This is a genomic window from Thalassospira sp. SN3W (assembly GCF_038070535.1).
GTDB classification, from domain to species: domain Bacteria; phylum Pseudomonadota; class Alphaproteobacteria; order Rhodospirillales; family Thalassospiraceae; genus Thalassospira; species Thalassospira xiamenensis.
Genome location: NZ_CP121124.1, coordinates 4,477,717 through 4,525,627 on the forward strand (window position 1 = coordinate 4,477,717; position 47,911 = coordinate 4,525,627).

Genomic DNA, 47,911 nt, shown 5'->3' on the forward strand with positions numbered 1-47,911 from the left:
GCCGTAAATCATCACGGTCGAACCACCGGTCAGTTCTTCGATATTCACATGCTGGCGCTTGCCATTGACACTGATATAGATGCCGCCATGAATGATGCCCTCGCGCTTCATGCGGGCATCAACGCCGACCCGCTCCATCAGGCCGACCGTCCCCATTTCAAGAACACCGGCCCGAATGCGCCCCTCGACATAGGCGCGATCCTTGCGTTCAAGGATAATGCTGTCAATTCCCTGCACATGCAGCAGATGCGAAAGCAGCAACCCCGAAGGACCGCAGCCGATAATGGCAACAGGGACATGCATGACGTAAACCTCACTTGACTATTCTTGTTGGTTTTCCGGAACAAGAACCGTTCCAATAAGGAAAGAATACGTCTGATTTCACATGGGAAGAATGGACAAACCGGGAAAAGGATAGGACAAATCGAACATCTATACCGCAATGGTTATCGCAACATATCCCGATGGTTTTGATCGGGGCGCTGATGGTCAAGGGATCATCAAAAGGCGGTCAAAAACCGCCAACCTGATCTGCCCCCACCTGATCTGCCCCGGTCGGATTTCCCGGCACGCTCCCCTGCCCGTTAACCGTCATTTTCGGTCCGGGCATGGCACTTGCGGTCTGTTCACATACCCCCCAGCCCCGGCACATGGCCCGGCCTTCGGGGGTATCAAGGAACCCGTCAAACGCATCGCGCAACACTTTGCCTTGCGGGTGATCCCTGGAAAACAGGATGAACATGTTCTCTGATTGCACCGGATCGGTGATGCCATAGCGTTTCACCGCATCCTCGCCCAGAACCCGCGCCATATCCATCAGGCCGACATCCTTTTCGTCAAAATAGATATCAGCCCGCCCGGCATCCAGAAACCGCCATGCGGCTTCCGATGACGTGACAATATCAGCCTGAATGCCCAGACGGCGAAATTCAACCTCGTACCAATAACTGGCAACCCCGACCGGACGCACCCCCAGGGGGGCAATATCGGCGATTGCGTCAATATCAAGCCCGGCGGGAAACCTGTCCTTGCGATAAAATCCGATCTGGTGCGCCCTTGCGATTGGATAGCGCGGATAAAGGACCTCGGCCGCGCGTTCGTCGGTCCAGATCCAGCTGAATGTCGCGGCATACTGCCCCGCAATGGTCTGCTCATAAGCACGCCGCCACGGCACAAAAGCATACCGCACCCGGTATCCCATCGCTTCGAATACCTCGGTCACCCGCTTGGTGTGAATGCCGTATCCGGCGGCATTTTCCGTAATCATCGGCGGCCATTCGCCTACCGCAAACAGAACTTCGGGCTTCTGCGCCGATGCTTCTGTGATTTTGCCGACTTCCTGCGCGACCGCCCCTGTCAAACCCGGGACCATGCCGCAAACCGCCCCCCACACGATCTGCACCGTCAACGCCCGTACCATCAATGCCAGTACCGGCAAAACAATACCCGTTCGTCTTTTCCCCACACCATACTCCTGCATGGTTCCGGCATATGCTGCCGCCTTACCCCGATAGGTCACTTTATTGTTTTTTCTGAACTTATCTTATGTTGATAAGCCTGACGGATTATTAAACGCCAAATTCGCTATTTTTCATACGCGCGATCACGATACCAGATCAAAATGCCTTTAATTTCATCAACATGTAACGACGCATAAAGTTTAACCTTTCCACTGTCGCCCTGTCTTGACCTGTATGCTAAGGTAAGTTCCGGTTATTGCACCGGCCCCGTCAAAAGCCTTTTGAAACCGACCAAACGGGACAATGACAGAACACAGCCACTGCGCCATTTTCACCGATCTTGACGGCACCTTGCTTGATCATGACACCTATTCCTGGGCCCCGGCGGTCCCGGCGATTGAACGCATAAAAAAGCTCGGCATTCCGCTGATTGCGATCTCGTCAAAAACGCTGGCCGAACTTTCCCATCTCAATGCCACGGATCATCTGTTTGATGGATTGATTGGCGAAAATGGCGGTGTCATCCGCCTTGGTGATCAAACCGAACAACCCGGCCCCGCCACCGAAACCATTGATGCCGCCCGCGATGCCATCCGGGCTGCCCTCTCCATTCCCGTCACCAGTTTCCGCAGCACATCGTCCGAAATCATCGCCGCCCAAACCGGCCTTTCCCCCGATGATGCGGCCCGCGCCGGACTTCGGCACTGCTCCGATCCGCTGATCTGGGCGCCGACGGACAAAGATGTCACCATCGCGCGTGCCATTGCCGAAACATTTGGCCTCAAACTGGTCAAGGGCGGGCGTTTCCACACCCTTTGCGGCCCGACCGACAAGGGGGCCGCCATGGCGCGCATGCTGGAACTATTGGCGCAAAACGGCGTTCTGCCTTCAACGGGTTTAACGCCTTGCACAATCGCCTTGGGGGATTCCGCCAATGACGCCACCATGCTTGCCGCGGCCGATATCGCAATCCAGATACCGCAAAAACACGCAATCACAACAACCGCATTGATACAGGATCCAAAACTGATCATCGCCCCGGAACCGGGTCCGTCGGGCTGGAACGCGGCAATCAATTCCCTTCTCGATCAATTGACCAATACCAATAACAAAAGCGAGGTACTTCATGGCTGATTTTCATCAGGGCGGGCCGATCACGACCCTGCACCGCATCATCGACCGCAACCCCGAAGAACTCGCTTATGAAATGACCGCCTTCGCCCGCCAGCGTCGGCAAACCCTGATCCTGCCCTGCCTGTATTCCGAACTTGAAACCCCGGCCATGACCACCATCCTTAATGGATTGAAACAGGCCACCTATATCGATCAGATCGTCGTCGGGCTGGACCGGGCGGACGCCACGCAATACGCCTATGCGCGGGAATTTTTCAAAGACCTGCCGCAACATGTCCGCATCCTCTGGAATGACGGCCCGCGCCTGCGCAGCGTCCATGATCGGCTCGCCGAATATGATCTGGCCCGCTATGAACCGGGCAAGGGCCGCAATGTCTGGTATTGCCTTGGTTATACGCTGGCATCGGGGCGAAGCTCGGTCATCGGCATTCATGATTGCGACATCGCAACCTACAAACCCGACCTGCCTGCGCGTCTGATGTATCCGATTGCCAACCCGGCGTTTAATTTCGCCTTTGCCAAGGGTTATTACGCCCGCGTTGCCAATGGCACGCTCAAGGGCCGGGTCTGCCGCCTGTTTGTCACCCCGCTGATCCGCGCACTTAAACAGGTCGTCGGCAAAACCGAATTCCTCAATTACCTTGATTGCTTCCGCTATTCGCTGTCCGGCGAAATGGCGATCCGCACTGACGTTGCCTATGGGCTACGTGTGGCGTCCGACTGGGGCCTCGAAGTGTCTATGCTGTCGGAAATGTATCGCAACCACACGGTTCACCGGCTGGCACAGGTCGATATCGCCGATATCTATGATCACAAGCACCGCGAATTTGACCCGGCTGAAAAGGATGATGGCCTGTCACGCATGGCAAGCGACATCGCCAAATCCCTGTTCCGCAAACTCGCCACCCAGGGCACGGTTTTCTCGCATGAAACCTTCCGCACGCTCAAGGCAACCTACTATCGCACCGCCCTTGACCTGATTGAACAATACCGCGCGGACGCGCTGTTTAACGGCCTTAAAATCAATCGCGACGAAGAAGAAAAATGCGTCGAGGTGCTGGCCGAAGTCATCATGAGTGCCGGCCAGCATTACCTTGATAACCCGCTCGAAAGCCCCTTCATTCCAAGCTGGCAGCGCGTTGAAAGTGCGATGGGCGATATCTTCGAACAGCTCTCGGGCGCGGTCGAAGACGACCTGAACGATGCAGGGATCGGCACTTGACGCGCACCGGCACATCGCAATAGGTCAAATATGATACTGGCATTCATAATCAAACCGGATGCCAAGTATCTGATCAATCAGGTCCCCATCCCGATTGCGCGTGCGCACCGGTAACAAAACGCGCAACCAGTGCTGATCGGCGCGCACGGCAAGGGTGACATGGTAGAATTTCGGCTCTCCGCACATCAACGTGTTGAACAATGCCGCCGTCAGGCAGGTGCCGTATTTCATGTCGATCTCGCGCGGGCTGGCGCGCTGGAAACTCTCCCGGTTCAGGGACACAATCGACGGTGCATCGATCCGCACCACGAAATCTTCCTTGATCGGCATATATTCATAGATGGTGATATCGTCGAGCCAGCGATGCAACCGCTCTGCGCTCAGAATGTCGCGCGACGGTACAATCTGCTCCGGATCTTCTGCGCGCGCCTCATGCCAGACCCTGACCAGATCAGTGACATGCGGTCCGATATTTTCGGGTAATTCATCAAGTTCGAAATCTGTCGTCTCGGCCATTCTGCAGTGTGACCTTCTGCCTCTCCCAATATTAGTAAAATTGGGAATACAAGGTAAAATAACAAGTCCCGGCCGAAAAATCGGCCCGTATCACACCTTATAAAGAAAATGCACTACCAGAACCTGAATGACAGGCGCACCCTTCCGGCACCAGGTTCGCACCGGCAACATCAGCCGCAGCCAGTTTTCCCACTCTATGCGCTCAACCCCGATCATGTGAATTTGCGCCTGCCCGGTTCTGACCACCTCGCACAGGGTCGGATAGACCGCCGTTCCGAAATCCAGATCAATCTGGCGCGGGGTTGACCCCTGATAATTCTCGCCACTGGCCGCAATCATGTTCGGCGCATCAATACGGATCAGGAAATCGTTGCGATCAGGCTGATATTCATAAATGCCGATATCATCGCGCCACGCCGACAGAACCTCGCAGCTTAATTCACCCCGATCGGGAATATCCCCGTCTCGACAGGCATCCTGCCAAAGCGCAAGCAATCGGGAAACCTGCCCGTCCACATCGTCCGGCAGGTCATCCAGCCGAATTTCCTGCGCATAGGCCATCGCGCAACAAGCTCCCCGACACGTCCATTCTATCTTTGTCGATCATAGGAACGCATAAGGCTGCAATGCAAGGCGCAAACATCAGTTTTTTCTGATTTTAAATGTTGCAGCAGATGAAATCGGTCAGATACCCTGCGGAAGAGGCGGTCGCAATGCACTTGGAATCCGGTTAAAAGCGTCCCGCTGCATAAAGAACATCCCATTAATCGTCTGATCTGGCCGCACCCGTGTCAAATTCAAAAACACAACCTCGTCACTGGCACGATACCCGTATCGCATGATGCCGTCATCGATACCTTCCTCGCCCAACAGCTCGACCCCGATACGGGCAAAAATATCCTTAACCGGCTTGGGTTTGCCGACCTCCCAAATCCCGCAGGATTCTCCATCGGGCGCCATCATCGCCATGCTCATCGTACCGTCAGGCGCCCACAACAGCGGAAACATATCGATTTTGTCACCAAACATCCAAAGGCGCTTATCCGTATACGACTTGCCCGCAGCACCGGTAAATTCACCAAGGGCGCTGCGCATAGCAACCCTGTCACCCATATTCGGCGCACAGATATCCTGCAAGATGGTCAAGGCAACCTCCCCACCTGCAATCTCTGGCCGATGGGCATTTTCAGTCATCTTTTTCGCACCTTCAACAAAGCTGCGCTCCGCCTCATAGGCTTCTTCGGTCATGAACAGGATAATGTCGACCTTGCCCACCCCGGCAACTCTGGTAACCATTTTCTTGACCGGATGGGCGGCTGTTTCCCGATAGCCATATCGCATCTCCTCAATATCGCTGCCGACCAGCGCAAAATCCTTATCCTCGATCACAAGGCCCAGTTGTTCGGTAAAGTAATCGGGTATGCCAATCCCGGCGGCCGCGGCAACACTGCATGCGCGCCCTTCGCTGTTGGAAATCGCACCGATATGGCGCCCCTTGTAAATGATGCGATAAACGCGGGTCTTTACCGTTTCATTCCCGAGTGGCTCTTCTTCGATGATCGGCAGTTCCTCCGCCATAGGCAGCGCAAGTCTGTCGATGGCTTCAGCATCGCCCAGATTGGCAATGCATATGTCGCGCGCAACCTGCAACAATTTGGCGCGCTCCGGCCCGTATTCGGAGGCTCGGCTCGCCTCATAGGGTTGCGTCGTCTGGCATCCAACAAGGGAAAGAAGCGCAAACACTGTTGCCACAAAAGCTATTCTGTTTTTGATCATGTCCACGCTGATCCCCGTTGATGTCACCCAAAGACAGATTGGCGCAACAATTACCGGTTGTCCAACCTTCATCGTAACGTGACAACGCCAAGAACCTCCCCCGCATCAAACCCGGCATCAAACCGGCATCGCATCGCGATAACGTTGCAACAACCGGCTATCAATGCGATTGCGCCCGTCGATATTTGAAATCCACACGATCTGATAGGGGGCTAGCGCAAGGATACCGTTGAAATCCTCGATCACCTGCTGCGACAGCAGATCGGTCCACCCCTCGGTCATGATCAGGTTGATCTTTGAAAGATCAAGGTCCTGCACCTGATCGGTCAGGTTGAACACACAGAAAATGCTTTGATCGTTCAGATGGCTTTGCCGCCACACGCCCAGCAATTCCGATCCAAGGTTAAGGGTATATTGCGTCGCATTGGGATGAAACGCCGGCTGCCCCATGCGGATCGACATCAATGCGCGCAACTGGTCAAACGCCCGCTTGGCGATGCCTTCTTCCGATAACCGTTCCTCGGCCTCCTCAAGCTGCCAGATTTTGCGGTTAAGCCTTCGCGGTATCCCGGTTTCCTCATATCCCGTCTGATCATTTTCGGTGGCAAAGATCGTCTGCACGTAAATCGCCGGAACGCCCTCAAGCGACATGGCAATCGCCTGGCTCATCACAAACCGTTCCAGTCCGTATGTTCTATCGCCGCCAAAACTTTCCGCCAGCATGCTAAACAGCGTGACGTTAAGTTCATAGGCCTTCTGCCCGCCGCCCTTAAGCGACCGGTAACTGACCTGCCCGCCCATCTTGCGCGCATGGTCGGTCATCACCTCGATATCCGCATCCGGGATCAGGTTTTCGGCCGGGCGCAGGCCAATGCCATCGTGGCTGGCGGTGAAATTGAAAAATGTGCAGCCCGCCGGGGCCGGTGGCATCGACATGATGCATTTGCGGATATAGTCGCTGCGCCCCGATAACAGCGCATGAATGATCACCGGCGGCAGGCTGAAATTGTAAATCAAATGCGCCTCGTCCTGATTACCGAAATAGGACAGGTTTTCCAGCAGCGGCAGATTGGTTTCGGTAATGAACAGCACATCGGGATGCACCGCCGTGGTCGCCAGCCGCAATGCCTTGATGATCTTGTGCGTTTGATCAAGGTTGATCGAACTGGTCCCGGCCACCTTCCAGATAAAGCCAATGGCATCAAGCCGCACGACCCGCACCCCGTGTTTAAGATATTCCAGAACGATTTTCAGGATTTCAAAAAACACATCCGGATTGCCGTAATCCAGATCAACCTGATCATAGCTGAACGTACACCAGACATGCTTTTCACCATCCGATGTCGTGACTTGGCTTAGCAACGGATGACTGCGCGGGCGCACTACATCGGAAAGATCATCGTCGGGGCTGGCGGTCTTGATGTAATCGACACCGGGCTTGTCGCCTGCAAGGAACTGCTGAAACCACACATGGGACGCCGAAATATGGTTCGCCACCAGATCGGCCATCACGGTCGCATCCTTGGATAATGCCTTCACGTCATCCCAGGTGCCAAGTTCCGGGCGTAAACTACTGAAATCGCTGATCGAAAAACCATCATCAGACGTAAAGGGGTGAAACGGCAGGATATGAATCCCCGTCAGCCAGTCCTTAAGCCACGTGCGATAAAAATCGCCAAGACTTTCAAGCCCATGATGCCCGTCGCGCGAAATACTGTCGCCATAGGTAATCAGAAACGCATCGCGCTGATCCCATTTGCGAAGATATTCCTCGCACGGCTCCGCCCCATCGCCCTCAAGCGGCAATCCCAGCACTTCAAACACCCGGCGCACCAGATCGGCGTGATCATGTTCCGGATACACATCCGCAAGCAGATTGCGCATTGCACTTGCGAACGCAATACGCCCCGAGGTTCCAATAACGCGATCCATGCTGGCTCCTTTGGGCAGGCAAATCAGGAATTCACCTTAATCAAATAATGATTTTGCCTATGATGCAAGCAACGATTTCAAAGTGCTAACAAAGCAGGCAGCCGAACCTTTCAAAAGCTGTTCCCGGCCCAAAGACAATCAATCACGCAACAAAAAACCTACCCGGCACATGGCCGGGTAGTGATTGAAATCTGAAAATCCGCATCCGGCAGAAGGCATCCCGGGTTCTGTTCATGACTACTCGGCAACCGCCCCTGCAACAAAGCCGGCAGACGGCACAACCGATGACCGACGTTCAAGCTGACGCCGCAACACCGGTCGCACGAACAAAATCGCAACAACAAGCCCGGTCGCCAGACATATGCCATAAAACAGCATGAAGTGCTGATATCCCAGCCACGGCGCAACCACGCGCGCGGCCCCGAACGCAGATGCACAAAACCACGACACGGAACTTACCGCACCAAGGATCGTGCATATCAAAAGCCTGACCGATGACGCTTTTCCCTGTTTGTCGGCGAATACCGGAAAAGCATAAAGGTGAAGGAAAATGCCATTGATCGTCAGGATAGTGACGACCGTAACCTTGGCAAATACCTTGCCGTTCGCAGTGATGGCAGCAATATCAAACCCGATACCAAGCCCGATCAATGCCACCCCGGACACCCAAAGCAGCCCCAACAGCCAAGCCGTGTAAACGGCATCCCTGCCGAGGTCATACCTGCCTTCCTGATACTGACCACGCAGCATCGCAATATCTGCCCGCGCCACCAGAACAAACGCAAATGCGAACGCAAACAGGTGCATCATCAAAACGGACTGCCGGATCAACGGCACTAAAAACTCATGGGGATCAACGCCCAGCACGATCTTACACTCCTTGTGCCCCTCCCCTATTTCGCTCCTGCACAAAATTTACGAGTGCCAGACCATAAAAAAAATTCTATATTTATGATCATCTCATTCAAATAAGTTGAAGCTTCATGTCCGGCATCACTCTTGATCAATTACGGGTTTTCGTCACCATTGCCGACCTCGGAAGCTTCGCCGCCACCGCGCGACACCTGAACCGGACACAATCTTCGGTCACCTACACGATCCAGAAACTCGAAGAACAGACCAATCTTGAACTGTTTGACCGGACGGCCTATCGCCCGACCCTGACCAAGGCAGCACATTCCCTGCTGCCCCACGCGCGCAAGGTCATGGCGGATATTTCCAGCTACCGCCAACACGCCAAAGGCATCGCTGACGGGCTCGAAGCTTCGATCACGATTACAATCAGCCAGTTTGCATCAAACGCCCCGCTGATGGATGTCCTTGCGGTTCTCGCCCAGCAATTCCCGACAGTCCGCGTAAGCCTTTCGACGGTAACGATCCAGACAACCGAAGTCCTTGATAACGGCGCGTCCGATCTTGCGATCTTGCCGGAATTCATTCCCTTTGGCTCCGACTACGCCCGGGCCGCCTGCGGTCGCGTCAGAATGTGCGCCGTTGCACGACCGGACCATCCGCTCGCCTGGTTTCCGGGAAAAATCCATATCGATGCGATGCACGCCCACACCCAGATCATCACATCGGCGCGCGATACCCCGACCCTGCAACGCAATCATGCCGTTCAGGCCTTGAATTACTGGAAGGTCAATGACCTTGAAACCAAACTTGCCATGATTTTACGCGGGATTGGCTGGGGCGGCATGCCCGAACATATGGTCGCCGACCATATCCGCAACGGAACCCTCGCCCTGCTCGACCCCGAAAGCTGGGATGGACTAAATCACATGCCGGTCCTCGACATTGTCGTCGCCCACCGTCAGGACAGGCCACTTGGCCCGGTTGCACAATGGATTTTTGACCAGCTTAAAGACGCGCCCCGGTAATCAAACCCGCAGCACCCCTTACCGCGTTACAAAATCAAAACTCAGTCGGCTGGATCTTCGGGCTTGTAGATCACGTTTTCCGCGCCCTCGGCCCCCATGAAAACGACAACGACACGTGCCGCCACCTCACCATCATTGATCCCCTCATGCCAGTAATCCATCGCCTCAAGCACGCCTTCCCCGGCATGATATGTGGTTTTTCCGGCATCGCCGTAATCGACCGTAATCTGCCCTTCAAGGATATATCCATAGGTCGGCACGCCATGCTTGTGCCAGCCGGTTTTCTGCCCCGGTGCCATCGTCGCCAGCACCGATCTGATCCTGGCCTTGCCCTTGGGATAGCTCACCTGCTCGCCGACAAAATTCACACCGCTATCAAGCAGCTTCACCCCGTCATGAACATCCTTGGCGGGCACGCTTTTCTCCGGATGTTTTTCCATCAGATTTTCCATGTTCTGCGAACGCTCCCGCGTCGATTGATTTCCGTAATCGGTAAATCATAGGCCGATGATGCGCCTAAATCATAAAAAACCGGGCATCATCACCACGACACCCGGTTTTCATCAACGGTTCAGTATCGCCAACCTTTACGGCGCAATCGTCACCTCAACCAGCGCATGGGTGCGGTTGGTATCGATATGCGCAATCGCACGGCGCAGGATTTCCGGCAAATCGGCCGCGCGTTCGGCCTTGGCGGTCCATGCCCGGCTGGCCTCGGCAACCTTGGTGAAATCGGGGCTCGGTTTAAGTCCGGTCAGGGGCATCTGGTTGGTTTTCGCCGCATAACCATCGGGATACATCCCGGTCACCGAAAGCCGCACCGCCCCCCATTCATTATTGTTCAGAACAAGGATCAGGATCGGAAGCTCAAGCGCCTCGGCGATCTGATGGCACGCCGTCGGATTGGCAAACATGTATGATCCATCGCCCATGGTCGCGATCACCAGCTTGTTTTTATCGGCCAACTGATAGCCCATCGACGCCGGGAAGGACCAGCCAAGCCCGCCGGAATGCGGCTCCTGATACCAGCTACTGTGCTCCGAAAGCGAAAGCGGCTCCAACGGGCAGCCAAGCTCGGAAAACACCGTTGCCGACCGCCCGGCAATCGCCTCCGAAAGGCACCGCGAAACAAACGCCTTGCTCATCGGATCAACTGATCCGGCATCGGCGGCCGCGCGCACCTTCTTGCGCGTGGCCGCATTGATCGCCGCGACCCTTTCAAGTCGGTCCGCGCAGGTTTCGCGATGATCGCCGTGATGGCGATCCAGCGCGTCGGCCAGCGCCAAGATCACATCGCCGGTTTCCCCGGTAAGTGATAGGTCGGCGGCAAAATTGCGCCCCGGAAAACGGGAATAAAGCGGGTTCTGCCCGATCTGGATCACCTTGCAATCGGGGCGCAGCGTATGAATATCGGGTGACCACGGCGCAAGGCAATCAATCACCAGAACCGCATCGGCATCTTTGAGCCACGGCGCCGGGTCCATGCCCGCCATCATCGGATGATCGGTGCCAAGGGCAAGCTGGATCGCCCAGTATTGCACCACCGGAATGCCCCACTGATCCACCAGTGACGACAGGCGATCAAAGGCCTCGTGGGTGCCCGTACCCCGCTGCGCGATGATCACCGGGTTTTTGGCATTGGCAAGGATGCGCGCCGCATCCTCAAGGCTTTCCTTGGGCGGCATCACCCGCACCGGCTGCATGCGAAGCGGCGCGTCAATCCCATCCCCAGGACAGGGTTCGCACAAAACCTCGCGCGGCAGGGACACATAAACCGGCCCCTTGGGGACCGAGGACGCAATTGCATAGGCCCGGTCAACCACGTCGGGCACCTGTTCGGGGAATTTAAGCTCGTATTCCCATTTCGATGCCTCGCGCACCATCGCCGCCTGATCACGCATTTCCTGGCCCCAGCCAATCGGCACGGTCCGCGCGCCAAGCCGCCCCTGTTCCATAACCGGGGTGCGTCCCGACATCAGGATCACCGGCACATGCTCCGTCGCGGCATTGATCGCGCCAATCGCGCAATTGGCCAACCCGACATTGGTATGCGCCATCACCGCCTGGATTTTGCCGGTCGCGAGGTAATAGCCATGCGCCATACCCATCGCGGCATTTTCATGCGGCATGACAAGCGCATTGGGAAGCTCGATATCCTTGGCATTGGCTTCGGCCAGCCCTTCGATGATCGGCGGAAAATCGGTGCCGGAATTGGCAAAGATATAATCCACCCCGATCGCCTTCATCCGCGCCAGAACGGCCCCGCCTGCGGTGAGCGTGATGTGCGCCTTGTCATTTTTCATTTGACGTTCCTACCATATTTCTATATTTGAAATTTAATTTATAATATAGTTTATTCTTGAAATCGGGCATGCGTCAAGACACCGCGACGCAAAACCATGCGCGTGCAGCATATGCCACCCGGGGCAAAGGATACGGATCATGACAAGCCAGCTTAACGGATCAGTTCTCAAGGCGTTTCGCATTCTTGAACTGTTTGCCGAGGGACGGTCTGAGCTGACCGCCAGCGACACGGCGGCCGCCCTTGGCATCAACACCATCACCGCCCACCGGTTCCTGCATACGCTTGAACAGGCCGGTGCATTGCGCATGGTCGCGCGCGGGGTGTTCCGGCTGGGCTATGTCTTTGCCGATCTGGGGGATCGTGTGCTGCGCGACGGCAGCCTGCCCAATCTGATCCAGCCGGTGCTGGACGATCTGGCGCGTAACGTGGGGGATGCCTGCATGGCCACCGAATTTGACCGCGACATGGCGGTCTGCATCGCCAAGGCCCTGCCGGATCGGTCGCTTTATGTCGATATCCGCATCGGATCACGCCTTGATGCCTTTTGCACCGCCCATGGCAAACTGTGGCTGGCCTTCATGGGCCCGGATGATCAGGACCGTTATTTCGACACCGTGCGCCTGACCGGCATGACCGAACGCACCATCACCGATCTGGCGGCGCTCAAATCCGAACTGCGCACCATCCGCGAACAGGGCTTTTCAATGAATAACGGCGAACGCGAAAGCGACATTTACGCCATCGCCGTCCCGGTCCTGACCCAGCATGGCCGCATGGTTTCGGCCATTTCGGTCTTTGGCGCATCGCCGACCCTGATCGAACAGAAACGCGATACGCTGCTTGACGCCCTGCGCGATGCCGCCGAAAACGCGACCCGCGCCCTTTACGGGCATTTCTAGAGCACGTCGCGTCACAATCGTTCAAGACGACATCCGGCAAACCATGCGACATTTCCGGCGATGGCCCCAAAACCGGAAAGGTGCGCAAAGTGATGATTGAAAATCTGCTGCTGCTTTGGCTTGCCGCCCTGCCGCTGATGGGCAGCCCCGGCCCCGCGACCATAAGCCTGGCCGCAAGTGGTTCGGCCTTTGGCATTCGGCCAAGCCTTGGCTATCTCGGCGGGATCATCATCGGCACGATTGCGGTTTTGCTGCTGGTCGCCACCGGTATTGCCACCGCCCTTCTCGCCCATCCAATTGCCGGTCAGGTCCTGACGGCGATTGCCGCAATCTATATCCTTTATCTGGCATGGAAAATCGCCACCGCCCCGATCAAAGCAGCACGGACTTCCCCAGACGCGCAACAGTCACCTGAAACCACCCCTGAACCCACTCCTAAAACCACTGGCCCCGATTTTCGCGGCGGTGTGATGCTGGCAATCGCCAATCCCAAGGCCTTTGCCGCCATCGGCGCGGTCTATGCCGCCCATGCCATCGCGCCACATTCCCTATGGCTGGATAACGCCCTGAAAATCGCGGCTCTGGCGCTGGTGATCGTGCTGGTCAATAGCCTGTGGCTGGTTTTCGGGGCGGGCTTTGCGCGCCTGCTTTCCGATCCGCGTTTCGGGCGGCTGATCAATATCCTGTTTGCCGCCCTGCTGATCGCATCCCTCGCCATGGCCCTGCTGTCGCTATCCTGACGGCAACAGGAATCTTCTGCGTCATTTACGCGCGGGCACCCGGCTCGTTTAAAAAAAGCTGCATCGTCACAAGATCAAGCCACCGGTCAAACTTGCGCGCAACCTGCTTGGCGCGGCCGACCTCGACAAAACCAAACCGCTCATGAAATCGAATGGAATTGACGTTTTCCGCATCAATGCCGCCAATCATCACATGCATACCGGCCTCTTTGGCCATCGGGATCAGCGCCGTCAACAGCGCCCTGCCCATTCCCGCCCCGCGATGATCGACATGCACATGCACGGAATGCTCGACCGTAAAGCGATATCCCCAGCGCGCCCGCCACGGGCCATAGGACGCAAAGCCCAGAACCTTGCCATCGTCTTCCGCGACAAGCACCGGAAATCCCTGCTGATTGCGTCCCTCAAACCATTCGCGCCGCTCCTCAAGGGTGGAGGGCACATCATCATAAATCGCCGTACTATCGCGAAGAACCTGATTATAAATTTCAAGAATTTCCGGAAGGTCCCGTTCCGTCGCACTGCGCACAAGCATCATCGTCTCCGTTTTTTCATACCTATAATCTCTTGCTGACGATAGTCCATTATAGTAGACAGTCAATATCGATTTTACGGAAAATAAACATCACTATGATCATTATAGAAGACGAAACCACTGCCACCCTTGCTGCCCGGCTTAAGCGCGAACGCGAAATCCGCGGCTGGTCCCTGGGTCAATTCGCCGATAAATCCGGCGTCTCCAAGGCCATGATCAGCAAGATCGAACGCGGCGAAGCCAGCCCGACGGCAACGGTTCTCGGCCGGCTTTCCGGGGCCCTGTCGCTTACGGTTTCGGCATTGCTCTCGTCGGCAAGCCCCGTCCATCATGGTGTACGGAAACACGCAAAGCAGCCATTATGGTCGGATCCCGAAACCGGTTATGACCGCCGTCAGGTGCTTTCGGGGCAGAAAATCCCGCTCGAACTTGTCGAAGTCACCCTGCCACCCGGCAAACAGGTCACCATGCCCGCCTCCGCATACAGCTTCATTCAGCAGGCGATCTGGGTGCTTGAGGGAACATTGCTGTTTCACGAAGGCGACAGGGTGCATCACCTCGACACCGGCGATAGCCTTGAACTCGGCCCGCCGCAAGATTGCATATTTGAGAATAAAAGCCCTGAAAACTGCCGCTATCTGGTCGCCGTCGTACGCAACTCGTACTGACGGGAAACCGCGCGGCTGGCTATGCCGCCCGCATGGTGCCCGGTGATTTGCCGGTCGTGCGTTTGAACGCGCGGCTGAACGCCGCCTGCGAGCCATAGCCAAGCCGTTCGGCCACCACATCAATCGCCATGCGGTCGCGGGTAATCCACTGGCTGGCAAGGCGCATGCGCAGTTCCGTGACATAACGAAGCGGTGTCACCCCGGTGACTTCAAGGAACCGTTCGGCAAAGACCGACCGTGAACTGCCCATTTCCGATGCCATCGCCTCGACGGTCCAGTTGCGGCCCGGATCGCGATGGATGGCGGCAATCACACGCCCCATGCGCGGGTCGCGCAATGCCTCGACCCAGCCTTGCGCATCACCACATCCGCATTCGACCCAGTCACGCACGATTGATGCCGATACCACATCGGCAAGCCGCGTCAGGATCCCGGCAAAACCGGCGCGCTCGGTCGAAACCTCGCGCGCCATGGCTTCCAGCACCGGTAAAAGTTCGGGGTTTCGATCAATCAGGGTGCCGACCTGCATCACCTCTGGCATCATGCTGACCAGCGGATGCATCCCGCCAAGGTCAAATTCCATGCAGCCACTGAAAATCAGGGTATCCTGGCTTCGGCACTGCTCCGCCTTGCAGGCATGAATATCATCCACCCGGCGGCAGATCGTCGTGACACTGTAATCGGTGACATCAAGGCACGGGATGGACGGATCAGACAGCAGCGCATGAATGCCCCCACGCGGCAAAAGCACGGCATCACCGGCCTCAAGCGTATGGACAACCCCGCTATCGGTGCGCAGGTAAACCCGCCCGCGCGCGATGAAATGAAACTGTGCGCGCGTCGGGTCCTCGCCAAATCGCACGCCGAATGGCGGGGAAATCTGGATGCGGTTGTAATGCAGCCCGTCAAGCCGCATGCCGAGCAAAAGCTCGCTGATCAGGTCACTGGAAAGCATCTGCATGTCATCAATTCCGGTATCTTTCGGACGATTGATCAATAATCAAGGAGAAACTGGCATAGCCCGTCCGGCGAGTCCACTCTATTCTGTTTGCAATGCACAAACACTCTATCCGAGAGGACATTCGATGACTGAGACAGTAAATAAGCCCACGGCTGCTGCTGCGCAAGGCGCGCCGGCCTGGTGGGCGGTTATTTCCATGACATTGGGGGTTTTCGGGCTGGTCACCGCCGAATTCCTGCCCGTAAGCCTGCTGACCCCGATGGCCGATGACCTGCAAATTACCGAGGGTCTGGCTGGTCAGGCGATGTCAACCACCGCCATTCTGGCCCTGATCACGAGCCTTCTGACCGCGACCGTCACGCGCAGCATTGACCGCCGTTATGTCCTGCTGGGCTTTTCGATCCTTCTGACCATCTCGAACATCATGGTCGCCACCGCGCCAAGTTTCGCGGTTCTGCTGGCCGGTCGTGTTCTGCTGGGGATCGCACTTGGCGGGTTCTGGACCATGTCGGCCGCCACCGTCATGCGCCTTGTGCCGGAAAAAAGCATTCCGCGAGCGCTGTCGATCCTGTTTAGTGGTGTTTCGGCTGCCACCATCTTTGCCGCCCCGCTCGGAAGCTATCTTGGCGATGTGATCGGCTGGCGCGATGTGTTCCTGCTAGCCTCCCTGCTTGGCGTGCTCGCCCTTGTCGTGCAGTTCCTGACCCTGCCGAAAATGCCGCCGCGGGGCCGCGCAACGCTGCGTACATTGGTCGAGGTCATCAACCGCCCGCGCATGAAATTCGGCCTGTTTTCGCTGGTCCTGATCATTACCGGCCATTTCGCCCTGTTCACCTATGTCCGGCCGTTCCTTGAAAACATTACCGGCGTTGCGACGGCGGGCGTTTCGGGCATTCTGCTCGGCTTTGGTCTTGCCAACTTTGTCGGCACCTATGTCGGCGGTGCGCTGGTTGCACGGTCGCTTCGCATGACGATTGCCCTGATGCCGATGATCATGGGGCTGGCCGGGATCGGCATGGTGTCCATTCAGGGCGCGATTGTCCCGACCACCGTGCTTGTCGCGATCTGGGGCATGGCCTTTGGCGGGGTGCCGGTCGCATGGTCAACCTGGATCACGCGCACCGTCCCGGACGAAGCCGAAAGCGGCGGCGGCCTTCTGGTCGCGGGTTTCCAGCTTGCCATTGCAACGGGTTCCGGCGTTGGCGGCCTTCTGTTTGATGCCAGCGGCGCGCTTGGCGTCTTTACCATCGCCGGCATGTTGCTGGTGGGGGCATCGATCATCGTTACACTGGGTCTGCGGACCAGCCCTGTTCCCGCAACCGAACAGGCCTGAGGTCAGGACCGAGGCATCGCCCCACCCCCACCCTGATGCCTGATCAGGCGGGCCCAGTGCACCCCGGCAGTGTCACCACTGCCGGGGTTTCTTTATGCCAATTCACTCGGCTAATTCACTCGGCTAATTCACTCTGGCAGCGGGATAAATTCATCCCGGTCATCAACCGGCAGGTCAAACCGCCCCTTGCCCCAGTTTTCCGCCCGCCAGTCGGCCTTGGCTTCCTCCAGCCGTTCTTTGGACGACGCAACAAAGTTCCACCAGATATAACGCGGGCCCGAAAATGTTGCCCCGCCAAGGATCATCAGCCGCGCGCCCTGCTCCCCGGCAATCACCGTAATCCTGTCACCGGGGCGGAAAACCATCATCTGCCCGGCCTCAAAATCCTGCCCCGCGACCGAAATCGAACCCTCGACAATATAAATCCCGCGATCCTCGTGATCATCGGGCATCGGCAACATCCGCCCGGCGTCAAGCTTCACATCGGCATAGAAGGTTTCGGAAAACATCGTCGCCGGGGCGACCTCGCCATAGGCAGTACCAAGGATCAGCCTTACCGAAACGCCGTCTTCCTCGATCACCGGCAAGGTGCCCTTGCCGTGATGGGCGAATGTCGGGGCGATATCTTCCTGCGCTTCGGGAAGGGCAAGCCACGTCTGTATGCCAAACAGGCTGTTGGGGCCGCTTCGCGCCGTGGCCGATGTGCGTTCGGAATGCGAGACACCCCGCCCAGCCACCATCCAGTTAAGCTCCCCCGGCTTGATGATCTGATCGGCCCCGGTGCTGTCGCGATGATGAAAATCACCGCGAAACAGATAGGTCACCGTACCCAGCCCGATATGGGGATGCGGCCGGACGTCAACACCCTTCCCGGTCAGGAATTCGGCCGGCCCCGCCTGATCAAAAAAGATGAACGGCCCGACCATCTGGCGCTTTGGCGCGGGCAAGGCGCGCCTGACCTCAAACCCGCCCAGATCGCGGGACCGCGGAATGATCAGGGTCTCGATGGCATCACTATCGACAATATCGGGGCAGCCGGGTTCAAGTGCGGGGTTCCAACTCATGGGCGTCATCCTTTTGCGGGTCTTTGGACGGGTATGGCGACTTTATCGGCCCTGCCGATGCGACGGCCCGATGGCGATGATGCAGACTGGCGCGCGCACGACCATCCGGCTAGTCCCCCGAACCGCCACGCTGTGTCGCCAAAAGCGGAACACAGAACGGGGCACAAAGCAAAGCCCAAGGCCGAACACACAGCTTGCACCCAACCGCCCCGCAAGTCACCCGGAACCGTCACGCCATCCCGACACCATGCCATGCCAAGCCGAGCCACCCCACCCCGTCATTCCCGCGAAAGCGGGAATCCATCTCGCAAAGCGCTAGGTCCCAAAAAACACGGTTCAATCGCTAAAGAGATAAGTGCGGCGCTAAATATCGAGGTAAGCTTTCAAGGCAGCATCGGCTCTGCCGCAGGAGATCCACAGCTCAGGAACTGAATGGCAAAGGCAACGAAGGTGCGAATAAAGAGATTCTCCTTCTGTTCCTTGAAAATTTTCAAAAGCTAGATCAGCCAACCAGTCTCCAACATACTCTACCCAATCATTGAGATTATCTCTACTTGCGGATGCCACGAGACAAATTGTCAAAGCTTCATCGATAGACAAAGTGTACTGAGTATCGTGCCTATATTGGCGCACAAGAATACGAAGCCCATCAGCAAGAGAATGTACTCTAGAGACAGCTGCCACGGTTGCTAATCCTTGTAAGATTGCGAAGAGTTGGGAGTGGTCTTCTACCCTCGCCAGCCTATGCTCCCCTGCCTTTAGCGCTTCAGCAGCCAGTTTCGCTTGACTTTGATCCACCCGAAAAATCAGAACAGAGTTTACCAACGCAATAAATGACGCTGGCCCCACCTCATCTTCTTTAAGTCTGGCTTCAACTGTTTCGGCCAAATCGTCAGGAAGTGCAACTGGACTAGCATCCTGACCTTCCAAAGGCCCAGGGTAATAGGGCCGAGGAAAATTGACGACGGAATGAATACTTCCTGAATCAGCCCCTAAGAGTAACGCTCTTAATTCATTACTTCTAATATTTTTCTCATTGGACTTCCCTGCGATCATCAAGCGCCCCAGAAAATCCGCCTTTATCTGGGATGCCTCAGCGAAGTCAGGCTTCCAGCGCGGTTCCAAACGCATATCCACAAGTGATTGATAATAAAACCGCTCACCGTAACTGCTCCAAGCCCACTCACAAAAGTAATCAATCTCAATTGACGTCGCCACTGCTTCGCGTTGAATCAGTGCGGCATGAGCTAAAGATGCCAATCTTCTATAGAACGGCGGAACATCAGATAAAAGGCGCCTTTCAGATAACGCGCCATCAACAAAAACGAACAACGCAGAAAAAAGCTTGAACCCGCTCGTGGACCCTTGAGGATCATCATCTCTAATCTGTTCAATAAGACGGACAAGCAGTGTCTCAATTTCAGGTATGTCAGGAAGAACTCTTAGCCCAACTTCGACAGCTCCCAATTGAGAAAGTCGATCTCCACTATTGATAAGGAACTCTAAAGCACGAGAAATATCTCTACGATCCAAATTCTTAACACTAATCTCCGCGGTCAGCGTGGAGTGAGATGACAGGAACAAGCTAGATAGAAACCCATCGTAGGATCGCCACTTCGACAGTCCCTCCATAAAGTTTCTACCTGCTCCGACGGCGTACTCGTAAATTGAAGCACTTCCATCGTATTCACCAACGAGCCGGGTAAGATATCGACGAGAAGACGGAACAAGAAACTGTGCACTACCTTCAACCTGCTGAAATTCAGCATGTATTGAACGTGCCGCATTGACAGGTGTATCGCGAAATTCACTATGGAATGTATCTACCTCATCATCTTCCAAACTTCGCTCCATGAGAACATTCTGCCATGCCGTTTTCGCGGCCAGAGGCAGGTTAACGTCGGAAGATTCTTTTTGAAGAGACTGCAACCGGATAGTACTGTCCGGCGAAAGTGCATTAAAATCAGGTAATTTAAAGCGCCGATCATTGTTTGAAATTAGGATTTGCGACGGCTCTCCATCTTTTCCCTCCACAAAGACCTTCCAATCTTGTCCGTCCGTGTCGGATACAATGCGCTCCGATCCGTCAGAAAGTATATTACGAATGGCGTCAAAAAGGTCAGAGCGGGGAAGCGATACGCCAAGATCACCAAATCCAATTACAGCATCAGTCTTAAGCCCGTATTCTTCACAAAACTCTCGCTGATTCAGCAAAGTCTTTCTAAGAATCGGCGGCACAAACTCCATAGCAGCTAGTGCCAATGAAGATCGGGCATATGAACTGTTTGCCATGTTTAGCCCCCCAGATCTAAATACGTATCTATTAGATGCGAAATCTGTTGTTCTTCGTAATTCACAATCCACTCATAAAGATCGGGGAATTTCTCCTTGATTTGAGTTAGCAAGGAGTCTTCTAACCATTCCCAATAGGCATCTTTAATGTCCTGTGAAACGTCCAAAGGAGGAGAAAGGAGCAAGAGGATGTGAACTCCCCGGCCCGTCTTAACAATATCATCTGCAACATCGACGTGGAAGCGATGCGCCCAACCACGTATATCAATTTGATCTACAATCCAGTTAGAAATAGCCTTTACCTCGTCGAAGGGAGTTCCAGATTTCCAGAAATCCTTCATTGCAATGATTAAGGTCTTAATCGTTGCATCAAGCCAAGACGCTTCTTTGGGTAGTTGAAGCCAATCACTCATACGAACGCGAAGGAGATTTTCGCGGATAGCTTTCATCTCAGCTGTTTCGCAAACCTTACCGTCTATAACCGAGCATTCCCGTAAGTATTGTGTCAACTCCTCTTGACGAACAGGGACAAAGAAGTACCCAGCGCGACGCAACAGCGTCCTAGCCTCCATATTTCGATTTGGGGAGATAGCTCCAACCGATACCAGTCCATCTAGGAGGTCCGTGGTCGAAAATACAGCTGCTTTTCCATCAGATTCATTGAAGTTTGCGTGTTGATTGACAAATCTGTCGTCAATGATGACAGCATCACACACACCAGCTAGTGTGAGTACACCGAAAGTGGGATGGTCTGCAATCGACTGCTCCTTTAGCTTGTCGAACTTTTGCTGTCTGCCAACCTTGATTTTGCCTGTCTGAATGCGTGAATTTAGTGCGCTTCGGATATGTTCAATTGCTTCGGTGACCTTATCTGCAATGCCTCCATAGGAAATCAAAGCATCGGATTCAGAAACTTTTCCCGGTGATGCAATTGCCTTAAATCCTGCTGCTTTCAATTTGTCCAGCATCCCGAGATGAAGAAAATGGCTGATCGCAAGATCATCCAAGTACAATTCTGCATCATCGGAGATTTCCGGCTGCTCCGGCCAAGGCTGTTCATGAAGCTGAAGGTAAGCTCGTGCTTTTTTTTCCTCTTCAGAAGTGATCTGTCCCTTCTGTCTCAACTTCTCGACTACAGCAAAACAACTAGTTATCACGCTGGCGTGCTGCGTCAGATTGGCTTCCTCTTCCATGAGGGAGCCGAGACGATAAACTGGAGAAGGACGAACAACAATACGCTGACTGATCTTCTCATCACTGCTCTTCTCAGCCTCCGCTATCAACATTGCGAGATCGTCACCCACCTGAGCGGATAAATCGCTATCTGTTACAGTAGAGGGGACGAACTTCTCCAAAGCATCCGTCGCCAACATATTGCGAAATCGATGGGCGTCCCTAATTCGACTTGGCTGGTGGAAAGCAGCCTTCTGCTTTTCGTCAAATAACCACATAAGTGTAGAATGGGGTAAATACACTGTGTTAAGTGCGTCCAGTGCCTCGTCCAGCAAGTTGAGAAAACTCAAAGTCAGCAGTGCAGTAGCGTCTATGCCGACTTTCGCTGTGACTGTATCAAGTTGCAATGCTTGACGCTGCCCACTATAGGCAGGAATGGCCTGCCTGCGCCGAGGATCGCGTTCTGACAGATTGGCAAGTGCAGGAAATAGCATTAACCCAACAAGACTTCTGTTAAGAACTTTGCCCGCGATAAACATAGGGCTGTCTCCTCGCCCCAGCATCTGCAACATATTGGTTTCGTGACGGTCCCATTCAGGTTTTTGATCAAATAAGTCCTTCAGTGTCATTTTCTGAATTGGACCTTGATCTCCAGAAAGTTCAGCCGCTTTCTGAATCCATTGGGAAACGATCTCATTCCCCTCCCAACCAGCCGTCGAAGCCAAGTGATAGGCTGCGGCCAAAACACCGGGATCGTTGTCGCCTTTTGCAGCCGCTGCAAACGTGAGATCACGCGCCTGAGGAGAACCAAGATGGTGCGCAAGCTGAGCGCTTTGTATTAAATCAATAGCATCGCGCTTATCTCTTGCACGATATTCGGCGGCGACATAGGCAGACAATGAGGCCCAGTCTCCTAAGGCAAGCCCAATATTCACAGAAAGTGCTCGGTAGTTAGGGCCGTCGGATAATCCGCTTATTTTTGCAAATTCTGACCGAGCTAACAAAAGGTCACCTTCGTTGAAAAGCGCCCGGCAGTAATATAGTTGGAGTTTTTCCGACTGTTGACGAATATCAGGTGAATCTCCAAAAAGTCTAACAAGAGAAAGACTTTTCTGATTGTTAATCAGTGCGATAGCTAAACGCTCCGCATCAGCGACAGACTGAGTTCTACGAAATAATAACTCTCCATAATCGCAAAGTTCGTTCCAGCTTTGTTTTTTTTCCAATTCGCTGACTAACGCGACAAGATCGCCCAAAGAGTCTGTTTGTTTAAATTGATCCTTTCGAAGCTCAATCGGGTCACCTCCTGAGGACTCTGCAATTATTCTTTTAAGACGTATTTCGTCCTCTTCTGAAAGTCCTTTATCTAAAAGAATAGAGAGACGCTTATGAGCTTTATCTGGCATTGCAGCACGAGATAGAGCCTCAATCTGCAAAGTCCCTATTGATGTTTGGTCGACAAATTTTGACAAATCTTCGTAATGATGTTCGATATAATCTGCTACATCTTTTGGCGACTTCTGCGTGAATGCCAGTGCCAAACGAGCGATAGCGGCTTCGTGCGTAATTCCTCCATGCACGGCTATGTTTTGCTCTATCGCTTGTTCAACTGCTGTGAGGTCGAGATTAATTCCAAACTGAAGTCCGAAAGGAACCAACTGAAGAGCCTTTTCCGGATCACGAAGCTTGTCTTCAAGCCGCTTAAGGCCTTCTTCGGCGGTTCCCGGATTCCTCAGTTCAAGCCACAGGGCGTAGTCATCATCGAGAGATGCGATACTAGGACAGTTTAGTTTTCTCTCAACTTTTGCTGCCTCTAAAAAGCGACGAAGAGCTTCCTTACGAACCTCCATTGAAAGCGTGTCGGATGCCAAAGGAAAGTTTGAAGCATCCAAGGGCAATTGATTCATCACGAGAGAGCGACACTCGGAAGGAATTACCCTCAGCAAACAGATAATCGCAGCGATGTGATGAAACGCTGGAACGTCGGCAAAGTCTTGATCAGTTAGAGCCCCCAAAGTCCCCTCGGCAGCTTCCCACTGAGCAAGCTCAAGTTGAGAAATCAAAAGTACGAACCTGCCGTCGGCATCCATAGCCGTCAACTTAATCCGGGCTTTTTCAAGCCACGCAATCGCTCCTGCGGCACCTTCATGATATTTCACCACCATGAATGCTGCAGAACGGGCTTGAGAGCTATTGATGCGTGCGAGAATCTTTAGTGCAGCCTCTTTGTCACCCTTCTGAGAAGCGATAAAAGCTTCCGCGATGGCGATTTCGATACATACCTCTAATTGTTTCGCAAGCGCGAGATAGCCCTCGGCTACCTCAAAAGCTTCGCTAAGCGCCAGCAATCTTGAGCACCAAGCCAACGCATAGCTTCGTACAGATGCAGAACCACCACTCAGCTCTCCCTCAAAAAGTCGCCTACCAAGCACCTGAGCATTGTTGATCGTATCCGCTTCCCCGAAGAAGCGTGTCTTACGCAGGGTCTCTATATCTTCGCTAATTTTTTCATCAACTAAAGACATTGGAAAATATGGGTGCGACAAAACTTCAGGGTGAATTCCTTGAAGATTACCAGACAAGCGATTGCGCATTTCACCTTCATGCGCTCTTTTCCATTCCTTTAGCTTATCTGCTGGATAGCTCTCATGTTGATCATCGACAATCCCGTGATGATGACGACACAGCAAGATCAGGTTTTCAGGAGCGTTACGTTCTTTCTTAGTGAGAGCAGTTCGTCCTCTAGGGCCATCTTCGCTGATCGCATAGATGTGGCAAATTTGGGCAGCTACATGGATGTCAGATTGCTCGGTCGCTGGCTCTATAAGAGTGTTCGTGCAATCTGGATAAGCACACTGATTGCCACTCAGTGCAAAAAGTACCTTTATCGTTTTTTGAGAGTAGCTTCTTTTGTTATCTGCCAAGCCTTAACCTCTTACATCTAGCCAACGAATATAATGCCCCATGTATTTTCAAAAAAACAACAGCACTGACGATCACAAATATCTTCTACATAATTACCTAAACAAGAAAGAACAAAATTAAAACTTTACTTTTGAGAGAGCTTCGCATTAAGCAGTCCACTTCTATGAACAGAATGTTTTACCAGTGTGAGCTTGAACTCTCTTCAACCTCCAAAAACAAAACCCCGACCCAATAAATTGAGCCGGGGCACGAAGTGCTCTGGAGGGAGACGGGGCTTTTATCGTGGCCCCTTGGTAAAACCCTGATATCCCTTGGGCGTCAGATCGATCTGATCAATCAGATCGACCTTATCGTCACCTTGCGTTCCGCCTGCGTTTTAAGCCGGTTGCGCAATGCGCGGCCAAAAAGCGCGGCCTCGATCTCGAATTCGTCGCCATCCTGCGTTTTGATGCCATCGGCAAAGGAAAGCGTCGCCGTGCCAAAGAAATGCGCATGCACATCGCCCGGGCGGCAGAACAGATCATATTTGAAGTGATGATATTCAAGATTGGCGAGAGAGTGAGACATATTGTCCTCGCCACTCAGGAACGGTTTTTCCCAAATCACCTTGCCATCGCGATAAAGCCGCGACGTGCCTTCAACATGGCTTGGCAGATCACCCAGAAGCAGTTCCGGCCCCATCGCGCAGGCACGCAGTTTCGAATGCGCCAGATAAAGGTAATTCTGGCGTTCCATCACATGGTCGGAAAACTCGTTGCCAATCGCAAAGCCGATGCGCACCGGCGTGCCTTCGGGGTCAATCACGTAAATCGCGGCAATTTCGGGTTCCTCGCTGCCATCAAGGGCAAAGGACGGGCTTGGAATATCCGCGCCCGGATTGGCCACGACCGAGCCATCCCCCTTGTAAAACCATTCCGGCTGCACGCCCGGCTCGCCCGCCTTCGGCTTGCCGCCCTCGACCCCCATGCGAAACATCTTCATGGAATCCGTTTCATCGGCGGCCTTGTTATCAGCCTTGTGCATGTTGGCCCGTGCCGACGCAGAGCCAAGGTGGGTAAGGCCCGTTCCGGTGACAAGGAAATGCGCCGGATCGGCATGGGTGATCGGCGGCAACAGACGGCCGGATTTGGCGACCTCGTCATAATCAACGCTGGTGTCGCCCAGGCGGGCCTTTGCCGCCTCGATCATCGTCGTGCCTTCGGCAATCGCGATGCTGGCAAGCTCGCGCGTGGAGGCAACCGCCTTGAGCGGGATCAGGGTTTTGGCATCCTCGACCACGGCCACATGCTGCGCCCCGGCGGTATCCTTGTATTGAACCAGTCTCATGAAATCTGTCCTGATAATGTCTCTGTTCGTAAAATCGGGGGTGTTTCCCGGCCAATCAGACCGCGATCAGACCCAGCCGCCATCAACGATGAAATTCTGTGCCGTGACCATGCGGCTTTCATCCGAGGTCAGGAAAAGCGCCATACGCGCGATATCGCTCGGCATCACCCTGTTTTTAAGGCACTGGCGCTCGTCAATCTCGCGCTCGGCGGCTTCATCGACCCAAAGGTCAAGCTGGCGCTGCGTCATGACCCAGCCGGGCACAAGCGTATTGACCCGGATGCCATCCTTGCCAAGGTCACGCGCCATGCCGCGCGTCAATCCATGGGTTGCGGCCTTTGCCGTGGTATAGCCCGGCATGCCGCCCTGCCCCATCATCCAGCTCACCGACCCGAAATTGACAATCGCGCCACCCCCGGCCTTCTGCATCATCGGGGCGACCGCCTGAATGGCAAAAAACGACGGGCGGATATTGATCGCCTGGCGTTCATCCCAGTATTCCGGCGTCACGTCCTGCCATTTATGGCGGGTGTCATTGGCGGCATTATTAAGCAGTGCCGTGATCGGGCCGTTGGCCTTGGCAGCAGCCGCCACCGCATCCTGAAGCGCCTTGATATCGGTAATGTCGCATGTGATGAAAAGCGGCTTGTGCTTGGCATCGCGGCCCAGCTTTTCAACAAGCGCATGGCCTGCTTCCTCGGCAATGTCGACAAAGGCGACCTTCGCCCCCTGCTCGACAAAGGCGGTGACAAGCGCCTCGCCAATGCCCGTGGCACCGCCGGTAATGAAAACCGATTTATCGGCAAGGCTGGTATAGTTCGTTGGCATGCGATCGGACATGATCGTCGGCTCTCCCGTTATCTGGTCTTTATGTGCCGATCCCCTCCGGGCACCGGTCCGTCCGGCACGCCATGATCGGGATCAGGATTAAACTGGCAGGTTTGCACCCCGCCCAAATCACGGTACGAGGTACTTGATGGGGCATCGCATGGGATGATTACCGCATGGATGCATGCGAAAAATCCACAATCGCACCTCTTTCGGGCCGGATTATGATACCCGTTTACGATACCCGGTCCCGCGCGATGGGCCACTTCCTCCTGACAGTCTTGTTCTTTTATTCTTCATACAATAACATTAATTATCAGGATGTCGCTTGCTGTCAAGCCGCAAACCGGCAAAATCAGGCCTGATACAACACTCAACTGATTGCTTCTTGTTTGGTGATAAGTGGTCTATAAAAATGACACCTCTGATGTGGTGCAAACAGTCCCCTGAAAACCGCACCGAAATAATTATATGCGTTGCAGCACAAGGCATTATCGGGCGCGCAGAAGTTGCCCTCGAAATAAATTCATATTATATGAATAATGTCAGAGTGCGGTCACCGATCCAGCCACCGCCGTCCGCAGATATCAAAAGACCGCACCGGAGGAATTTGAATGCCATCGTCCATGTCAAGAACCTATGCAAGGCGCAGCCTGCACAGCATCGTTGCCCATGATCTGGGAACCCGGATCGTCTCGGGCAAGCTGGCACCGGGCGATGTCCTTCCGACCGAGGCGGCCTTGAGTGAATCACTCGATGTCTCGCGAACCGCATTGCGCGAGGCGATCAAGATCCTCTCGGCCAAGGGGCTGATCGAAAGCCGTCCGAAAACCGGTACGCGCGTCAAACCGCGCAAAAGCTGGAACCTGCTCGACCCCGATGTTCTGTCCTGGCATTTCCCCGATCCCGATCCGGCGTTTCTGTATGGCCTGTTTGAAACCCGCATGATCATCGAACCCAACACCGCCGCCATGGCCGCCGAACGCGCGACCGAGGAACAATTGGCCACGATCGAGGCCGCCTATACCGGCATGGAAAATGCCGAACTCGGCACCGAGGCCGTCTATATCACCGACCTGATTTTCCATCAGGCGATTTTGGATGCGTCGGGCAATGATTTCATGAAATCGTTCGGCATGCTGATTGAAACCGCCCTGATCGGCTCGTTCCGCCTGTCTTCGGGCGGGCCAAAGGCGCACGTGAAATCCCTGCCCGACCATTTCGCGGTTTACCGCGCCATCGCGCACCGCGAACCCGGCGACGCCCGCGAAGCCATGCGCAACCTGCTCAGCCGCACCATGCTGCAACTCCGCCAGCAGCTCGGCATGAAAAGCGAACATGACTGGGACGTGATCGGGCTTTGATATTGCTTTGATGTCGCTTTACGGGCCCGGCGATTTCATCGCACCCAGACGGCGGCAAGACAGCGGCAAAAGACAAAAACGGGGCTGTCATCGGGACGGCCCCTGTTGTATTCCTCATACAAATAAAAAGCCGCTTTTCATCTCATAACGGCCAAAACCCGTATTCCTCACACAAATAAAAGCCGGTTTTTCGGGCCCGAAACGGACGTTCACGATCTTCGCCACACCGCTTCCCGATCAATTATTCACCAAAAATGAAAAATCGGATCGATTATGAAAAATAACTTCATAAAAAACCGGCCCCAAAACCCACAAAATGGCCGCCGGAATGAGCGCCCCTGAAAACAATTCGGGCCGAAGCAGCCCTGCCGCCCCGGCCCGAATTCCCCCACCCGAAAAGGCTAAATTCGGCTCACCCCGCTCCGGCCCGCATCCCCGAAAATGACCGTGTAATCAGGCGTTGCAGCACGATAAAGCCAAACAGAAGCGCCCCGATCATGATCTTGGTCCACCAGCTATTAAGCGACCCGTCAAACGCGATCAGGGTCTGGATCACCCCCATGATGATCCCGCCAAAGAACGTCCCAACCACAAAGCCCATCCCCCCGGTCAGAAGCGTCCCGCCAATCACCACCGCCGCAATCGCATCAAGCTCCACCCCGACGGCTGCCAACGGATAGGCCGACGCGGTATAAAACGCGAAAACAACACCGGCCAAGGCACTGAAAAAGCCCGATAAAGTGTAAACCCGGATGATCGTGCCCTGCACCGGAATGCCCAGCAATTCAGCCGACTGACGATCCCCGCCAATGGCATAGACATTGCGCCCGAACCGGGTGTAATGCGCAATCACCACCCCGGCAATCACCGTCAATAACATCAAAAGCGCCGCCGCACTGATCCAGCCACGCCCCGGCAGCGGAATTTTAAATCCGCTGAAATCGGCGACAAACGGATGATCAATCGGCACGGAATCAAGGTTGATCAGGAAACACATCCCGCGCAGGAAAAACATCCCCGCCAGGGTGATGATAAAGGGCTGAATATCGAACTTGGCGATAATCACCCCCATGAAGGCCCCGAAAAGCGTTCCGGCCGCAATCGAAATCACCACCGCCACCAAGGGATGCATGCCAAACCCGGTGACAAGTTCGGCCATCAGGACGCCGACAAAGGCAATCATCGAGCCCACCGAAAGATCAATCCCGCCCGACAGGATAACGAATGTCATGCCGACCGCGGTAATGATCAGAAACGCATTATCGGTCAGAAGCGCGCCCAGAACATAGGTATCTGAAAACGCCCGATGTTCGGCAATCCCGTAACCGTAAAGCAGCGCCAGCACCGCCAGCGTGGCAAGCAACGGGTAATAACGTTCATTAATTTTCATCGGAATTCCCCCGCACCTTCCGGCTGCCGATCTTTTCCCACGCCTTGCCCGCCAGTTCGCGTGATTTCGGTGCCTGCACCAGCAGAACCACCATCACCACCGCCGCCTTGACGATCAGGGTATATTGCGACGGCAAACCCGAAAGCAAAATCCCCGTGGTCAGCGACTGAATGATCAGAACCCCGATCACCGTCATGCCGATGAAGAACCGCCCGCCCATCAGCGACGCGCCCCCGATCACCACCGCCAGAATGGCATCCAGTTCAAGCCACAGACCGGCATTGTTGGCATCCGCGCCGCGAATATCGGCGGCAATAATGATCCCGGCAAAGGCCGCACAAAGCCCCGAAATCGCATAGGCCAGAAGCTTGATCCCGCGCGCGTCAATACCCGCAAGACGGCTGGCGCGTGCATTGCCGCCAACCGACTCAACAAACAGGCCAAGGGCGGTTTTGCGCATCACGCCGTAAAGCGCGCCGATCACCACCGCGGCAATAATCACCCGCCACGGAATGCCCAGCAGATACCCGCTGCCGATCCCTTCGAAAAACGCCCCGTGAAAGGTCACGATCTGCCCATCGGTGATCATCTGCGCGATCCCGCGCCCGGCCACCATCAGGATCAGGGTCGCGATGATCGGCTGGATATCAAGATAGGCCACCAGCATCCCGTTCCACAGTCCGCAAAGCACCCCGGCGCCAAGGGCTGCCAGGATGATGACCGCCGGATGCAGATCGGTATCACGGATCAGGACCGCCATGACGGCGGCTGAAATCGCAATCACCGAGCCCACCGAAAGATCAATGCCCCGCGTGCCGATGACCACCGCCATGCCCACCGCCACAAGGGCGGTTGACGCGCCGCGATGCACCACATCAACAAGCGACCCGTAAAGATGCCCGTCAACAATGCGAATATCAAAGAAGTCCGGCGATATGATCCCGATACCCAGAATGATCAGCACAAGGGCCGCCACCGGGCCAAACCACTGCCGGCTCAGCAAAGAAGATGCAGACATGGTGCTGCTTTCCCGTAATTTCTTTTTGTCCTGCAAGCTGGTCATCGTGCAATCGCCTCGATGATCCTGTCCTGCGTGATTTCGGCACCCGTCAGTTCGGAAACCTTTTGGCGGTCGCGCATCACCGCCACCCGGTCGGCAAAGGCAACGATTTCCTCAAGCTCGCTTGACGCCACCAGCAGGGCCAGCCCCTCGTCACAAAGCTCCTTGATCAGCTTGATGATATCGGCATGCGCGCCCACATCAATGCCGCGTGTCGGCTCGTCAAGAATAAGGAAAATCGGCTTGGACACCAGCCACCGCGCCAGAATAACCTTCTGCTGGTTGCCCCCGCTCAGTTGCCCGACGGGCTTTTCACTATCGGGTGTGGCAATACCCAGCGCCTTGATCATCTCATCGGCGGTTTTCTGCTGCTCGGCGCGTGCAATCGGGCGCAACCATCCACGCCGCCCCTGAAGCGCCAGCATGATGTTTTCGCGCACGCTAAGCTCGGCAACAATGCCATCCTGTTTGCGGTCCTCGGGGCAAAGCCCGAAACCCGACCGGATGGCATGGCGCGGGGATCGCAGCATCACTGGCTCCCCGTCAAGGAACACAAGGCCGCTATCGGCCTTTTTCGCCCCGAAGATAAGCTCCGAAAGCTCCGTCCGGCCCGACCCCAGAAGCCCGGCCAAACCGACAATCTCGCCGCCCGAAAGGTCAAGCGTTACGGGCTCAAGCACGCGCTTCTTGCCCAGATTCTTGATCTGGATCTGGCGGCCCTTGCCGGTGAAATTGCTTTCATCCTGATGGCGGTGCGAACTGACCTCGGCCAGCTCCCGGCCCAGCATGTGATTGATCAGGTCAATCTGCGCCAGTTCTTTGGTCACAAACGTGCCAACAAGCCGCCCGTTGCGCAGGACCGTGATGCGGTCGGTAATCGCGTAAACCTGATCCAGGAAATGGGTGACAAACACAATGCCAAGCCCCTTGGCACGCAGTTCGTTCATGATGCGAAACAGGGTGCGGATTTCCTCGGCATCAAGGCTTGCGGTCGGTTCGTCAAGGATCAGAACCCGCGCATCAAGTGCAACCGCACGTGCAATCGCAACCAATTGCTGGATCGCCACCGAATAGGACCCCAGCGGCCGGTTGACATCAATATCAAGCCCCAGCGTTTCAAGCGCTGCCTTGGCATCACTTTCGGTTTTCTTCCACGAAATAAACCCGAATTTTAATGTCTGCCGTTCCAGCATCAGGTTCTCGGCAACCGACAGCGTGGGCACCAGGTTCACTTCCTGATAGACCGTCGAAATACCCAGCGCCTGCGCGTCGCCCGGATGATTTGGATGGATTTCCTGCCCGTCAAGCAGGACGGTTCCGGCATCGCGCGGATGAACCCCGGTAATCACCTTGATCAGCGTCGATTTCCCGGCACCGTTTTCACCCAGAAGCGCGTGAATTTCACCGGATCGCAAATCGAAATCAACATCCTGCAAGGCTTTGACGCCGGGAAAAAACTTTCCCGCCCCGCGTACTGACAGCACGGATTGCGTCTTCTCAGACATGGATAGCCCCTCTCCCTTTATGTTCGCTGGCCGGATGTGGCCGAACGCACCCTTGCCATCGACAAGGATGCGTTCAGACATCACGCCAGTTACGTCACCCCAACCGCACGGTAAGGCGTTCGGTTGCGGATAACGGCCTTACTTGCTGCGCATTTTGTATTCTTCGGCAGCGGTATCAGGCAGATAAAGCGGACCATTGGCCTTGATCCATTTCGGTACTTCCTTGCCTTCTTTGGCAGCGGCAATCGCATCAAAGGAAGGTGCGCCAAGATGCGGGTTCAATTCGATGGTGGCGTTGGTGTCGCCATCGGCCATCGCCTTGAAAATATCAGGAACCGCATCGATTGATACGATCAGGATGTCTTCGGCCGGGTCAAGACCGGCTTCCTTGATCGCCTGAACCGCACCCAACGCCATGTCATCATTATGCGCATAAACCGCACAGATGTTCTTGCCGCCATCTTCGGCTTTCAGGAAGCTTTCCATGACTTCCTTGCCGCCCGAACGGGTGAAATCGCCCGACTGGGACCGGATGATATTGATGCCCGGGAAATTGCCGACAACGGACTCAAAACCTTCCTTGCGGTCATTGGCAGCCGACGAGCCAACGGTGCCCTGAAGCTCGACCACATCGCAGACGCCATTGGTTTCCGCTGCCAGCCATGCGGCGGCAAGCGCACCTTCGACCACGAAGTCAGATGCAACCTTGGTCAGATACAGGCTTTCATCGGCGGCAACGCCACGGTCAACCAGAACGACGGGAATACCGGCATCCTTGGCTTCCTGAAGCACCTGATCCCAGCCGGTTTCAACAACCGGTGCCAGCAGAATGCCATCAACGCCCTGGGCGATGAAGGAACGGACTGCCTTGATCTGGTTTTCCTGTTTCTGCTGCGCATCCGAGAATTTCAGATCAATGCCGCGCTTTTCCGCTTCGGCCTTGATTGATTCCGTCTCGGACGTACGCCAGCCGCTTTCCGACCCGATCTGCGAGAAGCCGATCATCATTTCGGCCTGTGCCGCAAAGGACAGACCAAGTGCAACACCAAGGGCTGCCGTCGACACCGCAAGCTGCTTGAGACTTTTCATTATTTCCTCCCTAAAGGCTGTTTTATTGCTAAAAGCCATATAGTAATACAATATGATTTGAAGGAACTCAACGGCCTAAATGCGCCTCCCCACTTTCGCGTAGAAAGCGCGGTTGACAGCGGCCCAAAAACCCGCAAAGTCAAAATAAAACAGGGACTTCCAGATGAAACGAGGCGACATGTCGAAAAACCCGACCGCAATCCCGATGCATCCGGCCCCGGCCGGAACCCTGCAAATCAGGACCGCAAAAATGCGAATCCTGCTATCCCCCTATGGGGCGCGTATCCGGGAGCTTTGGCTGAGAAATGACGACGGCACGGAAACCAATATCGCGATTGGCCTGCCCGATGATGATGCCTACGCCACCCATGACAGCTATATCGGTGCGGTGTGCGGGCGCTATGCCAACCGCATTGCCAATTCGGCCTATATCGCCCCGAATGGTGACCGGGTGACACTGGCCGCCAACGAAGGCCCGACGCACCTGCATGGTGGCGTTACCGGCTTTGACCGGCACGACTGGTCCGTCACGCAAAACACCGATCACGAAATCGCCTTTCACCTCGAAAGCCCGGATGGCGATCAAGGCTATCCGGGGAATTTCGCGGCGACCGCAACCTATTCGATTGTCGCTGAAAATCGCCTGCGCCTTGAAATCACGGCAACCTGCGATCAGACCTGCCCGGTCAACATGACCAGCCATGCCTATTGGAACCTGACGGGCCGATTTGATAAATGCGCGGCCCTGCATATCCTTGAAATCGATGCCGATGCCTATCTTCCGATTGACGAGCGCCTGATCCCTCTTCCCGGTCGCTGCGACCTTGCCGGAACCGGCTATGATTTCCGAAACCCCGCCGTGATCGCACAGAACCTCCTGAATGCCGATCAGGGCTTTGATCACAATTTCTGCCTCAATGGCACACGCGGCACCCTGCGCCCCATCGCCACCCTGTCCGATCCCGACAGCGGCCGGACGATGAGACTGTTCTCGACCGAGGCCGGATTGCAATTCTATCTATCGCAGCATTTCACCAATGCTATGAAAACGCCCGACGGCAAAAGCCTTCACAAATCCGGCGGCATCGCCCTCGAACCCCAAACCTTCCCCGACAGCCCCAACCGCCCGGACTTCCCGAGCCCGTGGCTCAATCCGGGCGAGACTTACCGGCATGTGATCGAGTGGGAGTTTTCCTCATCTTAAGCGAATAGAGATGTCGTTTTTATCGACATGAAGGAGCATTAACCTTGACCCAACAACAACCAAAGGGTTCATTAGAAGGGGTTGATTAATCTAGCTTGGGGGCCGGAATGATGCGCATCTTTATATTCGTTTTGCTTATAATTACGCCATTCCAGTATGCATTCGCCAGCGCATCCGTTGCTGACAGGCTCCGCTTTAAAATCGACGAGGGCTATGCTGAAATCAAAGCAGGCTCGATATGGTGGAAACCGATATTAATTAAGACCGATGCAAAAATAGAGGTCTTCGTTGACGTTCTTAACGCTCAATACGACGATCTGAGCGTATTTATCTGCGATGATCAGCAACTACAAATTTTCAAGGCAGGACAACCTGCCAGATGTTACGGCGCCAACCGGCTGAGAAACTCTTTTTCGATCATGGGCGCAGTCACAAACACACGTCCGCACTATCTTGTTTTCAGCAACACGTTCAGCATGCTCATCACAAAGAAAGCGGCCTATGAAATTTATGCTGATATCTCAACCCCGTGGCAGACAGCCCATGAGTTTGAAGAAGGTATGTCCAAGGGCATACTGGAGATAGCGGAAACATATGGCATAGACGAATTTGACATAACCTTGAAATCTTGCGGCCACGAGAACGCATATTCCTCCAAAGCAACAGGAAATATAACGCTTTGCTCGGAACTGTTCTTTGAATTTATGCGCACCAATCGTCAAGGCGCAGTAGAAGCCGTGCTACTTCACGAAATCGGACATACATTACTTAACAAGCTTGGCCTGCCTAACTGGGACAATGAGGAAACAGTGGACGAATTTGCCCTCTATTTCCTTTATCTTGCAGGACGGCAGGAATCTGCGATTTCGTGGATTGACTGGTATGAGCAAAAAAACACACGCTCTAAATTGATTAACGCAGCTCAGAACGATGTCCGTCATCCTCTATCCATTCAACGGGCACGAAACATTCGACGGCTCTTAAACAATCCCGATGAGATGATCGCGCGTTGGAACAGGTTGCTGTATCCCTACATGACCGACGAAGCACTACAGGGAATTTTGCGCGATGCCCCGGCTAGGTCCAGCCCCGAACTCGCCAAAGAAATCCTGATACGCAGGTAATAACCTCGGCCCAATTCAATCGTTGCCAACACAAATCACAAAGCCGCAACCACCCCATCCGCCCGCGGATCGGTGGCCCCTTCCATAACCCCATTGGCGCGCAGCAAAATGCCGCCAGCATGGCCCATCATGTCTTCGAAATCACCGATAACCTCAACCGCATGACCGGCTTTTTCAAGCTGCGTGATCAGGGCCGGGTCAAACCGGTTTTCGAGTTTGAGGGTTGTGGTTTCCGCGCCCCATGTCCGGCCAAGCAACCAGCGCGGCGCGGTAATCGCCTCCTGCAAATCCTGCCCGAACAGGACACTACGGGTAAACACCGCCGCCTGGGTTTGCGGCTGTCCCTCGCCCCCCATGGTGCCGTATGTCAGCACATCGCCATTGTTCAGCCGCGCCATCGCCGGGTTGAGCGTATGGAACGGCAACCGGCCGGGGCCAAGCTGGTTGGGGCCGTCATGCAGTGTAAAGCTCGCCCCGCGGTTCTGCCACAGCACCCCGGTTTCGGGCACCACAACGCCCGATCCGAATTCCCAGAAAATGCTCTGGATATAACTGACGACCGTGCCGTTTTTATCTGTCGCCCCCATCCAGATCGTATCGCCTGGCTTGGCGATATGCGGCCAGGGCAGTGCGGTTTTCATATCTATCTTTGCCGCCTCGGCATCCAGCATCGCATCACTCAGAAGCGACATCGGATCAATATTCATCCGCCCCGGATCGCCGATATGAGCATCGCGTTTGATAAAGGCGCGTTTGGTCGCCTCAATCACGCCGTGGATATGACCAAATCCCTCGCCCGTTTTCACACCCAGCCGGTCAAACAAGCCAAGGATCATCAGCGACGCCGCCCCCTGCGTTGGTGGCACCATATTGAAAACGGTGCCGCTTGATAGCTTCACCGAAAGCGGTGTGGTGGTTTTGGCGTGATAGGCTTCAAAATCGGATAACCGAAGCGGACTTCCCGCCGCCTCAAGCCCCTTGGCATTGGCGCGCGCGATATCGCCCCGGTAAAAATCATCAAGCCCGACGGTGCCAAGCCGTTCCAACGTCGCGCCAAGGGCGGGCTGTTTCAACACATCGCCAATTTCGGGCACGCCATTTGCGGCATAGGTCGCAACATATCCCGGTGAATTTTCAAGTTCCGACAGTTTATCACGCGTCAATTCATGCTGCGACTTCGTGATCGGCACACCGGCCCGCGCATGATGCACGGCATCCGCCACAAGGCGTGCCATCGGCAATGTTCCGCCCATTTTCTGCGCGATTTTTGCGGCCTCCATCCAACCACCAATCGCCCCGCCCACGGTCAATGCCGCCAGCGGCCCGCGCGCCGGGATTTTGTCATGGCCAAGGTCACGGTAAAATTCCGGGCTTGCCAGACCGGCCGCCCCGCCGCATGCCCGGATCGCCACCGGATCCTTGCCCGGTTCGGCAATCAGCCAGAACCCATCCCCGCCAATCGTATTCATATGCGGATAGACAACCGCAATGGTGGCGGCGGCAGCAATCATCGCCTCGACCGCGTTGCCACCGTCGCGCAGCACATCGCGCCCGGCCTGGGCGGCCAGATGATGCGGGGCTGTGACCATCCCGCCAAGGCTTGTTCTGGTTCTGAGCATTTCGAGGCCTCCTGATGGCGCAAAAATCTTTGGCATGCCGTGCGTCCGGCATGCCCTGTTGTTCTTTGAAATCTATCGTGAAAACGATCCGGGTATCAGGCGATTTTCACATCGTGGACAAATCGCCTGATATTTAGGTTTAGGACCTACCAGCCAATAAGATCCGGCAGCCAGCTTGTCAGTTCCGGGAAGATGAACAGCAACACAAGGGCCAGCGCCTGAATACCGATAAACGGAATGACCCCGCGATAGATATCTATGGTCGACACCGATTTTGGTGCAACACCTTTCAGGAAGAACAAGGCCCAGCCAAAGGGCGGTGTCAGGAAGCTGGTTTGCAGGTTCATCGCCACAAGGATCGCAAGCCACGCCATGTCGATGCCGCTATTCATGAACACCGGCAAAAACATCGGCAGCGCGATATAGGAAATCTCGATCCATTCAAGGAAGAACCCAAGAACAAAGATCACCGCCATCATGAACAGAAGGTTGCCCATATCGCCACCCGGCACCCATTCAAACATGGCATGCACCAGCCCCTCACCGCCAAGCCCGCGGAAGGCAAGGCCAAATGGCTGCGCGCAGATCAGGATGAAAAACACCATCGCACTGGTGATCAGGGTATCGCGCAACACATCGCGCATCACCCCGAAATTAAGCCGCCCGGTAAACAGCGCCAGAAGCAACGCGCCAAGGGCACCCATTGATGCGGCTTCTGTCGGGGCGGCAATCCCGCCAACAATCGACCCCAGAACCGCAAAAACAAGTGCCAGCGGCGGCAGCACGACCTTGACGATCTTGAGCATAAGATCACGGGTCGCGAGCGCATCGCGCTCGTCCTGCGGGATCGCGGGCACCATGTCGGGTTTGAAAATGCCGAGTATCACCAGATAAAGGGCGAGCATCCCGGCAAGGATCAGCCCCGGCACCATCGCGGCGGCAAACAGCGTCCCAACAGATTCACCAAGAATATCGGCAAGCAGGATCAGAACAAGGCTTGGCGGAATTATCTGCCCAAGCGTGCCCGATGCGCAAATCACACCGCACGCCACCCCCTTGTTATAACCGCGATTGATCAATGGCTGTAACGACAGCAACCCGACTGTCACGACCGTCGCCCCGACCACGCCCGAAGACGCCCCCATCAGAACCCCGACAATCACAATCGCAAGCCCCATGCCGCCACGAAGGCGGCCCATGGCATGGCCGATCACATCAATCAGTTCTTCGGCCAGTTTCGACTTTTCAAGCATCACCCCCATGAAGATGAAAAGCGGCAGGGCCAGAAGCGTATAGTTGGTCACAACCCCGTAAATGCGCGCGGGCAAAAGGTTAAAAAGCCCGGTGCCAAATCCCAGAATGCCAAAGGCAAAACCCGAAATCGCAAGCGATATCGCCACCGGCACCCCAAGAACAAGGAAGCCGAAAAAGCCGCCGACCATGCCAATGGCCAGCCATTCATTACCAGTCATGTTCGATTATTCCCCAGGCACTTCAGTGGCGGTTTTATGGGTGGCGTAACCGGCATCATCGGGCTCATCGGCGGCTTGCCCCGCCCCGGCCACCTGCCGGAAATTGATCAGGGCCTGCGCAATCGCCTGCACGAACAGCAACCCGAACCCGACCGGGATAAACGCCTTAAGCAGGAAACGATAAGGCAATCCCCCCGGATCGGGTGAACCTTCGCCCATCATGATCGACTGACTAACATAGGGAATGGCAAACCAGATGATCGCCGCACCAAGGATCACCATCAGCACCGCCGAAAACAGATCAATCATCGCGCGGGCCCGGTCGCTTAGCCGGTCATAAAGGAAATCGACCCGTACATGGCCGCCATGCCGCATGCCATATGCCATCCCCAGAAGGGCAATCGGTGATACCAGATGCCATTCAAGTTCCTGCATGGCGACACTGCCGGTATTGAACACATAGCGCAGCAAAACATTGCCGCCGACCACCAGAACAAGCGCAAGACCGCTTAACGCGGCCGCCCATCCGGCAAAATCAACGATATATCCCAACACACGGTCGGGAAATGGTTCGGGAAGCGGTTCTGACAACGGTACTGTACGGGTCGAATTCATGTCAGCTCATCCCGTCTTTGGATGAAATGATGCCGTGATAGGGCTTTTCACTCACCGCCGCCCATTCACGGTGCGTATCGCGGAACGCCATGAATGCGTCATGGACCTTTTTGGTCAGCGGGTCCTTGGCGGCTTCGGCTTCCAGCGTCTCTTTGGTGATGCCTTTAAGCTTGTTGACCACATCATCGGGAAGGGTCTGGGCGATGACGCCCTGATTCTCGACCAGATCACGAAGGGCCGCGGCATTGTTGGCCTCGCACCAGGAATGACTGTCAAGATTGCACGCCTGTGCGGCGTTTTTGACAATCGCCTGAAGATCGGCCGGAAGGCTTTCCCAGGCTTTCTGGTTGATCAGAAGCTCGGTCACGTTGGACGGTTCGTGCCAGCCGGTGGTGTAGTAATATTTCGCTGCCTTCTGAAGGCCCAGACGCCGGTCCTGATACGGGCCGACAAACTCGGCGGCATCAATCACGCCACGTTCAAGGGCCGGGAAAATCTCGCCGCCCGGAAGCAGTTTTACCTCAACCCCGATCTGCTGATAGACCTTGCCGGCAAGGCCCGGAATCCGCATTTTCAGACCGTTGAAATCATCAAGGCTTTCAATCGGATCGCGGAACCAGCCGGTCATCTGAACGCCGGTATTGCCCATCGGGAACGCAATCAGGCCATAGGGCTGATACAGTTCATGCCAAAGTTCAAGCCCGCCCGCATGATACAGCCACGCATTCATTCCCTGGAAATTCAAACCAAACGGAACGGTGGTGAAATACTGTGCGGCAAAAATCTTGCCCGCCCAGAAATAGGCATTGGCCGCATTCATCTCGACCGTACCGGCCTGAACGGCGTCAAAGCCTTCAAGGGCGGGGATCAGTTCACCAGCGGCAAAATGCTGGATATTCAGACGCCCGCTCGACATTTCCGTCACACGTTTGCAGAAATCCTCGGGGCTGCCCGGGCCGGTCACGTAAAACGGCGAACCCGGACCATAGGCATTGGTCATTTTCCAGTTAAAGCTCTCCTGGGCACGTGCGATATGGGGCGTGGCAAAAACCGCCGCCCCGGCGGCTGCCCCAACTGCCGCCGTGCCGAATGCCGATTTCGTCAGAAAGTCGCGTCTTTTAAGGTTGGTCATCGGTGTCTCCCTGATAGAGAAAGCGCAATACGCGGATAATATCATCGAACGGATCTTGGCCCGCATTATGTATACACCGTGCAACCGACGTGCCATCTGTTATATTTCAATAAGTTAACTTATTTCAGACCTCAACAGACTTTCTTTTACTGTTTATTTTTTAATCATATTTAATTGCTGCACTACATATATGCATATTAATTAAACATATTGCAGGGTGACGCCGGGGACGGAATCCCGCACGCGACAGTTGCGCTTGGATTTTGCGGGAAATATCATGTATACATCGGATGTATAGGGTGCCAAAAAAGCACGAAAAGAGCACCGAGCATCAATCAACAACAAGATCAAAGGGTCGAAACGGCACATGATCCATCTGCAGCAAGCCCCGCAACCTGCGCCCGAACCGGTCGGCATTGCGCAAAAACTCTGCCAGTCTCTCGAAGACGATATTGTCACCGGCGTGCTTGTTCCCGGTGCCCGGCTTGAAGAAACCCAGCTTGCAAAACGCTTTGGCGTGTCTCGCACCCCGGTCCGCGAAGCCCTGCAATTGCTGACCGCGACCGAACTTGCCGAAAAAATCCCCAATCGCGGGGTTTATGTCTCGCTGGCAACGCCGGAACGATTGACCGCGATGTTTGAAAGCATGGCCGAACTCGAAGCAACCTGCGGGCGATTGGCTGCCAAACGCATGACAAGTGGTGAACGCCACGCGCTCGAAGAACTGCATCACGAACTGGCCCATGCCATGCGCTCGGGTGACAGCCCGGCTTATGAAAGCCAGAACCGTGAATTTCACAATGCGATCTATGCCGGAACCCATAATGACGTGCTGGTCGAAGTCACCCAGGCCGTTCGTCGGCGGGTTGCCCCCTTCCGCCGGGTACAATTCAACAGCCTGCCCCGCCTCGCCTCCTCGCACGAGGAACATCAGGGCATCGTCGATGCCATCCTGCGTGGCGATCACAAGGCCGCCGAAGAACTGCTTTACGCCCACATCATGTCGGTCCATGACGTCAGTCAGGAATATCTGGCAACACTCCGCGCCGAAAGCGACCATCGGGCGCTTCTGATCGCCAAATAACCTCATCCGTCGCGCGCACGCCGCCCCAGAACATGATCAAGCGAAAATTTACCCGCCCCCTTGATCACCAGCATCAGCAACACAAAAACCCATAACATTCGCTGATCGATCAACTGATCGGGCTGCCCGTCAAAAAGCGCGCCCGTCGCCGCACCGTGGGCTGTGATATCCACAACGGTCTGAACCGCCACAAACCCGATCATGCCAAGCGCCCCCAAACGGGTAAACAGGCCCAGCACGATCAGAACCGGCAAAACGAATTCCGCCAAAGTCCCGGCAATCACAATGATATGCCACGGGAAAAACGGAATGGCCGCCGTGTCATATAAATACTGATCGGCAATCGACGGCACGATCTGCGCAAACGCCCCGGCACTGGGAAAACTATCCCCCGCCACCTTGGTCATTGCGCTATTGAGGTAATAAGGCAGCAAAATCACGGCAAACCACAAACGTGCCGAAAGCCCGATGAACCAGCCATCGGTCCGCGCTTCAAGTGCACCAAACAGGCACCTATGCAGCCCGGTCATTCTTTTGATCGCTGTTTGCATTTTATGTCTCCCTCAAACCGGCAAACGCCCCGGCGGCAATCAGTTGGGCAAAGGTGGATGTCACATCAAATTGCGGATCGCGGGCGATTGCGGCGGCAAAGGCATCGGCAACCGGTGCCTGATACAAAAGCCTTTCTGCAAAAATAGCCCCGGCATCGTCCAGCAGGATTTGCCGCACCGTCATGTCAGGCCGGGTGATCAGGATATTTTCCCCGCATTGCACAATAGGCCGCTTTTCCGACCCTTCCTGCTGGCATTGCCAGATCGCATGGATGGGAAAACCGGACCGCACAAGAAAGCAGGCCGAATGACGCACAAAGGCAACCGACGCCAGATCATTCACAATGCCTTGCAGCATTTCCGACGTGGTCACCGCATCATCGGCCGCATGCAGGGCTTCCAGCCTTGCGCGTTCCAGCCGCGCCATATCGGAAAGATACGGCACTGACGCCGCTGCATCGAAACCATCAATGAAATCGGCAAAACCGGCCCCATAAAGCGCAAGCGACCCGGGGCGTGCTTTCTCGCCCCGGAAAAACACCTGCGCCATCGCCCGAAAGAAATCCTCCCCCACCAGCTTCGCCACCACCGGATAGGCCGCGATTAACGCATCGCCAAGCCCGCGATGGACATTGTTGCGATAAATCGCAAACCGTCCCGCCATCGCGGGGTCAAGGCCTGCGTCAAGGCCATCGGGCCGCGCAGACGGGTCTGCTGCCATCAGGGCACGGGAAAATTCCCCCTGAAGGGTCCGCGCCTCAATCATGACGCCACCCGCATCGGGCCAACTTTCGAAAACCGCTCAATGTGCCGATCTGCAAGCGCCGCCTCGGCCCGAAGCGTCGCCCAATCGGGCACATCATTATCCCATTCAATCAGGGTCGGTCGCGCGCCAATCCGCGCAATCAGGCGATCAAACAGCGCCCAGACCGGATCGGCGACCGGTCGGGAATGGGTATCGATCAGAACCTTCTCATCAGCATTGGCATTGGCATCCGCCTCATGCCCGGCCAGATGGATTTCCCCGATCAGATCACCGGGGATCGCATCGACATAATCGCTGGCGTCAAAGCCCAGATTGCAGGCCGAAATGTAAATGTTGTTTACATCGATCAGCAATCCGCAACCCGAACGCCGTGCGGCCTCGGTGATAAAATCAATTTCCGGGATCGAATTTTGCGGCAATGCAAGATACGAGGTCGGATTTTCAATCAGGATTTTACGGCCCGTTGCCACCTGCACCTCGTCAATCGCCTCAACCAACTGATCAAGCGACTTTTGCGTCATCGGTGTTGGCAAAAGGTCGGCCATGTAAAGCCCGTCATGGCTTGACCATGCAATATGTTCCGACAGCATGGCGGGCTCAAACCGATCCACCAGACGCTTGAGATCGGCCAGATGGTGGGGATCAAGCCTCTCCCCGCCGCCAAGTGACAGTCCAACCCCGTGCATCGATAATGGATAATCGGCGCACAAGGCTTCGAGCACCGCCAGGCGCGGCCCACCGGCCACCATGTAATTTTCCGGATGGATTTCAAACCAGCCGACCTGCTTGGGCTGGCCGATCACGTCATCGGCGTGTTCGCCCTTGAAGCCGACACCGGCCCGATTTGGCAATCTGTTGCTGCTTTGGCTATTGATCATGGCAAGCCCCCGAAAAAAGGATGCCGACCCGCATTGGCGGATCGGCATGATCACATCAGGACTTCGGCAGATCGCGCTCAAGCGCCTCAAGGCTTCCCATAACCTTGCGCCCATCAGCCGTCGTAAAGCTCATATCCGCGCATGTCCCGGCCGGGACCAGCTTCCAGGCATTGCCCTGATAATCAACTTTCGATGTCCCGGCACATGTGGTGCCCGGCCCGGCGGCACAGTCATTCTGCCCGGCAAGCGATACGCCAAAGCATTTCTCCTTGGCACCCTCTGCCTGCGCAGAATGAACAGAAGCAAGCGAAACAGCCGCCGTCAGCGCTGCGCCCAATACCAATGCATTTTTCATGATGTCATCCCTTTTGCGTGAAACCCGATCGCCGGTGTTGGCGATGTCTTTCTGGTAGCAGCCGGGCGGATCATCGTCATTGCAACTTCGGCACACGAAATATCAAGTCAGTGTGAGAGTTTCCCGGCATTTCATCACGGATGCGTGAAATCATCACCTCACGTGCGTCGAACAAACACCGGACTCGCACCGCAAAATCCCCGACGCGAACAAGCGGACTCCAATATCGGGAATCCGAAATCAGACCTCGTCAGCCGCCCCAAAACCCGAAAACTCAATTTCATTTCCATCATTATTATCACTTTGATGTGATCACTACTCCTCCTCCCCAACCACAATTACTGGCAACAAAAACCTCACACGACCACCATGAACCCGTCAAATGACGCCGGATCACATCCAAGAAATAATATTTTTAAAACAATTAATTAGCTCCCCATTTCACGGCTTTCTCCCTCCTGCCGGACGCCTGCATCAGACAGGACAAAAACCTCCCCCGCGCCACAGATCATCAAACACGGAATTTTAGTTCAAATTTGATAATTTTGATAAAATTGATAATTTATGTTGCCTCTTTTTACACAGCACCCTATGGAGATTCCTGTTTGCCATAACCCGGTGTCATGGAGGCTCACATGAACCAGATCAGCGAAGACATACAGATCCACACAGACGTGCTTAGAAACCAGAATGAACTGTGCAACAATCTGCGCTCGCATTACGACTTCATCGTCTGCGGCGCGGGATCAAGCGGCTGCGTCATTGCCGCACGGCTTGCCGAACGCGAAAACATCCGCGTCCTGCTGCTCGAAGCCGGTGGCGACGATACCGCCCCCTCCGTCATGGAACCTGCTCAATGGCCCGTAAACCTTGGCAGTGAACGTGACTGGAGCTTCATGGGGCAACCCGCCCCATCGCTCAACGGGCGCAGATTGCCGCTCAGCATGGGCAAGGGATTGGGCGGCGGATCAAGCATCAACGTGATGGTCTGGTCGCGCGGCCACAAAGAGGACTGGGACTATTTCGCTGCCAAATCCGGTGATCCGGAATGGGGCTATAAATCGGTTCTGGAATATTATCGCCGCATAGAAGACTGGCAGGGCACACCGGATCCGGCCCGCCGCGGCAAAGGCGGCCCGGCCTATGTCGCACAACCCTCTTCCCCGCAACCCATCGCACAGACCATGGTCGATGCCGCTGGTCTTTTGGGCATACCGGTATTCGATAGCCCGAACGGGCGGATGATGGAATGCACCGGCGGGGCGGCGATTGCCGATCTGCGTATCAAGGATGGCAAACGCCAGTCCGTTTTCAGGTCTTATACCTACAAGGCCATGCACCAGCCAAACCTGACGGTCCTGACCGGCGCGCTTGTTTCCAGCCTGATATTTGATGGCAACAAGGCCGTCGGTGTCGAGGTCATGCTCGACGGTAAAATCCGACAGTTCCGCGCCACCTGCGAGACGATCCTGTCTCTTGGTGCGGTCAACACCCCCAAAGTACTGATGCAATCGGGCATCGGTCCCGAGGACGAGCTGAACAGACATGGCATCAAGGTACGTCAACACCTGCCCGGCGTCGGTCAAAACCATCAGGATCACATCGCCTTTGGCTGTACATGGGAATATCGCAAGCCCGAGGACGTCGGCGGCGGAGGATGCGAGGCAACCGTGTACTGGAAAAGCAACTCCCGCCTCCAGCAGCCCGACATCCTTCAATGCCAGCTTGAATTCCCCGTTCCCTCACCTGCCGAAGCAGAATTGGAAACACCCGAACATGGCTGGACAATGTTTGCCGGACTGGCCCAACCCAAAAGCCGCGGACGGCTGCGCCTATCCGGTCCGACCATGTACGATAATATGCTTATCGAACCAAATGCGCTCAGCGCCCCCGAAGACGTGACAGCAGCCCTTGCCGCAGTCGAATTGTGCCGCGAAATCGGCAACCATTCGGCATTCACCCCGCTGGTTCGCGGCGAAACCGCGCCACGATCACGCAATCATGCTGGCCTTGTCGAATTTGTCCGCAACTCGGCCGTCACATACTGGCATCAATCCTGTACCGCAAAAATGGGCCTCGACAGAATGTCCGTGGTTGACGCCCGGCTCAGAGTCTATGGCATTGAAAATCTTCGCATCGCCGATGCCTCGATCATGCCGCGCATCACGACCGGCAACACGATGGCGCCCTGCGTTGTCATCGGCGAACGTGCTGCGGACATGATCCTTGCCGCGCACGATACGCAACTTGCCGCCGGAATAAAGCAACAGCGCCCTGATCCCTCATAGCCCCCCGCTGTTGCTTTTCGTGAGGCCGGAAAGGTTTTCTTTTCCGGCCTCACACCCTTCATGCCCTTTGATGATCCACGCTCACGCCACCGGCACCGGGAAAGACCGCGCAGGCAGCAACCTTCGGCCATAAGGAAGCTTCCTCGCCAGAAGGGCGCAAAAGTAATCCCGCGACGATCAAACCGCCCCGTCAAGCTTTCCATTTCTTGCACTTTTGGCAAATTTTGCTATTTCATTGCTTATAAGAAATGGGTGATTGATGTGAAAGATATCCTGACGACAGCCAAGGCGGCGGAAATTCTGGGCGTATCCATACGCACCGCCCAGCTCTGGGTCGAAAGCGGCCAGCTCCCTTCATGGAAAACCCCCGGCGGGCATCGTCGCATACCGCGCCAGGCGGTCATGGATCTGGTGGAACACAACACGCCCGAACAATACCTGCCGCTAAGCGCCCGGGCCATCATCCTTGCGGGCGAAGGCCGGGCTCCCGACTGGCGCACACATGGCCTGAAGGGATCAGGTCTTTTACTGGACGTCACCGAAGACGCGCTGGATGCCCGGAAATGGCTCTCCTTTACCTGCCCGATGCTTGTTCTTATTGAAAATGCCGCGTCAGGTAACAACAGGAAACTGCTGGCCGAACTGCAAGCTGATCAGCGCTTCCGGCAGACAATCATCATCTCATCGGTTGAAAACACGGAAAACACGGAAACAGCAGTCAAACCCATCGGCCATGACCGGCTCCAATTGCCCCTCTATTCCGATGTCGCGGCCACCAGTGCTGCAATCCTCAAACATCTGACTGCGTCAGCCAAAAAAAGAGCCGCCCCCACGGGCTATCCGCTCCCCTGGAACGAGCGTGTCCGGCTCGAAGCCGTAAGACAGTCCGGCCTTGTCGGCTCCGGCCCGGAGGCAAGCTTTGACAACCTTGTCAATCTGGCCGCATTCGCCACCCGATCGCCGGTTGCCATGTTCACGCTGGTAACCCAGACGGAACAGTGGTTCAAATCCCGCACGGGTTTCGAAGGGGCCTCTACCCCGCGCGAATGGGCGTTTTGCAACAAAACCCTTTACGAAAACGATCTGACAGTTATCGAAGACCTGACGAAAGACCCTCATTTTTCGACCAATCCGGCCTTGTCCGAGCCCTTCGGATTTCGCTTTTATGCCGGGGCCCCCGTGCGCGACCCGCTCGGCTTTGCCCTTGGGTCGGTCTGCGTCATAGATAAAATTCCCAGATCATTGAGCCAGCCGGAACGCGATGCGCTCTCGACAACTGCCGATGCGGCATCAAACCTGATCCGGCTTCGCGCTCTTGAACGTGAAATCGAACGGCATCGGGAAATATAACCGCCTTTCGCGCAACCAGACCGGCATGAAACGACAAAACCCCTGACCAGTAAAGGTCAGGGGTTTATTAAATCGTTGAACAGGGAATATGTTTTG

At 55.3% G+C, this 47,911-nt stretch carries 41 protein-coding genes (1 of these 41 cut by a window edge); 13 read left to right on the forward strand and 28 right to left on the reverse strand.

The window, feature by feature from the left end; all coding sequences use genetic code 11:
- Together pobA and P8T57_RS20645 are read right to left on the reverse strand one after the other, a co-directional pair.
- On the reverse strand, window positions 1-303 hold the start of the coding sequence (gene pobA, locus P8T57_RS20640; protein ID WP_341364162.1) for a 4-hydroxybenzoate 3-monooxygenase. Its footprint begins 870 nt before the window's first position; 303 of the gene's 1,173 nt are visible here — the first part of the coding sequence; the start codon lies at window positions 301-303; the stop codon falls past the left edge of the window.
- A 208-nt stretch (window positions 304-511) separates the two neighbouring features.
- On the reverse strand, window positions 512-1,465 hold the full coding sequence (locus P8T57_RS20645; RefSeq protein WP_341364163.1) for a transporter substrate-binding domain-containing protein: 954 nt from the start codon (window positions 1,463-1,465) through the stop codon (window positions 512-514).
- Window positions 1,466-1,763: 298 nt separating this feature from the next.
- On the opposite strand from P8T57_RS20645, the gene P8T57_RS20650 reads away from it, so the two are divergent.
- Window positions 1,764-2,594: an HAD-IIB family hydrolase gene (locus tag P8T57_RS20650; RefSeq protein WP_341364164.1), complete on the forward strand. Its 831-nt coding sequence runs from the start codon at window positions 1,764-1,766 to the stop codon at window positions 2,592-2,594.
- Window positions 2,587-3,816, forward strand: a complete 1,230-nt coding sequence (locus P8T57_RS20655) for a glycosyl transferase (RefSeq protein ID WP_341364165.1) — start codon at window positions 2,587-2,589, stop codon at window positions 3,814-3,816. The genes P8T57_RS20650 and P8T57_RS20655 overlap by 8 nt, the downstream gene beginning before the upstream one ends.
- 24 nt (window positions 3,817-3,840) lie before the next feature.
- On the opposite strand, the gene P8T57_RS20660 is transcribed toward P8T57_RS20655, so the two are convergent.
- The 5 genes from P8T57_RS20660 to P8T57_RS20680 all read right to left on the reverse strand — a co-directional run bounded on the left by P8T57_RS20660 (window position 3,841) and on the right by P8T57_RS20680 (window position 8,907).
- Window positions 3,841-4,332, reverse strand: coding sequence for a hypothetical protein (locus P8T57_RS20660; RefSeq protein ID WP_341364166.1), 492 nt, complete (start codon window positions 4,330-4,332; stop codon window positions 3,841-3,843).
- Window positions 4,333-4,422: 90 nt separating this feature from the next.
- The gene (locus P8T57_RS20665) at window positions 4,423-4,893 is read right to left on the reverse strand and encodes a hypothetical protein (protein ID WP_341364167.1); all 471 of its coding nucleotides are present in this window, start codon (window positions 4,891-4,893) and stop codon (window positions 4,423-4,425) included.
- Window positions 4,894-5,016: 123 nt separating this feature from the next.
- A complete protein-coding gene (locus P8T57_RS20670) occupies window positions 5,017-6,108 on the reverse strand; it encodes a hypothetical protein (RefSeq protein ID WP_341364168.1) in 1,092 nt (363 codons plus the stop codon).
- A 117-nt stretch (window positions 6,109-6,225) separates the two neighbouring features.
- Window positions 6,226-8,040 (reverse strand): alpha-amylase family glycosyl hydrolase, encoded by a 1,815-nt coding sequence (locus P8T57_RS20675; protein WP_341364169.1) that lies wholly within the window; start codon window positions 8,038-8,040, stop codon window positions 6,226-6,228.
- A gap of 237 nt (window positions 8,041-8,277) precedes the next feature.
- The gene (locus P8T57_RS20680; RefSeq protein ID WP_341364170.1) at window positions 8,278-8,907 is read right to left on the reverse strand and encodes a hypothetical protein; all 630 of its coding nucleotides are present in this window, start codon (window positions 8,905-8,907) and stop codon (window positions 8,278-8,280) included.
- A 116-nt stretch (window positions 8,908-9,023) separates the two neighbouring features.
- Here P8T57_RS20680 and P8T57_RS20685 point away from each other — a divergent pair, with 116 nt between their 5' ends.
- Window positions 9,024-9,920 (forward strand): LysR family transcriptional regulator, encoded by an 897-nt coding sequence (locus tag P8T57_RS20685; RefSeq protein ID WP_037991529.1) that lies wholly within the window; start codon window positions 9,024-9,026, stop codon window positions 9,918-9,920.
- Between the two features lie 41 nt (window positions 9,921-9,961).
- Here the strand turns inward: P8T57_RS20685 and P8T57_RS20690 are convergent, their stop codons facing one another.
- Together P8T57_RS20690 and P8T57_RS20695 are read right to left on the reverse strand one after the other, a co-directional pair.
- The gene (locus P8T57_RS20690; protein WP_341364171.1) at window positions 9,962-10,360 is read right to left on the reverse strand and encodes a cupin domain-containing protein; all 399 of its coding nucleotides are present in this window, start codon (window positions 10,358-10,360) and stop codon (window positions 9,962-9,964) included.
- Window positions 10,361-10,507: 147 nt separating this feature from the next.
- Complete coding sequence (locus P8T57_RS20695; protein ID WP_341364172.1) at window positions 10,508-12,223, reverse strand: thiamine pyrophosphate-requiring protein; 1,716 nt, start codon at window positions 12,221-12,223, stop codon at window positions 10,508-10,510.
- Window positions 12,224-12,362: 139 nt separating this feature from the next.
- Between P8T57_RS20695 and P8T57_RS20700 the strand changes: the two genes are divergently transcribed.
- Window positions 12,363-13,124, forward strand: a complete 762-nt coding sequence (locus P8T57_RS20700; protein ID WP_341364173.1) for an IclR family transcriptional regulator — start codon at window positions 12,363-12,365, stop codon at window positions 13,122-13,124.
- A 92-nt stretch (window positions 13,125-13,216) separates the two neighbouring features.
- A complete protein-coding gene (locus P8T57_RS20705) occupies window positions 13,217-13,864 on the forward strand; it encodes a LysE family transporter (protein ID WP_341364174.1) in 648 nt (215 codons plus the stop codon).
- A gap of 25 nt (window positions 13,865-13,889) precedes the next feature.
- On the opposite strand, the gene P8T57_RS20710 is transcribed toward P8T57_RS20705, so the two are convergent.
- Window positions 13,890-14,402, reverse strand: coding sequence for an N-acetyltransferase family protein (locus tag P8T57_RS20710; protein WP_341364175.1), 513 nt, complete (start codon window positions 14,400-14,402; stop codon window positions 13,890-13,892).
- A gap of 92 nt (window positions 14,403-14,494) precedes the next feature.
- Between P8T57_RS20710 and P8T57_RS20715 the strand changes: the two genes are divergently transcribed.
- On the forward strand, window positions 14,495-15,067 hold the full coding sequence (locus P8T57_RS20715) for an XRE family transcriptional regulator (RefSeq protein WP_341364176.1): 573 nt from the start codon (window positions 14,495-14,497) through the stop codon (window positions 15,065-15,067).
- A gap of 19 nt (window positions 15,068-15,086) precedes the next feature.
- Here the strand turns inward: P8T57_RS20715 and P8T57_RS20720 are convergent, their stop codons facing one another.
- On the reverse strand, window positions 15,087-16,028 hold the full coding sequence (locus P8T57_RS20720; protein WP_341364177.1) for an AraC family transcriptional regulator: 942 nt from the start codon (window positions 16,026-16,028) through the stop codon (window positions 15,087-15,089).
- Window positions 16,029-16,152: 124 nt separating this feature from the next.
- Here P8T57_RS20720 and P8T57_RS20725 point away from each other — a divergent pair, with 124 nt between their 5' ends.
- The gene (locus tag P8T57_RS20725; RefSeq protein WP_341364178.1) at window positions 16,153-17,361 is read left to right on the forward strand and encodes an MFS transporter; all 1,209 of its coding nucleotides are present in this window, start codon (window positions 16,153-16,155) and stop codon (window positions 17,359-17,361) included.
- A gap of 128 nt (window positions 17,362-17,489) precedes the next feature.
- Here the strand turns inward: P8T57_RS20725 and P8T57_RS20730 are convergent, their stop codons facing one another.
- The 5 genes from P8T57_RS20730 to P8T57_RS20750 form a co-directional block, all read right to left on the reverse strand.
- Window positions 17,490-18,425: a pirin family protein gene (locus P8T57_RS20730; RefSeq protein WP_341364179.1), complete on the reverse strand. Its 936-nt coding sequence runs from the start codon at window positions 18,423-18,425 to the stop codon at window positions 17,490-17,492.
- Window positions 18,426-18,788: 363 nt separating this feature from the next.
- The gene (locus tag P8T57_RS20735) at window positions 18,789-20,717 is read right to left on the reverse strand and encodes a hypothetical protein (RefSeq protein ID WP_341364180.1); all 1,929 of its coding nucleotides are present in this window, start codon (window positions 20,715-20,717) and stop codon (window positions 18,789-18,791) included.
- A 2-nt stretch (window positions 20,718-20,719) separates the two neighbouring features.
- Window positions 20,720-24,814: an HNH endonuclease signature motif containing protein gene (locus P8T57_RS20740; RefSeq protein WP_341364181.1), complete on the reverse strand. Its 4,095-nt coding sequence runs from the start codon at window positions 24,812-24,814 to the stop codon at window positions 20,720-20,722.
- 337 nt (window positions 24,815-25,151) lie between these two features.
- Entirely contained in the window at window positions 25,152-26,141 is a 990-nt protein-coding gene (araD1, locus tag P8T57_RS20745) for an AraD1 family protein (RefSeq protein WP_341364182.1), read from the reverse strand.
- Between the two features lie 66 nt (window positions 26,142-26,207).
- Window positions 26,208-26,981, reverse strand: coding sequence for an SDR family oxidoreductase (locus P8T57_RS20750; protein ID WP_341364183.1), 774 nt, complete (start codon window positions 26,979-26,981; stop codon window positions 26,208-26,210).
- Window positions 26,982-27,583: 602 nt separating this feature from the next.
- Between P8T57_RS20750 and P8T57_RS20755 the strand changes: the two genes are divergently transcribed.
- Window positions 27,584-28,333 (forward strand): FadR/GntR family transcriptional regulator, encoded by a 750-nt coding sequence (locus tag P8T57_RS20755; protein WP_082822678.1) that lies wholly within the window; start codon window positions 27,584-27,586, stop codon window positions 28,331-28,333.
- Between the two features lie 412 nt (window positions 28,334-28,745).
- Here P8T57_RS20755 and yjfF read toward each other — a convergent pair whose 3' ends face one another.
- From yjfF to P8T57_RS20775, 4 genes are all read right to left on the reverse strand, one after another.
- Window positions 28,746-29,723, reverse strand: coding sequence for a galactofuranose ABC transporter, permease protein YjfF (yjfF, locus tag P8T57_RS20760; protein WP_341364184.1), 978 nt, complete (start codon window positions 29,721-29,723; stop codon window positions 28,746-28,748).
- A complete protein-coding gene (locus P8T57_RS20765; protein ID WP_052268416.1) occupies window positions 29,713-30,741 on the reverse strand; it encodes an ABC transporter permease in 1,029 nt (342 codons plus the stop codon). The genes yjfF and P8T57_RS20765 overlap by 11 nt, the downstream gene beginning before the upstream one ends.
- Window positions 30,742-30,782: 41 nt before the next feature.
- Window positions 30,783-32,288 carry a sugar ABC transporter ATP-binding protein gene (locus P8T57_RS20770; RefSeq protein ID WP_209221859.1) on the reverse strand — a complete coding sequence of 502 codons (1,506 nt, stop codon included), beginning with the start codon at window positions 32,286-32,288 and terminating at the stop codon, window positions 30,783-30,785.
- Window positions 32,289-32,426: 138 nt separating this feature from the next.
- On the reverse strand, window positions 32,427-33,377 hold the full coding sequence (locus P8T57_RS20775) for an ABC transporter substrate-binding protein (RefSeq protein WP_341364185.1): 951 nt from the start codon (window positions 33,375-33,377) through the stop codon (window positions 32,427-32,429).
- A 163-nt stretch (window positions 33,378-33,540) separates the two neighbouring features.
- Between P8T57_RS20775 and P8T57_RS20780 the strand changes: the two genes are divergently transcribed.
- Complete coding sequence (locus P8T57_RS20780) at window positions 33,541-34,581, forward strand: aldose epimerase family protein (protein WP_341364186.1); 1,041 nt, start codon at window positions 33,541-33,543, stop codon at window positions 34,579-34,581.
- Window positions 34,582-34,688: 107 nt separating this feature from the next.
- The gene (locus P8T57_RS20785) at window positions 34,689-35,705 is read left to right on the forward strand and encodes a DUF4344 domain-containing metallopeptidase (protein WP_341364187.1); all 1,017 of its coding nucleotides are present in this window, start codon (window positions 34,689-34,691) and stop codon (window positions 35,703-35,705) included.
- Window positions 35,706-35,740: 35 nt separating this feature from the next.
- Here P8T57_RS20785 and P8T57_RS20790 read toward each other — a convergent pair whose 3' ends face one another.
- The 4 genes from P8T57_RS20790 to dctP form a co-directional block, all read right to left on the reverse strand.
- Window positions 35,741-37,324, reverse strand: coding sequence for a gamma-glutamyltransferase family protein (locus tag P8T57_RS20790; protein WP_341364188.1), 1,584 nt, complete (start codon window positions 37,322-37,324; stop codon window positions 35,741-35,743).
- A 146-nt stretch (window positions 37,325-37,470) separates the two neighbouring features.
- Window positions 37,471-38,796 (reverse strand): TRAP transporter large permease subunit, encoded by a 1,326-nt coding sequence (locus P8T57_RS20795; protein ID WP_341364189.1) that lies wholly within the window; start codon window positions 38,794-38,796, stop codon window positions 37,471-37,473.
- Between the two features lie 6 nt (window positions 38,797-38,802).
- Entirely contained in the window at window positions 38,803-39,411 is a 609-nt protein-coding gene (locus P8T57_RS20800) for a TRAP transporter small permease subunit (RefSeq protein ID WP_341364190.1), read from the reverse strand.
- A gap of 1 nt (window position 39,412) precedes the next feature.
- Window positions 39,413-40,543 carry a TRAP transporter substrate-binding protein DctP gene (gene dctP / locus P8T57_RS20805; RefSeq protein WP_341364191.1) on the reverse strand — a complete coding sequence of 377 codons (1,131 nt, stop codon included), beginning with the start codon at window positions 40,541-40,543 and terminating at the stop codon, window positions 39,413-39,415.
- A 367-nt stretch (window positions 40,544-40,910) separates the two neighbouring features.
- On the opposite strand from dctP, the gene P8T57_RS20810 reads away from it, so the two are divergent.
- Complete coding sequence (locus tag P8T57_RS20810; RefSeq protein WP_341364192.1) at window positions 40,911-41,627, forward strand: GntR family transcriptional regulator; 717 nt, start codon at window positions 40,911-40,913, stop codon at window positions 41,625-41,627.
- A 2-nt stretch (window positions 41,628-41,629) separates the two neighbouring features.
- Here P8T57_RS20810 and P8T57_RS20815 read toward each other — a convergent pair whose 3' ends face one another.
- From P8T57_RS20815 to P8T57_RS20830, 4 genes are read right to left on the reverse strand one after another with little or no spacing between them, the layout of a single operon-like run.
- Window positions 41,630-42,178 carry a DoxX family protein gene (locus P8T57_RS20815; protein WP_341364193.1) on the reverse strand — a complete coding sequence of 183 codons (549 nt, stop codon included), beginning with the start codon at window positions 42,176-42,178 and terminating at the stop codon, window positions 41,630-41,632.
- Window position 42,179: 1 nt separating this feature from the next.
- A complete protein-coding gene (locus P8T57_RS20820; protein WP_341364194.1) occupies window positions 42,180-42,944 on the reverse strand; it encodes a DNA-binding domain-containing protein in 765 nt (254 codons plus the stop codon).
- Entirely contained in the window at window positions 42,941-43,822 is an 882-nt protein-coding gene (locus P8T57_RS20825; protein ID WP_341364195.1) for a DUF692 domain-containing protein, read from the reverse strand. Before P8T57_RS20825 ends, P8T57_RS20820 begins: the two co-directional genes overlap by 4 nt.
- Before the next feature lie 55 nt (window positions 43,823-43,877).
- On the reverse strand, window positions 43,878-44,177 hold the full coding sequence (locus P8T57_RS20830; protein ID WP_063092010.1) for a DUF2282 domain-containing protein: 300 nt from the start codon (window positions 44,175-44,177) through the stop codon (window positions 43,878-43,880).
- 635 nt (window positions 44,178-44,812) lie between these two features.
- Here P8T57_RS20830 and P8T57_RS20835 point away from each other — a divergent pair.
- Window positions 44,813-46,465 (forward strand): GMC family oxidoreductase N-terminal domain-containing protein, encoded by a 1,653-nt coding sequence (locus tag P8T57_RS20835; RefSeq protein WP_037991750.1) that lies wholly within the window; start codon window positions 44,813-44,815, stop codon window positions 46,463-46,465.
- A gap of 261 nt (window positions 46,466-46,726) precedes the next feature.
- The gene (locus tag P8T57_RS20840; RefSeq protein WP_341364196.1) at window positions 46,727-47,815 is read left to right on the forward strand and encodes a helix-turn-helix domain-containing protein; all 1,089 of its coding nucleotides are present in this window, start codon (window positions 46,727-46,729) and stop codon (window positions 47,813-47,815) included.
- The last annotated feature ends 96 nt before the right edge of the window (window positions 47,816-47,911 follow it).

What these genes read in the sequence shown, in the direction of transcription:
- P8T57_RS20775 (WP_341364185.1), bottom strand. Translation starts at nt 33,377, where the DNA reads ATGAAAAGTCTCAAGCAGCTTGCGGTGTCGACGGCAGCCCTTGGTGTT.
- P8T57_RS20830 (WP_063092010.1), bottom strand. Translation starts at nt 44,177, where the DNA reads ATGAAAAATGCATTGGTATTGGGCGCAGCGCTGACGGCGGCTGTTTCG.
- P8T57_RS20655 (WP_341364165.1), top strand. Translation starts at nt 2,587, where the DNA reads ATGGCTGATTTTCATCAGGGCGGGCCGATCACGACCCTGCACCGCATC.
- P8T57_RS20715 (WP_341364176.1), top strand. Translation starts at nt 14,495, where the DNA reads ATGATCATTATAGAAGACGAAACCACTGCCACCCTTGCTGCCCGGCTT.
- P8T57_RS20675 (WP_341364169.1), bottom strand. Translation starts at nt 8,040, where the DNA reads ATGGATCGCGTTATTGGAACCTCGGGGCGTATTGCGTTCGCAAGTGCA.
- P8T57_RS20750 (WP_341364183.1), bottom strand. Translation starts at nt 26,981, where the DNA reads ATGTCCGATCGCATGCCAACGAACTATACCAGCCTTGCCGATAAATCG.
- P8T57_RS20690 (WP_341364171.1), bottom strand. Translation starts at nt 10,360, where the DNA reads ATGGAAAAACATCCGGAGAAAAGCGTGCCCGCCAAGGATGTTCATGAC.
- P8T57_RS20780 (WP_341364186.1), top strand. Translation starts at nt 33,541, where the DNA reads ATGAAACGAGGCGACATGTCGAAAAACCCGACCGCAATCCCGATGCAT.
- P8T57_RS20720 (WP_341364177.1), bottom strand. Translation starts at nt 16,028, where the DNA reads ATGCAGATGCTTTCCAGTGACCTGATCAGCGAGCTTTTGCTCGGCATG.
- P8T57_RS20700 (WP_341364173.1), top strand. Translation starts at nt 12,363, where the DNA reads ATGACAAGCCAGCTTAACGGATCAGTTCTCAAGGCGTTTCGCATTCTT.
- yjfF (WP_341364184.1), bottom strand. Translation starts at nt 29,723, where the DNA reads ATGAAAATTAATGAACGTTATTACCCGTTGCTTGCCACGCTGGCGGTG.
- P8T57_RS20725 (WP_341364178.1), top strand. Translation starts at nt 16,153, where the DNA reads ATGACTGAGACAGTAAATAAGCCCACGGCTGCTGCTGCGCAAGGCGCG.
- P8T57_RS20765 (WP_052268416.1), bottom strand. Translation starts at nt 30,741, where the DNA reads ATGTCTGCATCTTCTTTGCTGAGCCGGCAGTGGTTTGGCCCGGTGGCG.
- P8T57_RS20795 (WP_341364189.1), bottom strand. Translation starts at nt 38,796, where the DNA reads ATGACTGGTAATGAATGGCTGGCCATTGGCATGGTCGGCGGCTTTTTC.
- P8T57_RS20810 (WP_341364192.1), top strand. Translation starts at nt 40,911, where the DNA reads ATGATCCATCTGCAGCAAGCCCCGCAACCTGCGCCCGAACCGGTCGGC.
- P8T57_RS20695 (WP_341364172.1), bottom strand. Translation starts at nt 12,223, where the DNA reads ATGAAAAATGACAAGGCGCACATCACGCTCACCGCAGGCGGGGCCGTT.
- P8T57_RS20735 (WP_341364180.1), bottom strand. Translation starts at nt 20,717, where the DNA reads ATGGCAAACAGTTCATATGCCCGATCTTCATTGGCACTAGCTGCTATG.
- P8T57_RS20670 (WP_341364168.1), bottom strand. Translation starts at nt 6,108, where the DNA reads ATGATCAAAAACAGAATAGCTTTTGTGGCAACAGTGTTTGCGCTTCTT.
- P8T57_RS20815 (WP_341364193.1), bottom strand. Translation starts at nt 42,178, where the DNA reads ATGCAAACAGCGATCAAAAGAATGACCGGGCTGCATAGGTGCCTGTTT.
- P8T57_RS20660 (WP_341364166.1), bottom strand. Translation starts at nt 4,332, where the DNA reads ATGGCCGAGACGACAGATTTCGAACTTGATGAATTACCCGAAAATATC.
- P8T57_RS20665 (WP_341364167.1), bottom strand. Translation starts at nt 4,893, where the DNA reads ATGGCCTATGCGCAGGAAATTCGGCTGGATGACCTGCCGGACGATGTG.
- P8T57_RS20755 (WP_082822678.1), top strand. Translation starts at nt 27,584, where the DNA reads ATGCCATCGTCCATGTCAAGAACCTATGCAAGGCGCAGCCTGCACAGC.
- P8T57_RS20825 (WP_341364195.1), bottom strand. Translation starts at nt 43,822, where the DNA reads ATGATCAATAGCCAAAGCAGCAACAGATTGCCAAATCGGGCCGGTGTC.
- P8T57_RS20835 (WP_037991750.1), top strand. Translation starts at nt 44,813, where the DNA reads ATGAACCAGATCAGCGAAGACATACAGATCCACACAGACGTGCTTAGA.
- P8T57_RS20790 (WP_341364188.1), bottom strand. Translation starts at nt 37,324, where the DNA reads ATGCTCAGAACCAGAACAAGCCTTGGCGGGATGGTCACAGCCCCGCAT.
- P8T57_RS20685 (WP_037991529.1), top strand. Translation starts at nt 9,024, where the DNA reads ATGTCCGGCATCACTCTTGATCAATTACGGGTTTTCGTCACCATTGCC.
- P8T57_RS20710 (WP_341364175.1), bottom strand. Translation starts at nt 14,402, where the DNA reads ATGATGCTTGTGCGCAGTGCGACGGAACGGGACCTTCCGGAAATTCTT.
- P8T57_RS20730 (WP_341364179.1), bottom strand. Translation starts at nt 18,425, where the DNA reads ATGAGTTGGAACCCCGCACTTGAACCCGGCTGCCCCGATATTGTCGAT.
- P8T57_RS20820 (WP_341364194.1), bottom strand. Translation starts at nt 42,944, where the DNA reads ATGATTGAGGCGCGGACCCTTCAGGGGGAATTTTCCCGTGCCCTGATG.
- dctP (WP_341364191.1), bottom strand. Translation starts at nt 40,543, where the DNA reads ATGACCAACCTTAAAAGACGCGACTTTCTGACGAAATCGGCATTCGGC.
- P8T57_RS20705 (WP_341364174.1), top strand. Translation starts at nt 13,217, where the DNA reads ATGATTGAAAATCTGCTGCTGCTTTGGCTTGCCGCCCTGCCGCTGATG.
- P8T57_RS20785 (WP_341364187.1), top strand. Translation starts at nt 34,689, where the DNA reads ATGATGCGCATCTTTATATTCGTTTTGCTTATAATTACGCCATTCCAG.
- P8T57_RS20800 (WP_341364190.1), bottom strand. Translation starts at nt 39,411, where the DNA reads ATGAATTCGACCCGTACAGTACCGTTGTCAGAACCGCTTCCCGAACCA.
- P8T57_RS20770 (WP_209221859.1), bottom strand. Translation starts at nt 32,288, where the DNA reads ATGTCTGAGAAGACGCAATCCGTGCTGTCAGTACGCGGGGCGGGAAAG.
- araD1 (WP_341364182.1), bottom strand. Translation starts at nt 26,141, where the DNA reads ATGAGACTGGTTCAATACAAGGATACCGCCGGGGCGCAGCATGTGGCC.
- P8T57_RS20650 (WP_341364164.1), top strand. Translation starts at nt 1,764, where the DNA reads ATGACAGAACACAGCCACTGCGCCATTTTCACCGATCTTGACGGCACC.